The organism is Metabacillus bambusae (genome assembly GCF_017497975.1).
GTDB lineage: Bacteria > Bacillota > Bacilli > Bacillales > Bacillaceae > Metabacillus > Metabacillus bambusae.
The window spans coordinates 115343-173013 of sequence record NZ_JAGDEL010000007.1 but is presented as its reverse complement, the minus strand read 5'-3'; the positions used below and the strand labels follow the sequence as shown (position 1 = coordinate 173013).

Annotated in this window: 49 protein-coding genes, 3 pseudogenes and 2 riboswitches (2 of these 54 running past the window's edge); of the genes and pseudogenes, 13 read left to right on the top strand and 39 right to left on the bottom strand. The window is 32.9% G+C overall.

The features are described 5' to 3' along the window. The 6 genes and pseudogenes from I7822_RS12070 to lipM all read right to left on the bottom strand — a co-directional run. Positions 1 to 548 carry the 5' portion of an ABC transporter ATP-binding protein gene (locus I7822_RS12070; protein WP_207978404.1) on the bottom strand. Its footprint begins 466 nt before the window's first position, so 548 of the gene's 1014 nt are visible here — the first part of the coding sequence; its start codon is at positions 546 to 548; its stop codon lies off the left edge, out of view. A gap of 459 nt (positions 549 to 1007) precedes the next feature. After that, entirely contained in the window at positions 1008 to 1430 is a 423-nt protein-coding gene (gene mntR, locus I7822_RS12065; RefSeq protein ID WP_066335240.1) for a transcriptional regulator MntR, read from the bottom strand. A 214-nt stretch (positions 1431 to 1644) separates the two neighbouring features. Continuing rightward, a pseudogene (locus tag I7822_RS12060) lies at positions 1645 to 3408 on the bottom strand (vitamin B12-dependent ribonucleotide reductase); the annotation flags it as partial. A gap of 237 nt (positions 3409 to 3645) precedes the next feature. Then, positions 3646 to 4521, bottom strand: coding sequence for an endonuclease domain-containing protein (locus I7822_RS12055; RefSeq protein WP_207978401.1), 876 nt, complete (start codon positions 4519 to 4521; stop codon positions 3646 to 3648). A gap of 125 nt (positions 4522 to 4646) precedes the next feature. Beyond that, positions 4647 to 5441, bottom strand: a pseudogene (locus I7822_RS12050) (ribonucleotide reductase barrel domain-containing protein); the annotation flags it as partial. Positions 5442 to 5893: 452 nt separating this feature from the next. Continuing rightward, on the bottom strand, positions 5894 to 6730 hold the full coding sequence (gene lipM / locus I7822_RS12045) for an octanoyltransferase LipM (RefSeq protein ID WP_207978399.1): 837 nt from the start codon (positions 6728 to 6730) through the stop codon (positions 5894 to 5896). A gap of 184 nt (positions 6731 to 6914) precedes the next feature. Between lipM and I7822_RS12040 the strand changes: the two genes are divergently transcribed. Next, positions 6915 to 7298: a rhodanese-like domain-containing protein gene (locus tag I7822_RS12040; RefSeq protein ID WP_066335229.1), complete on the top strand. Its 384-nt coding sequence runs from the start codon at positions 6915 to 6917 to the stop codon at positions 7296 to 7298. A gap of 203 nt (positions 7299 to 7501) precedes the next feature. On the opposite strand, the gene I7822_RS12035 is transcribed toward I7822_RS12040, so the two are convergent. The 4 genes from I7822_RS12035 to gcvT all read right to left on the bottom strand — a co-directional run bounded on the left by I7822_RS12035 (position 7502) and on the right by gcvT (position 12543). Beyond that, positions 7502 to 8185, bottom strand: a complete 684-nt coding sequence (locus I7822_RS12035) for a MerR family transcriptional regulator (RefSeq protein WP_207978398.1) — start codon at positions 8183 to 8185, stop codon at positions 7502 to 7504. A 192-nt stretch (positions 8186 to 8377) separates the two neighbouring features. Next, entirely contained in the window at positions 8378 to 9838 is a 1461-nt protein-coding gene (gene gcvPB / locus I7822_RS12030; protein WP_207978397.1) for an aminomethyl-transferring glycine dehydrogenase subunit GcvPB, read from the bottom strand. Next, positions 9831 to 11177: an aminomethyl-transferring glycine dehydrogenase subunit GcvPA gene (gene gcvPA / locus I7822_RS12025; RefSeq protein ID WP_207978396.1), complete on the bottom strand. Its 1347-nt coding sequence runs from the start codon at positions 11175 to 11177 to the stop codon at positions 9831 to 9833. Before gcvPA ends, gcvPB begins: the two co-directional genes overlap by 8 nt. A gap of 262 nt (positions 11178 to 11439) precedes the next feature. Further along, positions 11440 to 12543, bottom strand: coding sequence for a glycine cleavage system aminomethyltransferase GcvT (gene gcvT, locus I7822_RS12020; RefSeq protein ID WP_207978395.1), 1104 nt, complete (start codon positions 12541 to 12543; stop codon positions 11440 to 11442). 254 nt (positions 12544 to 12797) lie between these two features. After that, positions 12798 to 12885, bottom strand: a riboswitch (glycine riboswitch). Between the two features lie 335 nt (positions 12886 to 13220). Between gcvT and I7822_RS12015 the strand changes: the two genes are divergently transcribed. From I7822_RS12015 to I7822_RS11970, 10 genes are all read left to right on the top strand, one after another. Beyond that, complete coding sequence (locus I7822_RS12015) at positions 13221 to 14909, top strand: DEAD/DEAH box helicase (RefSeq protein ID WP_207978394.1); 1689 nt, start codon at positions 13221 to 13223, stop codon at positions 14907 to 14909. A 131-nt stretch (positions 14910 to 15040) separates the two neighbouring features. Further along, positions 15041 to 15838: a YqhG family protein gene (locus tag I7822_RS12010; RefSeq protein ID WP_207978392.1), complete on the top strand. Its 798-nt coding sequence runs from the start codon at positions 15041 to 15043 to the stop codon at positions 15836 to 15838. A gap of 364 nt (positions 15839 to 16202) precedes the next feature. Then, positions 16203 to 16285: riboswitch (cyclic di-GMP riboswitch) on the top strand. Positions 16286 to 16316: 31 nt separating this feature from the next. After that, entirely contained in the window at positions 16317 to 16472 is a 156-nt protein-coding gene (locus I7822_RS12005; RefSeq protein WP_243459427.1) for an anti-repressor SinI family protein, read from the top strand. Positions 16473 to 16571: 99 nt separating this feature from the next. Further along, entirely contained in the window at positions 16572 to 16907 is a 336-nt protein-coding gene (locus tag I7822_RS12000) for a helix-turn-helix domain-containing protein (protein WP_207978390.1), read from the top strand. Between the two features lie 262 nt (positions 16908 to 17169). Further along, positions 17170 to 17370, top strand: coding sequence for a hypothetical protein (locus tag I7822_RS11995; RefSeq protein WP_207978389.1), 201 nt, complete (start codon positions 17170 to 17172; stop codon positions 17368 to 17370). Positions 17371 to 17437: 67 nt separating this feature from the next. Continuing rightward, on the top strand, positions 17438 to 18217 hold the full coding sequence (locus I7822_RS11990) for a hypothetical protein (RefSeq protein ID WP_207978387.1): 780 nt from the start codon (positions 17438 to 17440) through the stop codon (positions 18215 to 18217). After that, the gene (locus tag I7822_RS11985) at positions 18217 to 18483 is read left to right on the top strand and encodes a PqqD family protein (RefSeq protein ID WP_207978385.1); all 267 of its coding nucleotides are present in this window, start codon (positions 18217 to 18219) and stop codon (positions 18481 to 18483) included. The genes I7822_RS11990 and I7822_RS11985 overlap by 1 nt, the downstream gene beginning before the upstream one ends. Continuing rightward, positions 18458 to 18946: a signal peptidase I gene (locus I7822_RS11980; protein ID WP_207978383.1), complete on the top strand. Its 489-nt coding sequence runs from the start codon at positions 18458 to 18460 to the stop codon at positions 18944 to 18946. The genes I7822_RS11985 and I7822_RS11980 overlap by 26 nt, the downstream gene beginning before the upstream one ends. After that, a complete protein-coding gene (locus I7822_RS11975; protein ID WP_207978381.1) occupies positions 18943 to 20754 on the top strand; it encodes an ABC transporter ATP-binding protein in 1812 nt (603 codons plus the stop codon). The genes I7822_RS11980 and I7822_RS11975 overlap by 4 nt, the downstream gene beginning before the upstream one ends. Positions 20755 to 20769: 15 nt before the next feature. After that, positions 20770 to 21876 carry a nucleotidyltransferase family protein gene (locus I7822_RS11970; protein WP_207978379.1) on the top strand — a complete coding sequence of 369 codons (1107 nt, stop codon included), beginning with the start codon at positions 20770 to 20772 and terminating at the stop codon, positions 21874 to 21876. Positions 21877 to 21988: 112 nt separating this feature from the next. Here I7822_RS11970 and I7822_RS11965 read toward each other — a convergent pair whose 3' ends face one another. The 9 genes from I7822_RS11965 to galE all read right to left on the bottom strand — a co-directional run bounded on the left by I7822_RS11965 (position 21989) and on the right by galE (position 32003). Next, positions 21989 to 22960, bottom strand: a complete 972-nt coding sequence (locus I7822_RS11965; RefSeq protein ID WP_207978377.1) for a metallophosphoesterase — start codon at positions 22958 to 22960, stop codon at positions 21989 to 21991. Between the two features lie 83 nt (positions 22961 to 23043). Beyond that, the gene (locus tag I7822_RS11960) at positions 23044 to 24843 is read right to left on the bottom strand and encodes an ABC transporter ATP-binding protein (protein ID WP_207978375.1); all 1800 of its coding nucleotides are present in this window, start codon (positions 24841 to 24843) and stop codon (positions 23044 to 23046) included. A gap of 12 nt (positions 24844 to 24855) precedes the next feature. Then, the gene (locus tag I7822_RS11955; protein WP_207978373.1) at positions 24856 to 26043 is read right to left on the bottom strand and encodes a nucleotidyltransferase domain-containing protein; all 1188 of its coding nucleotides are present in this window, start codon (positions 26041 to 26043) and stop codon (positions 24856 to 24858) included. Then, positions 26027 to 26503, bottom strand: coding sequence for a lasso peptide biosynthesis B2 protein (locus I7822_RS11950; RefSeq protein WP_207978371.1), 477 nt, complete (start codon positions 26501 to 26503; stop codon positions 26027 to 26029). The genes I7822_RS11955 and I7822_RS11950 overlap by 17 nt, the downstream gene beginning before the upstream one ends. A gap of 40 nt (positions 26504 to 26543) precedes the next feature. Further along, positions 26544 to 26840: a lasso peptide biosynthesis PqqD family chaperone gene (locus I7822_RS11945; RefSeq protein ID WP_207978362.1), complete on the bottom strand. Its 297-nt coding sequence runs from the start codon at positions 26838 to 26840 to the stop codon at positions 26544 to 26546. After that, a complete protein-coding gene (locus I7822_RS11940) occupies positions 26833 to 27768 on the bottom strand; it encodes a phosphoenolpyruvate carboxykinase (ATP) (RefSeq protein ID WP_207978360.1) in 936 nt (311 codons plus the stop codon). The genes I7822_RS11945 and I7822_RS11940 overlap by 8 nt, the downstream gene beginning before the upstream one ends. 527 nt (positions 27769 to 28295) lie before the next feature. Beyond that, entirely contained in the window at positions 28296 to 28439 is a 144-nt protein-coding gene (locus I7822_RS11935; protein WP_207978359.1) for a paeninodin family lasso peptide, read from the bottom strand. A 14-nt stretch (positions 28440 to 28453) separates the two neighbouring features. Beyond that, positions 28454 to 30391, bottom strand: coding sequence for an asparagine synthase-related protein (locus tag I7822_RS11930; RefSeq protein ID WP_207978357.1), 1938 nt, complete (start codon positions 30389 to 30391; stop codon positions 28454 to 28456). A 559-nt stretch (positions 30392 to 30950) separates the two neighbouring features. Continuing rightward, positions 30951 to 32003 carry a UDP-glucose 4-epimerase GalE gene (gene galE / locus I7822_RS11925; protein WP_207978355.1) on the bottom strand — a complete coding sequence of 351 codons (1053 nt, stop codon included), beginning with the start codon at positions 32001 to 32003 and terminating at the stop codon, positions 30951 to 30953. Positions 32004 to 32556: 553 nt separating this feature from the next. Here galE and I7822_RS11920 point away from each other — a divergent pair. Both I7822_RS11920 and I7822_RS11915 read left to right on the top strand, forming a co-directional pair. Next, entirely contained in the window at positions 32557 to 35940 is a 3384-nt protein-coding gene (locus tag I7822_RS11920; protein WP_207978353.1) for a chitobiase/beta-hexosaminidase C-terminal domain-containing protein, read from the top strand. 806 nt (positions 35941 to 36746) lie between these two features. Next, entirely contained in the window at positions 36747 to 37817 is a 1071-nt protein-coding gene (locus tag I7822_RS11915) for an acyltransferase family protein (protein ID WP_207978351.1), read from the top strand. A gap of 1195 nt (positions 37818 to 39012) precedes the next feature. Here I7822_RS11915 and I7822_RS11910 read toward each other — a convergent pair. The 20 genes and pseudogenes from I7822_RS11910 to I7822_RS11815 all read right to left on the bottom strand — a co-directional run. Then, positions 39013 to 40146, bottom strand: a complete 1134-nt coding sequence (locus I7822_RS11910; protein ID WP_207978349.1) for a glycosyltransferase — start codon at positions 40144 to 40146, stop codon at positions 39013 to 39015. Between the two features lie 79 nt (positions 40147 to 40225). Further along, positions 40226 to 41779, bottom strand: coding sequence for a lipopolysaccharide biosynthesis protein (locus I7822_RS11905; protein WP_207978347.1), 1554 nt, complete (start codon positions 41777 to 41779; stop codon positions 40226 to 40228). Positions 41780 to 41832: 53 nt separating this feature from the next. Further along, positions 41833 to 42720: a glycosyltransferase family A protein gene (locus tag I7822_RS11900; protein ID WP_207978341.1), complete on the bottom strand. Its 888-nt coding sequence runs from the start codon at positions 42718 to 42720 to the stop codon at positions 41833 to 41835. Between the two features lie 31 nt (positions 42721 to 42751). Beyond that, complete coding sequence (locus tag I7822_RS11895) at positions 42752 to 43996, bottom strand: glycoside hydrolase family 88 protein (RefSeq protein WP_207978340.1); 1245 nt, start codon at positions 43994 to 43996, stop codon at positions 42752 to 42754. A 31-nt stretch (positions 43997 to 44027) separates the two neighbouring features. Further along, entirely contained in the window at positions 44028 to 44588 is a 561-nt protein-coding gene (locus tag I7822_RS11890; protein ID WP_207978339.1) for an acyltransferase, read from the bottom strand. 60 nt (positions 44589 to 44648) lie between these two features. Further along, on the bottom strand, positions 44649 to 45842 hold the full coding sequence (locus tag I7822_RS11885) for a glycosyltransferase (protein WP_207978338.1): 1194 nt from the start codon (positions 45840 to 45842) through the stop codon (positions 44649 to 44651). Positions 45843 to 45849: 7 nt separating this feature from the next. Beyond that, positions 45850 to 47016, bottom strand: a complete 1167-nt coding sequence (locus tag I7822_RS11880) for a polysaccharide pyruvyl transferase family protein (protein WP_207978337.1) — start codon at positions 47014 to 47016, stop codon at positions 45850 to 45852. A 15-nt stretch (positions 47017 to 47031) separates the two neighbouring features. Then, positions 47032 to 48060 carry a glycosyltransferase family 2 protein gene (locus I7822_RS11875; RefSeq protein WP_207978336.1) on the bottom strand — a complete coding sequence of 343 codons (1029 nt, stop codon included), beginning with the start codon at positions 48058 to 48060 and terminating at the stop codon, positions 47032 to 47034. 26 nt (positions 48061 to 48086) lie between these two features. Beyond that, positions 48087 to 49289 (bottom strand): glycosyltransferase, encoded by a 1203-nt coding sequence (locus tag I7822_RS11870; RefSeq protein ID WP_207978334.1) that lies wholly within the window; start codon positions 49287 to 49289, stop codon positions 48087 to 48089. Positions 49290 to 49314: 25 nt separating this feature from the next. Further along, a complete protein-coding gene (locus I7822_RS11865) occupies positions 49315 to 49950 on the bottom strand; it encodes an acyltransferase (protein ID WP_207978332.1) in 636 nt (211 codons plus the stop codon). A gap of 24 nt (positions 49951 to 49974) precedes the next feature. Continuing rightward, positions 49975 to 50706, bottom strand: coding sequence for a glycosyltransferase family 32 protein (locus I7822_RS11860; protein WP_207978330.1), 732 nt, complete (start codon positions 50704 to 50706; stop codon positions 49975 to 49977). A 37-nt stretch (positions 50707 to 50743) separates the two neighbouring features. After that, positions 50744 to 51859 (bottom strand): aminotransferase class I/II-fold pyridoxal phosphate-dependent enzyme, encoded by a 1116-nt coding sequence (locus tag I7822_RS11855; protein ID WP_207978469.1) that lies wholly within the window; start codon positions 51857 to 51859, stop codon positions 50744 to 50746. 49 nt (positions 51860 to 51908) lie between these two features. Then, positions 51909 to 52532: an acetyltransferase gene (locus I7822_RS11850; protein WP_207978329.1), complete on the bottom strand. Its 624-nt coding sequence runs from the start codon at positions 52530 to 52532 to the stop codon at positions 51909 to 51911. Continuing rightward, positions 52529 to 53137 carry a sugar transferase gene (locus I7822_RS11845; RefSeq protein ID WP_279381952.1) on the bottom strand — a complete coding sequence of 203 codons (609 nt, stop codon included), beginning with the start codon at positions 53135 to 53137 and terminating at the stop codon, positions 52529 to 52531. Before I7822_RS11845 ends, I7822_RS11850 begins: the two co-directional genes overlap by 4 nt. A gap of 14 nt (positions 53138 to 53151) precedes the next feature. Next, positions 53152 to 53298 (bottom strand): YwzD family small protein, encoded by a 147-nt coding sequence (locus I7822_RS11840; RefSeq protein WP_207978326.1) that lies wholly within the window; start codon positions 53296 to 53298, stop codon positions 53152 to 53154. An 11-nt stretch (positions 53299 to 53309) separates the two neighbouring features. Then, positions 53310 to 54380 carry an EpsG family protein gene (locus I7822_RS11835; RefSeq protein ID WP_207978324.1) on the bottom strand — a complete coding sequence of 357 codons (1071 nt, stop codon included), beginning with the start codon at positions 54378 to 54380 and terminating at the stop codon, positions 53310 to 53312. Between the two features lie 30 nt (positions 54381 to 54410). Further along, positions 54411 to 55310, bottom strand: coding sequence for a glycosyltransferase family A protein (locus I7822_RS11830; RefSeq protein ID WP_207978322.1), 900 nt, complete (start codon positions 55308 to 55310; stop codon positions 54411 to 54413). Then, positions 55273 to 56406 carry a glycosyltransferase family 1 protein gene (locus I7822_RS11825; RefSeq protein ID WP_207978320.1) on the bottom strand — a complete coding sequence of 378 codons (1134 nt, stop codon included), beginning with the start codon at positions 56404 to 56406 and terminating at the stop codon, positions 55273 to 55275. The genes I7822_RS11830 and I7822_RS11825 overlap by 38 nt, the downstream gene beginning before the upstream one ends. Positions 56407 to 56455: 49 nt before the next feature. Next, positions 56456 to 57541 (bottom strand): annotated as a pseudogene (locus I7822_RS11820) (glycosyltransferase family 1 protein); the annotation flags it as partial. Next, a protein-coding gene (locus I7822_RS11815; RefSeq protein WP_207978316.1) for a glycosyltransferase family 4 protein crosses the window boundary here: on the bottom strand, positions 57526 to 57671 show its end. It continues 1009 nt past the right edge of the window; 146 of the gene's 1155 nt are visible here — the last part of the coding sequence; the start codon falls outside the window, past its right edge; its stop codon occupies positions 57526 to 57528. The gene I7822_RS11815 and the pseudogene I7822_RS11820, both read right to left, overlap by 16 nt.

Below are 57671 nucleotides of genomic sequence, written 5' to 3'. Positions count from 1 at the left end.
TCGTCCGCAATTAAAACTTGAGGATTACACGCCATTGCCATTGCGATCATAACCCTTTGTCTCATACCACCTGAAAGTTGATGTGGATGCTCGTTAATAATTTCGCTAGCCCTAGGTATCCCAACTAATGTAAGCAATTCAACCGTCCTTGCTTTCAGTTCTTTCTTTGTAAATTTGGTATGTAATCGGAGCGCTTCAATTAATTGATTACCGATTGAAAATAAAGGATTTAGTGAAGTCATAGGTTCTTGAAAGATCATTGAGATTTGATTGCCCCTTATCTTCCTCATTTCTCTTTCTTTTAACTTCGTCAGGTCCTTCCCACCAAATTCAATCACACCATTTTCAATCTTTCCTGGGGGGCATGGGATTAATCCCATTGTTGATAATGAAGTAACACTTTTACCACTTCCAGATTCTCCGACAATCCCCAATATCTCTCCTTCCATTAATTCAAAGCTAATCCCATCAACCGCAGGTACTAATCTTCTATCAGAAAGAAAGGAAACTTTTAAATCTTTAATTTGAAGAATCGGTTTCTCCTTCATTTTTTCACCTGCCTAGTTTAGTTTTTTTCAAAAAATTTAAAACTATCAAAATATAATGAATGCAAGTATGGACAATTATGACATATAACTTATTTCCTCATTGCTAAAATTTGTCGGAGGACTTCAATAACTTTTCGACAACTTTATAAATCCTTTCATTACTTTAAAGTAAGCCAACTTTAAAGCGTCGTAGCAGCTGAGTAAGATATTTCCATCTAAATAAACTCGGGAAAAGACACTAAGATGATTCACTTATTAAAATTTTTTCAAAATAATATTCAGGATAGTAAAAACGATATATTTCAAGTTGGTATTATTTACCTACAACTTAAACTTTTATACGAAATTCGATAGGAATATTTTCATCCATATAATTAGCGGATTATCTTTGCTTTCTAATAAAAATACCCCCTTAAGTAGATCTAACTACTTAAGGGGGTATTTTTAGCTGTTCGTATATTATTGCTCTTCATTATTTTTTTGGATACTACGCAATGTGTCCACTCTTTGCTCATTTTCTTCAAAGTATTGAACTAGATCACCAATACGATCGATAGCATTCCAGCTTAAATGATGCTCAATTCCTTCAACATCATTGTATATTTTATCTTCGTCTACTCCGATAATTTTCAAAAATTGCTCTAGAAGATCATGACGATAGACCAGTCTTTTCCCGGTCTTTTTCCCTTTATTCGTTAAAACAAGTCCACGATATTTTTCATAAATTAAATATTCATCCTTATCTAATTTTTGAACCATCTTTGTGACTGAGGAGGGATGGACAGCCAAAGCTTCTGCAATGTCTGAAACACGCGCATATCCTTTGTCTTCTATTAGTAAATATATTTGTTCTATATAATCTTCCATGCTTGGTGTTGGCATGCGGTCCCCTCCAAAATTGCCGATCTTTTTTTAAAGTCTATTTTTTTCCCAATAATTGTTGTTTTTTTTCATACCTTTTAAACGAAATCATTTCAATTTTACATGAGAATTTCGCGCTTTACAAGGGATATGAAAGGCGAGCATGTTGCAAAAGAATTTAGTGACATGAAAAAGGATCTAGCATAAGCCAGACCCCATTTCTAAAAAGTAATTCTTATAGTCCACATTTCAGCTGTGCGCCACAGCTAGTGCACGTGTTACAGCCTCCAAGGTCTTCTACCGTACCTTCACGACAAACCGGACATGTATTACCCACTTCATTTCCAATTGTAACATTTGTAGAGCGTAGATCGTTAATTGTATCGACTAGGACGACTTTGCTCTTTTCTTTTGTTTCGACTTCTTCAGTATCATCAAATGTGTTTTCTTCAGCTTTTAACGTTAGTACTTGGGTGTCACGACTTCCATCTACATATACAGTACCACCCTTAGCACCGCCTTTATATAAACGCTCATAAACTTTTTCAACTTGATCTACTGAATAGCCCTTTGGAGCATTAACAGTTTTACTAATTGAACTATCAATCCAGCGTTGAATGACACATTGTACATCAGCATGTGCCTCTGGATCTAATTCCATTGCAGAAACAAACCAAGCTGGCAGATTGTTAGGATCTGCTTCTGGATGATTATCTAAATATTCTTGAACGATATCAGCTTTAACTTCAATGAATTTCCCAAGACGTCCACTACGGAAGTATGAGAATGAGAAGTATGGCTCAAGGCCTGTTGATACGCCAACCATTGTCCCTGTAGATCCAGTAGGAGCCACCGTTAGTAGATGTGAATTACGAATACCGAATTCTTTAACACCATCTAAAATATCAGCAGGCATCTTACTCATGAAGCCTGTTTGTGTAAATGCTTCACGAAGGCGATTTGTTTCTGCTGTTTCTTCACCTTCCAAGAAAGGAAAGCTACCTTTTTCTTTTGCTAGTTCAATTGAAGCACGATAAGCAGTTGTTGCGATTGTTTCAAATACTTTATCAACTAATACATTACCTTCTTCTGAACCATATTCAGTTTCACAGTAAATAAGAAGATCATGTAACCCCATTACACCAAGTCCAACACGACGTTCACCAAGTGCTTGGTGTTTATTTTCAGGTAAGAAGTAAGGAGTTGCATCAATTACGTTGTCTTGCATTCTTACTCCGACTTCAACTGTCTTTCTAAGTTTTTCGAAGTCTACTGTTTTTGTTTCTTTATTCGCCATTTCTGCTAGGTTAACCGCTGCAAGATTACACACAGAATATGGTGCAAGTGGTTGCTCGCCACATGGGTTTGTTGCAACAACCTGTTGACCGTATGCTTTTGCATTTGTCATGTCGTTTGCGTTATCAATGAAGAAAATACCTGGCTCTGCAGAATACGTAGCACAAATATTAACTAAGTTCCAAAGCTCCTTAGCTTTGATCTTACGGTACGTGCGAACCTTGTAGCCTTGTCTCTCCCACTCACGTACATCGCCAACTTTATGCCAGTTTTCATTGTAGGCTTTCATGTTTTCTTCGTTATAGCCTTCAACATCTGGGAAACGTAATTCATAGTCAGCATCATTTTCAACAGCATCCATAAAATCTTTTGTTAACGTAACTGAAATATTTGCTCCTGTTAGGAACTCAGAGTTATGAACACTATATGTGCCTCCAGTACGAAGCTTTATCTCTGCATCTTTAATAATTTTCTCACTAAATCCACCAGATCCAGGAATTTGCTTATAGTTTATGATTCCTTGGTACATATCAATTTCTTGTTGTGTTAGTGGAGTGAACTTTAATTTATCTTGAGCGTATTTTTTAATAGCTTCGTCATTTGTGTTTTCGATTAAGTATCTTAAAATACGTGGATTTTGCATTTTCGAAATGATGAATTCGATAATATCTGGATGCCAGTCAGCTAGCATAATCATTTGGGCCAATTCGTTACGTTGATTCGTTAGATCAACTCTCTAGGTTACCCTAGAGTTCAGACCATATCTTACACTCCTTTTGAGCGCCCTCGCACTTCGGAATCACTTGATTCCTACTCTACTAACTTCCGTCATCTTAGACGTGTTTTCGATGGTCGTTGAACCTTCTCCATTCAAGAAGCTTGGCTGCTGATTGTCTTTATCCACTTGCTGTTTTTAAGCATTCACGCTTACCGTTTCCAGTTACGTTGTAGCCAGCAAGTCATTAATGATGCACTTCACATATTCAAAATTATTTAATATATCATCTTCCCAAAAACGAGCGATTCGGTATCCATTGTTTTGGGCTATCTCATTTTTAGTGTGGTCAATTTTTATCCGTTCAACTTGCCATTCTTGTGGATCTGGATAAAACTTTGGGTTGGCATGCCAATAATCTCCATCACATTCTATGATTAATTTGTGCTCTGCTAATAAGAAATCGAACTGTCTTTTTTCAAGGATGAATGAATATTTATAGTTCACTTTTATTTCTAATAAATATTCTTCCATAACACGTTCAATATTTGTCTTTTGAAAGACATGATCTTTCATTTGCTTTAGCGTTGCAGCACGAATTTTTTCTATGGTCTCTTCACTATATATACCTGTTTTACCACTATTCCACGAAGGAGTTTTATTATCTTTTCTTGTCTTGGCAGTTTTTTTAATAATCTTTGTAAAATGTTCGTTCTTTGTTTGCTCACTCATTGATTGATGCCACTCGACAATTTTCATAGCTTTCAATTTTTTGGCACAATCAGGACTACATGTTTTAGTTCCTCTGTGCTGAGCTTCGAATTTTGTTCCACATACGTGGCACTGAAGTGGTTTTCCTTTTGCTGCACAGGAAGTACTACAATGTTGCTTTGGTTTCCCTCTTCGTAGTGAGACAAGTTTTTCACAAAGTTCATATGAACATCTTAAATCATCTTCATGGTAATAGTATTTTATCAGGTATTCATTTAGTGTTAAGCCATGTGCCTTCAAATGTAATGTAAACCAACCTTGCTTGTTATGAGATATTTCAAAATGACATATTTCACACTTTTGTTTTTTAGTTGCATCATATGGTTTCATATCCTTCACCCCAAAATTTTCATAGTAAAATTACTGAATTTTGGAGGTCATATAATACGAAAACCTTAAAGAGTTTCCAGCAATTCACGAGGTTTATTTATAGACGAGGCACGTTATGCTACTCTACCACGTCTTGATCCACCTTGTTCAACAAGATGTGTCAATTTCGCAATGTCATCTAACCAAGATACAGATCCAGAAGATTTTCCATTTACACCACGAGCTAGCGTGTTTCTTGGACGTAATGTTGAACCATTCGTTCCAACTCCGCCACCACGGCTCATGATCTCCATAACCTGTTTACGATGCTCTGAAATACCTTCGCGTGAATCTTTAACAAATGGCATTACATAGCAATTAAAATAGGTTACATCTGTTCCTGCACCTGCTCCATAAAGAACGCGTCCAGCAGGAATAAAGTTTAAATTTACAAGTTCCTGATAAAACTTCTCGAACCATTCATTACGTTTTTCTTCTGTAGTTTCAACCGATGCTAATCCCGTTGCATTACGTTTTGCAATTTGTTCGTAAAAGATTTCAAGTGGTTTTTCAATGACGTCTAACGAGCGTTTTACAATACCTGTTTCAACTTCCTCAGGTTTGTCTAAAGAATGACGATATTCCTCGTCTATAAGTACGCTTGCCGTTTTAGCTTGCCAATCTATATCTTTAATGTAACCAAGTCCTCTTGCTGGGAACTTAGGATCCTCTTTTATGGTCAGTACAACAAAGTCCCCTTCAGAAAGTGTAATCTTCTCCGTATCCTTAAACGTATAACGATCAAGCATAACAAGTCTAGAAACACCCTTATGAGTTAACTTCATATCTTTTGTAACTGGATGAACCTGTGGAAATGCAGCGATATCCTTGTTTAGCTTTTCCACATTAATGCTCATCTTTTGCTCAGTACCAACAGTCATTGTAACAACTCCTCTATCTATCTCTCTATTAAATCTTCTGATTAAACTTATCATATCCCACCACATTATTCAACATATAGTGTTTGTTTTTTTACAAACAATACTACATATAGTTTTTCAGGTCAACATCCTCTCAATTTGTCAAATCGATAACTTATTAAAAAGCAAAGAAAAATTGAGTTTGATTAAGATTTTGAACTAAAAAGGATGTTTTTTGAAGGATTTCGTCACTTGCATGGTGGATCTTGTCGTAAAATGCTGATAAATAAAGGTTTCCCTTTGTTTTTGTCGAAAAAATTAATTTTCGTCAAAATTCTACAGGTCTGACCTTCTTATGCAGTAAATATCTATTATAGAAGATATAATAAAATTTAGCATCTGTTTTATTCTTTTTCCTCTAATCAAAAAGACGCATCCGTTAAGATTGCGCCCTTTCATATTAATAGTCTTCTTTACCTTTTAAAATTCCATTCTTCACTTTCATACTTCTCTTTTGCTATTTTCTCAACAAATTCAAGTTCTTCTTTATTTAACTCATAAGGTTCTAATTCAATATTCAAGCCTTTTTCAAAACCTGCTTTAAATGCTTTTTTCGCTTCGTCAATTGTCACTGGTTCTTCTCGAAGCGTATTTGTAGCTACCGCTTTACTTTTGAATGCACGCTGCATTCTTTCTTTTACTCTGTCATTCGAATAGTTAAATAAGTCAAACAGCATATTTTCATCAAGATCTAGCAAAATCGATCCATGCTGCAAAATCACGCCTTTTTGACGAGTTTGGGCACTTCCTGCCACTTTACGTCCTTCCACCACTAGCTCATACCAAGAAGGAGCATCAAAGCAAACAGCTGAACGCGGTGATTTCAACCCTTGCTTTTCCTCTTCTGTACGTGGAATTGCAAAATACGCATCTAACCCAAGGTTTTTAAAACCTTCTAAAATCCCTTCAGAGATCACTCGATATGCCTCAGTTACTGTCTTTGGCATTTCAGGGTGCTCCTCAGAAACGATAACACTGTATGTTAACTCTTTGTCATGTAGTACACCACGTCCACCTGTAGGTCTTCTAACAAACCCAAGTCCATATTTTTTTACAGCATCTAAATTTATCTCTTTTTCAACCTTTTGAAAATATCCAATCGAAAGTGTTGCAGGATTCCAGCCGTAAAATCTAATCGTAGGGGGAATCTTCCCTTTACTATGCCATTCTAATAATGCTTCATCCAAAGCCATATTAAAAGATGGTGAGCAGTCGCCAGAATCGATATATCGCCAAACTTCTTTCGTCATAAGTAACCCTTCTTTGTATATAAATTTTACTATTTTAGTCTAGCAGAACTTTAGAGAGTTGAAAATAATATTGCACGTTATCTAATGACATTTAAGACAAGCTCTTATATAATAAGAAAAGTCTACATTAGAGTTCATTTGAGCTTACAAACAAGAATAACATATATAAAAGGGGTCGAGCACTTTGACAACAACTTGGTTACTTATTATTTTATTAGCAGCGATTATCGGTTACTCTGCTTTTACTTTTTTCTATCAACGTAAGATTATGAAACATTTATCAGAAGAAGAATTCCGTGCTGGCTACCGTAAAGCACAGTTAATTGATGTTCGTGAGCCTAACGAATTTGAAGGTGGTCATATTTTAGGCGCGAGAAACATTCCACTTTCACAATTACGTCAACGCCATAAAGAAATCCGTACTGACCAACCGGTATACTTCTACTGCCAAAACACAGTACGTAGTGGCCGTGCAGCACAAATGCTAAAAAGAAAAGGCTACAGCAATTTACATTGTTTAAAAGGCGGCTTTAAAGGCTGGACAGGAAAAGTTAAAAAGAAGAAATAGCTTAGAAAAGCGCAATCGCCTTGATCAGACCCGACAGTCATAAGACGCTCAGGAATAGAAGACGTTCTTTGTCTTCAATTCCTGAGTGGCTTAAGACCCCGAGGGTCTAGGCGCTGGAGCTAGACACCTAAACTAAGTAAGAAAAGTTATAAATTCTGTTAGCAAAAGGAAAAGACCATTCGATGATGAACGGTCTTTTCCTTTTATTTTGCAAAGCCCATTATTTGCTTAATCATAGCTAAGCCAGATCGTTGTTCATGTTTAATACGTTCTTGTCGGTTTTGATGCTGCTTAATAAATGCTAAGAAGCGCTCCTCACGTTCATCTGTTTGTTTTAGAACAAGCTCACGTTCTCTACGAACTTCTTCCTTATATAATTCACGCTCGATTTCCGACGTATCAGATAAAGCTGTAATCATTTCTTGAACATCAGAAAATTCAATGCGAGCAATCTCGGTTTGGAGCTTTGACGTTTCTACAATTTGTTGATTAACAGAGTGAACGACGTTTTGCTCTAACTGCTTCAAGCGATCATTTAATTTTAAAACATCTTGAACTTCCATTGATTCAATAAATGATGTAATTTTAGAAAGAGATTCTTTTATGTCTGTAACTGCTTCTTCATCTACTTGTGATTTCATTGTAGGTTCAGTTCCATTTTGATTTTGCAATAACTGCTTAATTGTCTGTACATCCATATGGCTATCTTTAAACGATTTAATTTTCCGAAGTAATTCAATGTTTTCAGCAGTAAGTAGTCTTGCGTTTTTCTCATCTCTTTCAATTTTAATGAACTCCGAAAATTCTTCTTCCCAGTTTTTTAAAATAAACGCTTTTTCACCTACAAGAGTAGCAGCCTTTGAAATGGTTATATATTTTGTTGCCAATCTATCCACCAACCTTTTTCTATTTTTTCTTAAACTAGTAATTCTTCAAAGGCACTATGAAATTCCTTCACATCGACAAAGGTTCTAAAAACTAGTCATTATGTTCAAGTTTCTTCTGCTTTTCGGCAAAGAAGCATAAAAAAACTGACCTACTGTAAGAAAGATCCTTACAGCAAATCAGTTTTTTCGACTTTATCGTTGATATCTTAAGATTGGTTTTCTAGCAGCAGTTGTTTCATCTAAACGTTTTACAACTGTTGTATGAGGTGCTTCTTGCACGATTTCAGGTGTTTCTTCTACTTCTCTGGCAATTTGTATCATCGCATCAATGAAGGAATCAAGTGTTTCTTTTGATTCTGTTTCTGTAGGCTCAATCATAATGCACTCTTCAACGTTTAATGGGAAATAAATGGTTGGCGGATGATAGCCAAAATCCAGTAAACGCTTAGCAATGTCAAGCGTACGAACACCAAGCTTCTTTTGACGTTTTCCTGATAATACGAATTCATGTTTACAATGCTGATCAAACGGTAAATCATAATATGGCGCTAAACGGCGCATCATATAGTTTGCATTCAACACCGCGAACTCTGTTACATTCTTTAGTCCATCAGGTCCCATTGTACGAATGTACGTATAGGCGCGTACATTTATACCAAAGTTCCCATAGTAAGGCTTAACGCGACCAATTGATTGTGGGAGATTATAATCAAAATGATAGCCTTCATCATTCTTTACGAGCACAGGCTTTGGCAAATATGGAATGAGATCTGCCTTCACTCCTACCGGACCTGATCCTGGTCCACCACCACCATGAGGTCCAGTAAATGTTTTATGAAGATTAAGGTGAACAACATCAAAGCCCATATCCCCTGGTCTTGCTTTGCTTAAAACAGCATTTAAGTTAGCCCCGTCATAATAAAGCTTTCCACCTGCATCATGGACTATTTGTGCCATTTCTAAAATATGTGCTTCAAATAATCCAAGTGTATTCGGGTTTGTAAGCATTAATGCTGCAGTATGTTCGTCAACAACACGCTTTAAATCCTCTAAATCGACTAATCCATTTTCATCTGATTTAACCGTAATCGTTTCGAAGCCAGCAACTGTTGCAGAGGCTGGATTTGTTCCATGTGCAGAGTCAGGTACGATTACTTTTGTTCGCTTTGTATCGTTATTCGCCTCATGATAGGCACGAATCATCATTAACCCTGTCCATTCTCCATGTGCACCTGCTGCAGGTTGTAGGGTAACCTCATCCATACCTGTAATTTCTTTTAAATGCTCCTGTAAATCAAATAATAATTCCATGGCACCTTGTACAGTCTCTTCTTCCTGTAATGGATGAAGATGTGCAAGACCTGCGATACGTGCTACATTTTCATTGATTTTTGGATTGTACTTCATCGTACATGACCCTAATGGGTAAAAACCAGAGTCAACACCATGATTGCGTTTTGACAAGGCAGTATAATGTCTCATAATATCTAATTCAGAAACCTCTGGAAGCTCAGCCTCTTCACGGCGTATATAATCAGAAGGAATCAGTTCAGCTAATGATAATTCCTCAACTTCAAGCTCAGGTAAGCTATACCCTACACGGCCTTGTTTGCTTAGTTCAAATATTAATGCTTGATCCTGTTGATTATTCATTGCCATCCCCCAATTCCTTCACAAGTGTGTCAATTTCTTCTTTTGTACGTAGCTCAGTAACTGCGATAAGCATATGGTTTTCAAGTTCAGGATCTACCTTCCCTAGATCAAAGCCACCAATTATTCCTTTTTCTAAAAGCTGTTTATTCACTTCACGAACAGGTTTTGTTAGCTTCACAACAAATTCATTAAAAATTGGTTGTGAAAACGGTACATTCAATCCTGCTTTTACACACGCATTTTTCGCATAATTTGCTTTTTGGATATTTTGTATCGCCATCTCTTTTACTCCTTGCTTACCAAGAGCAGTCATTGCAACAGACGCTGCAAGTGCATTTAACGCTTGGTTTGAGCAAATATTAGATGTGGCTTTATCACGACGGATATGCTGTTCACGCGCTTGTAGGGTTAAAACAAATCCGCGTTTCCCATTTTCATCTGTTGTTTGACCAACAAGACGACCTGGCACTTTTCTTAAAAGCTTATTCGTTACAGCAAAATACCCACAATGTGGTCCGCCAAATGCTGTTGGAATTCCAAATGGTTGCGCATCACCAGCAACAATATCAGCACCTAACTCTCCAGGAGGTGTTAATGCGCCTAATGCTAATGGATTTGAAGACACAACAAACATGCTTTTACCAGTATGTGCGATCGGTTCAATCTCTTTTAAAGGCTCAATAGACCCAAAGAAGTTGGGATATTGAACAAGAACTGCTGCAACATCTTCGTTCATTTCTTGTTTAAGTGCTTCAAGATCTGTTACACCGTTTTTCACTGGCACTTCAACAACTTCGATGTATTGACCTTTCGCATATGTCTTAATAACATCACGAGATTCTGGATTAACAGCCATTGAAACAAGTATTTTCTTCTTTTTCGTTTGGCCTGCTGCTAGCATCGCCGCTTCCGCTAAAGCCGTTCCACCATCATACATAGAAGAGTTTGCAACATCCATTCCAGTTAACTCACAAATCATCGTCTGAAATTCAAAAATCGCCTGTAGCTCACCTTGAGAAATCTCTGGTTGATAAGGTGTGTAAGCTGTATAAAACTCAGAGCGAGAAATCACATGATCAACAATGACAGGCATGTAATGGTCATAAACACCTGCACCTAAAAATGATGCATGACTACGTAAATCTTTATTTTTTGCAGCTAATTGAGATAGCTCCTTTAAAAGCTCGGTTTCAGATTTCGCTTTTTTTATGTTGTATTCTCCCTGAAAACGAACACTTTCTGGAATATCTTGAAACAAGTCATCAACAGATGGTACACCGATTGCTTGCAGCATTTCCTGCTTATCTTGTTCCGTCATTGGTAAATATCGATGATTCATTGCTTGTGATCCCCTCTCGTAGTTGGATGTTTTTTTATTGGCTGTTTTCGCAAACTTTGTTGCTATTTACCAAGTAGTGCGGTGTGGTTGATTTCCGCTCCAGATGCTCGCTTTCCGCGGGCGGGCGGTGAGCCTCCTCGGCGTAAACGCCTGCATGAGTCTCACCTGTCCCGCTACTCCCGCAGGAGTCTCGCACTTCCGCTCCAATCAATCTGAAATAGTTTTTGTTTTAAAAGCAACAATCTCTTAGAAAAGAGCCTTATTATTTCTTCGGTCGCTTATAAAATGGTGTAGCGACAACTACAGCTTTTAATTTCTTTTTACGAATTTGGACCTCTACCTCTGTTCCTAACGCAGTAAACTCTGCTTTTAGTAAAGCCAATCCAATATTTTTCTTTAATGTTGGAGATTGAGTACCTGTTGTGACAACACCAATATGCTCTCCATTAGCAAATACCTCATACCCATGGCGAGGAATTCCTTTTTCGATTAATTCAATGCCTACTAATTTTCTTGCAGGCCCATTTTCTTTTTGTTCTTTCAACACTGCTTTTCCATTGAAATCTGCTTCTTTGTTCGGTTTAACAGCAAAGCCAATTCCAGCTTCGATTGGCGTTATATCCTTTGAAAGCTCTTGCCCATACAATGGAAGAATTGCTTCAAAACGCAAAGTATCACGTGCACCTAATCCACAAGGTAAAACACCGTCTTCTTTTCCAGCTTCTAAAATTTTCTTCCAAAGGACAATCGCATCTTCTGCAGCACAATAAATTTCAAAGCCATCCTCACCTGTGTATCCAGTTCTTGAAAGTAAACCGTTAACACCTGCTACCTTTACACCATCTTTAAATTTAAAAAACTTAATTTCTGATAAGTCTAGGTCGGTTAGTTTTTGTAGAACTTGTTGGGCACTAGGCCCTTGAAGTGCAAGGAGTGCAACTTCATTTGAGATGTTTTTTATTGTTACATCACCGTTTATATTCGTAGTTAGCCATTCGATATCTTTATCGATATTTGATGCATTAATAACAAGTAAATAGTCGTTGTCAGCTTTTTTATAGATTAGGAGATCGTCAACTGTACCGCCATCTTCATAACACATTGCCGTATATTGTGCGCCACCAGCTTTTAAAAGGGAAACATCATTTGTTGCGATCTTTTGTAAAAATGCAAGACTGTCAGCTCCACGAACCTCTACCTCACCCATATGTGAAACATCAAACAGACCAGCCTTCGTACGTACCGCCTCATGCTCCTCTTTAATAGAAGAAAATTGAACGGGTAAATCCCAGCCACCAAAATCAATCGTTTTTGCTCCGTAGTCTTTATACACTTCAAATAATGGTGTTCTCTTTAACTCTGCCATTTTGGATAACTCCCCTCTATGTTTGGAAACTTCTCAGACTTCTCTTAAATGAAGGCATCAAAAAAAGGACATAGTACTCCTACATAATTAGTAGAAGTCCCTGTCCTTTTAACCTGAAAGTTTACCTTATGTAAAATCGATAAGCAGTGTTTTAACTAACGATCTTAACAAGATCTAGTAAAAAACAACCTGCCCTCATAAGGCTTTCCCCTTTGGTAGTTTGCTGCATTCTGAGCAAACATTCTCCAGAGCCGCGTCAAATAAGAGTCTTTTTGCCTGAGAGATTCACAGTTGTTTGCTCCTTCGGCGCTATATACATATAGTCTCTCCCCTTATTCTCATCCGCACATATTTTGTTTTCAAATTGGTTATACTTTATAAAACAGTAATGATCGACATTTAACATTTAACATTTAAGACATTTAGAACAAAAAAAGATAAAACATATATGTTTACTTAATGAAAGAAAAGCATATTTTGAACTTTCTTACATATTAACATCCTACCATGAGGGTATCGTTTCGGCAATCACTTTTTTACTTAACAATAAAGTTTTTTTATCCATCATTGTTCGTGTTTAACAAAATGAAAACACTTTATTATAAAGATACCCTACTTTTATACCTAAATAGTGAACATTTCAATGCAGCTTAGTTTACGAAAGGACTGTCAAAAATATGAATGTAAAGACAAACTTTGATTCATCCTGGCAGGAAGGATTTTTTGAAAGGCTTGAAAGTGATGGACCTTGGTCAAACTGGGAATTATTTAAACTCAGCTATGAAGTTCAGCAGCATACAGCTGTTCCTTCATTTGAAGGCTTACAAGCACCTAAGCACCTTCCACATTTCACCCCGCTGCCACATCAATTAGAGGTTGCTCAAAGAGTGGTAGAAAAAATGAATGGAAAAGCCATTTTAGCCGATGAAGTTGGTTTAGGTAAAACGATTGAAGCCGGACTAATTTTAAAAGAATATATGATTCGTGGTCTTGTAAAAAAGGTGTTAATCTTAGTCCCTGCTTCACTTGTTTCCCAATGGGCTCGAGAGTTAACTGAAAAATTTTTCATCCCAGCTGTAGAGCAAAAGAAAAGCTATGTATGGGAATCATGTGATGTTGTTGTATCCTCGATTGATACAGCAAAACGTAGCCCACACCGTGAAATAGTCTATGAACAATCCTATGATCTTGTGATCATTGATGAAGCTCACAAGCTTAAAAATAATAAAACCAAAAACTATGAATTTGTTCAAAATTTAAAGAAAAAATATTGTTTACTATTAACTGCAACACCTGTCCAAAACAGAGTAGAGGAAATTTTCAACCTAGTATCCCTACTAAAGCCAGGGCACCTCGGAAATGAGGCATACTTTACAGAGGTATTTTCAGCAAAAGAACGTTCGTTAGAGGATCATGAACATTTACGCGAGTTAATAAATAAGGTCATGATTCGAAATCGCCGTGGTGACACTGGAATCGATTGGCCAAAACGCCATGTTGAAACCGTGCCAATTGACTTTTCAGAAACCGAACAACATTTATATGACACGATTACAGCATTAAAAGCTTCCTCTCAATATGCGGCAAATACATTTTCGATCATGACACTTCAACGTGAAGCATGCAGCAGTCGCGAAGCTGTTTACATGACCTTAAAGAAAATGCTAGATCGCCCAGAGGAAGAGGAAGCCGTCCTACCTAATAACGTGATTAAAGAGATTATGATGGCAATCGACGGTGTCACACAAAATACAAAGGCTCTAAAGGTTGTAGAACTTATAAAAAACATTAACGACAAAGTAATCATTTTCACTGAATACAGAGCAACTCAATTTTATCTACAATGGTTTTTACAGCAAAATGGCATTACTTCTGTTCCCTTCCGTGGCGGCTTTAAGCGCGGGAAAAAGGACTGGATGAAGGAGCTCTTTAAAAATCGAGTGCAAGTTCTCATTGCAACAGAAGCTGGTGGTGAAGGGATAAATCTACAATTCTGTCACAACATCATCAACTATGATCTACCTTGGAATCCAATGAGACTTGAACAACGAATTGGCCGAATTCATCGCCTAGGACAAGAGCATGATGTCCATATTTACAATATGGCAACAAGAAACACAGTGGAAGAACATATTCTAAAGCTACTATATGAAAAAATACATTTATTCGAAAAAGTCATTGGTGAGCTAGATGAGATTTTAACAAGATTAGAAATTAAAAATTTCGAAGAGCATATCCAAGACATTATGTACAATTCAAAAAGTGATGGAGAAATGAAGATCAAGATGGAAAACTTAACCTCAATCCTTGATTATGCCCAGCATTCTCAAGAGCAAAGAAAAGCTGCTAGTGGAAATCAATACTAAGAAGTACATTATTCAGCTCCGAAAAATCATTAGTCGCTCAGGAAAAATCTAATCCTGAGTGGCTAGATACAAATACTTAGTACAATAAATATTTACTTAGTTTATATGCTAGATTGAAAGGTGGAAACATCATGCAGCAGGAAAAAATTCATAGCTATTTAGAAAGCTTCTTCACAGCAAATTCCTGTGACATCATCGAAAATGAACCAGGCTATTTAACCGTTCAATTAACAATCAATATGGATAAGGAGTTAATGAATCGGCCATTTTATTGGCATTACCTTGAAAAAACAAATGGTGTTCCAAACCCAATGAAACTAACATTAATAACAGATCAACAAAAAGCTCCGGGTGATCTAAAGGGTGAGGTTATGCATTTTGGCGCCCCACGCCTACATCAAATCTTTCAATCAACTACACGTCTAGGGAGCTACATTCGCTTATTTGAAAAAGTCACCTCACCAGGAGGGAGTATTCCTTTACACCCATGGCTTTGCGCAAATTTCATGGTGTCTTATCAATGTGATATGAAAAAGGATCAGCTTCACTCAATCGGTCTGCATCTCGTAAGTGGAACGTTAGTAGAAAACTTTCAAGAAAAACTAGAAAAACTCGAACTTACACCCAAAATTCCTGACCTATGCTTTAATATGACTCCATTAATCAAACCACAAAGCGGACTAAAACGAATTGAGCAGTTTATTGAACAAAGTATTAGCAGAGAAGATCATTCATGGGCAGACTCTGCAAGGCAACGATGGAATGAAGACCTCCAGTTATTAGATCACTTTTATGAAGACTTAGACGAAAAGCCAGACTGCTATCATTTAGAGAAGGAAGCTTTACGTGAGCTTTATGAACCACAAATTAATGTATCAGTGCAAAATGGTGGGATCTTTTATTTAACCCCTCAAGCAATCTTTAGATAGAATACAGTTGACAAGCAATTGGTAGGTACAATTGCTTGTTTTTTGTCTCTCTAAAAGATTTTTGCAAAAAAGAAATATATTTCGACAAAAATTTAATTTTTTTACGTTTAACTTTTCTTAAAGTTTTCTTAAAGATTAAATAAAGATGCGTTAAAAATACATGTTTAAATGCAGCAAAATAGGCATTTACACCCACGTAACATTACATTATTATTACATTTACCGATTTTCATATAAATTTTTAACTCTCGACATAGTTCTGCACACTTCCTTTAAATTCCTTTTTATAATAAGAGTAGATATATTGATAGATACATAAAAAGGACTTTTGTATGAAATCCCAATATCAAATAATGACAATTATTCAGTCAAAGGGCAAACCTATTGAAAAATAGGGACGCAAAGTCACAGGTCTAACGTTCTTACTATGATGGCTGGACTGCCTGAAATACAGGCAAGTATTTTAGGAGGGTATAAGTTGAATATTGAAATCATTGATCGTATAACGAAAGAAGGTCATCTTGATCGTGAATGGGTAGAGATGATTTTAGAGGCACTTGAAGTAGGTATCAGTGTTGAAGAAATAAAAGAATTTTTAGTGAAAAAGGGAAGCCCTGCTTTAAAAGCGGAATAAAATAGGGCTTTGTAAATTTTTTAATAAGATGTTCTTCATATAAAACAAAACCTTCTTTATATGTTATACTAATGCTAACAAAGGAAGGTGATCTTTGACGTGATTGGTCCACGAATTAAAAAATATAGAACTCAAAAAAATTTATCTTTATCTGAACTAGCAGAAAGAGCAGGAGTTGCAAAATCCTACCTAAGTTCGATTGAACGCAATCTCCAGTCAAATCCTTCTGTACAATTTTTAGAAAAAGTTTCATCCGTTCTAGGCGTTACGGTTAACACCCTACTAGATGAACAAAGTGAAACAAACCCACAGGAACTTGACAACGAATGGACAAAGCTCGTTCAAGACGCCATGAAATCAGGTGTCTCCAAAGATCAATTTCGCGAGTTTTTGGAATTTAATAAATGGAAGTTACAGAATGATAATGATAAATGAGGGCATGGTTGGTGATTTTTGATCGCCGATGATGCTCTTTTTGTTTTGTTCGTTTTATTGAATACCTCCCCCTCCCTTACTTCTTTTTAAGAGTATGCAAATTGTCAAAATTCCTATCTCTATGTCGAAACTTTCCCCTTTTCATATTAACTTTTACGCTTTATAATGTTATAGAGAACAAAATAGTGCGAATATACTATAGATGGTGATTTTTTTTACTCCGTTTGTTCTTTATAAAGAAATAAACGGAGGAGGTGAGAATATGACAGGTAAGATTAATGAAAACCGTCCGTTGGTTTTGGAGCATCAGGCGATTCGGTTTGAGACTGCGCAGAGTTGGAATCCAGCTTCAAGTATAGGGAAAATACCCGAAAATAACGGTAACGAACCATCAGGTGGTCATCCTGTAGGACCAATAAATCCTGGGCAGGGTGGTAACAACAACAACTCCCCATGGCCATAGAAGAGAAAACTTTCTTAAGGGGCCAATAATTATATTGGCTTCTTTGAGAAACTAAGGAGATTCATGAATGTTTAAAAAAACGGTAACAATAGGTGAACATCTCATATCGATTACTAGTAGTTCCATTACTATAATGTATATGTTAAGTAAATTTAAATCTAATGAAGATATAAATTCACAAACAAATCTCTCTATACATATTATTGAGGGCTATGGGTTACCTTTTGTTGATTATAATGTCTCGATTTTAAAAACAGAAAAGCTAATTTCCTTTAATAGAGCAGATTACTTAATAGAAGTAGACCTAGAATACAAAACAGCCACAATATACATACATAACGAACTAGCGTTAAAACACGCTTTAATGAATCTATATAGTTCTTTTCTCGTCCAAAACAACTGGGGAATTTTATTACATTCTGCATGTGTACTTGAGAACAGTGTAGCACATATTTTTTCAGGTCAATCTGGTGCTGGAAAATCAACCGTTGCAAAATTATCTCATCCTCGAGAGCTTTTATCTGATGAAGCAACTATTATAAAAATCACACCAGAAGAAGTCAGAGTATTTGACTCCCCATTTAGAAGTGAACTTGAGGGAAATTGTCATTTTGAATCTCACACCTTAAAAAGTATTCAACTGCTACACAAGTCGGTAAATAATGAACGAACCAAATTATCAAAATCAACTGGACTATTCCACTTGATGGATAAAGTATTTTATTGGACTGATAGCCCGGAGGAAACAAAAAGAATATTTCAATTGTTAAAAATGTTAGTGAATCAGGTCCCAGTTTATGACCTACACTTTCAGAAAAACAACACCTTTTGGGAGATGATTTCTTAATGAAACAATATATAAAAAAAAGTGATTATGAAACAGTTAATCTTGATGATGAGTGGATTATTATGAATACCGACAATTTTACTGTAACAAAATTAAATGCTATAGGGGGATTTTGTTGGACATTACTTGAGCATCCACAATCAATTAGCTCATTAAGTCAATCTATTAAACAAAATTACGATTTACAAAATGAATCTTTACTAACAGATGTTGAAGAGTTTTTAGGAGAACTCATAGAATATGGATTGGTGCAAAATGCAGTTTAATAAAGATACAGTCGATCTTCTTATAAGAACTATGCAAAAATATGGATGGATGGACCTTCCCTCTTATGGAACAAGTATGTATCCATTTATTCAAAAAGGAAACATTTGCCGATTTGTTGAGTTTAATGAAAAAACAGTAAAAAAAGGTGATATCCTACTCTATCATTCTTCATCAGGACAGCTCATTGCTCACCGATTTTTAGGTGAAAAAAAAATAAAGGATCAACTTAAATATGAGCTTAAAGGCGATACGAATATTTGCTCGGATGAACTAATCAATCAGGATCAAATCATTGGAAAATTAGTTACAATAAATAAACAAAAAAAGAAAGTGTACATAACTGATTTATCAGCTATTTTATGGGGTTACATGATCGTATCTATACCATACATCTCAAAAATATTAAAAAGCTACCTTTCATTAAAGGAATCTATTAAGACTCGATCTGGAGTTTCAATATGATCGCAAACAAAATAGCTTCGGTAATAAAAGAGTTCAATCTTAAAGGAATACAAAAAACATTTCAATTGCTAGGACCTTATATACTAAAAAGTTGGAAATCTTACTTTGGACTTATTGTTATCTTATTTGTAGAAATCTTTCTAACTATTGGATTTGCTTGGTTCTTTGGTACGATCACAGATGCTGCAGTCCAAGGTCAATTTGATAAGTTAAAATCACTTATTCCGATCATTTTATCATTAATTACGATTAGCCTATTCGTAACATATTTCAATACTTACTTACAATCCTATGTTACTAGCAAGATAAAAAAAGATTTAAAAGAACATGTCCTTAAACATATCTTGTTATTACCAACAGATAAACGATCAAAAATACGCTCAGGTGACCTTTTAACTCATTTTACTAATGATATCAATTGTATTGATGGCGTCATTGGAAGTAATCTCATCTATCTTATCCAGCTGCCATTAATCTCAATGGCTGTTTTTTTCTATATGCTACAAATTAACTGGCAATTATCGATTCTAAGTCTTCTAATTATTCCTATTGCAATAGTAGTTGGTGGTGTATTCGGAATACTAATTAGAAATAACAGTAGAACGATCTACAATAAAATTGGGGATATTAATAGCAACTTAAGTGAGACGTTCCAAGGTCTTTCAGTTATTCGTTCGTTTCTTCTTGAAGGATTATTTGCAAAGAAATTCGCTAGTCAAAATCATGAGTTTTTCCATTTAGAGATAAAGAACGCGAAGCTACGCGGTACTTTTTATGTTGCTGGAGGAGCAATATCATCTATTGCCTATATCATAAGCCTTTGTCTTGGTGCTTTTTTCGTATCAAACGGTCAAATCACAGTTGGCTCTTTACTAACCTTTGTCACTCTCATGCAGCATCTCATTAATCCTTTAACCGGACTAGCAGGATTATGGGGAAGCTTCCAAAGTTCAGCTTCAGCCGTAGAAAGAATTTCAAATGTGTTAGATGTAGAACCAGAGGTTGTTGATTTTCCTACCTATACGAAGAATGATACTATACCTAAATCAATCAAATTTAATAATGTTACCTTTTCCTACGAACCGGAAACAGAAATATTTAAACAATTAAACTTAGAAATTCCAACTGGTAAAGTTGTCGCCTTTGTAGGGCCTAGCGGTGCAGGAAAAACAACTTTATTTAATTTAATACAAGGATTATATCAACCTCAATCTGGTCAGATTTTATTAAATGATATATTAATTAACGAGCTCTCTCCTTCTATTTTAAGAAGTTCTTTTGCCTACGTTGCTCAAGAAACCTTCTTATTTAGTGGAACGATTAAAGACAATCTTTTATTAGCCCGTTCTGACATAACAGAATTAGAAATGATTAACGCCGCGATTCATGCAAACATACATGAATTCATCATGTCTCTTCCTAAACAGTATGATACTGAAATTGGTGAACGAGGAGTTCGATTATCTGGTGGGCAAAAACAGCGTTTGAGTATTGCCAGGGCAATATTAAAGAATTCACCAATTCTTTTACTTGATGAAGCGACTTCTGCATTGGATAGTGAATCAGAATTTCATGTAAAGGTAGCGTTGGATCGACTAATGAAAAATAGGACTACACTTGTGATAGCTCATCGTTTATCGACGATTCAAAATGCGGATTTGATTTTTGTAATGGATGAAGGGAAAATTGTTCAACTAGGGAATCATCAGGAGCTTATGGCCCAAGAAGGACTTTACAGAAAACTTACTCAAACACAGTTTTTAGATGATCCTACTATAGATCTATATTTATCAGTAGTTTCCAAATAAAAAGGGGCAGAAAAAATGTTAATAAACTTTCTACAATCCTTATACGATCACAACTGCCCACTTCCAAGTGAGGCAGTTGTTTATAATCGATTAATTGAGGACATCGAATACTTTTCAATATCTCCACAAGTTTATTTTTACTTAAAACAACAAGATAGACTTGAACTTACACCCCCTTTCTTTCAAAACCGACTGAAGAATACGTTTAATCAAGTTCTAATACAAAATCTATTTATTAAAAATCAAACAGAAAAGATTCTATCAATTTTGGATGAATTAGGTATACCAGCAATCCCTTTAAAAGGTGTGTTGTTTGCTGAAAAATACTTTGGTCATGTGGCAGCAAGATCGACATCAGATATTGATCTATTAATAAAACCACATGATCTAGAAAATGTTATAGAGTGTGTGAAGGAATTGGGATATATAATGGAAGTAGAATGTGCTCCAGGTCATTTTCATTGTAGTTTGAGTAAGGAGCTACCTGGTTCACCAGTTCCGCTTGTTGTTAAGATTCATTGGGATATTTTGAAGGAAAATACGAGTGAGTTTTCAATTGAGGAATTTTGGTTTAAGTCAACTTCTTTTAAACAGTATAAACATGTTAAACAACTATCTGATGTTCATACGTTTTACATGATTTGTCTACATACTTGGAGACATAATTTAGATTCGATGAAGCATTTCTTAGATATTATTCAGATGATTCATGTAATGGGTAACCATATAGAATATGTTAATCTATTTAATGAAGCAACTAGACATAAAACCTTAAATCGACTGAAACGAACGTTATCAATTGTTTATCGAACCTTTCCTCATGTAAAGGAAATTCAAACACTCCCATTTCTACAGCAAAAAGGTTTGTATTGGCAATATGAAGCGATTAGAGATTCTAGCTTTAGGAATGTGAAAGTGTATGTAGATTATTTTGATTATTTATTTTTTAGTTTTGATACCGTTAAACAACGATTGATTGCAATTAATGAATGGCTCCGACCGTCTGAGTACCACTTATCGAAAGAGCTAAAGTCAGAGAAAGGAACCAATTTTAAAGACTATTTAATCTTATATAATAAAAGATGGTTTGGATTTTTAAAATCTGTCTTCCTTCATAAATAATTTGAAGGAAGAGTTTTCATAAGATATTAATAGTAAACTTTTTAGGATAGACGCATTTTATGTTTTTTATATTGGTGAAATATCAAAATCTTTAACAAAGACATATAATCTATCATTTTTTCTTTAATGTCAGAACATTAATTTCAGGTGTGTTAAATAGCCGAAACTTTAAAAATGACACTGTTTTACTACTTCCTAATCCCGCACTGACATATTGCTTCGTTTTTTTGTACTCCCATAATCCCTTTACTCGATTTTGTGGAGGGAAAAGACCACTGCGTTCGTAGTATGGTTCTGGAACAAAAAGGGCGCCTATAAAAGGCAGTCTTATTTGTCCACCGTGGTAATGACCAGCCATGATTAGGTCATAGTCTCTAAATTTACGATTTGGATCACTTTTTAGTTGGTCGATTTTAGCGTCGACGACTGGGTAATGATTTAAAGCGATTATTACATCTGTATCAATAGCTGAATCTAGCATTGACATTTCTGCTAGTAATTGATTTTGGTGCTGTTCGTATAGTGAAGATTTAGCTTCTGTTGGTATGGCAGCTCTTTTTTGTGGATCCAAAGTAGATAATTCAAAATCAATAATTTGTATGTTGGAAGATCCTTCTTCAACTGTATAGATCGACTCGAGAAGCTTTACACCTCTTGCTTCCATCCCCTCTATAAATTCATGCTTTTTCAAATGTTTCTTACCATCAACCACATAATTACTTGGGTCCGAATTACCTGGAACATATAATGCATGATCTTTATTGTGAATACCGTCAATCAATGAATAAAAAGGCTGATAATTATGACTACTACCACTAATTAACATATCTCCAGTAAATACTATTGAATCGTAATCAATAGAATTAATTTTCTTAATTAGTCGTCCTTGATTTTCTCCAAATTCTTTTTCATGTAAATCAGTTATTTGTACAATTTTAAAACCATCTAAATCATCTGGTAAATTTTCAATCAATATTTCTTGATTTACTACTTTTATTCGGTTGTTGTCCCAAAGAGTATATATGAATAGGACCACAATCATTAACACAATCGATAACAATACCCTTCCTCCTGCTTTATTCATTGACATCTCCCCTGAAATCTATTTAATAACTTCATACTTAATACAGCTCGAACAGAAAACACTCACCTATATTATAGTGAGTGTTATAAACTTGCTTCCATTTGATTACTTAATAAATTGCCAAACACACTTCTTTTATCTTTTGCAAGCTGGCCAAATTCTCCTTTTTGAATAATTGAACCCTGATCCAATACAACAACTTGATCTGCATTTCGTATCGTTGATAAGCGGTGTGCAATAACTACAATTGTCATTCGACCCTTTAGCATGTCTATCGCTTGTTGGATTTTCGCTTCATTTTCTGTGTCTAATGCACTTGTGGCTTCATCAAGCACAAGAATTGAGGGGTTACGTAAAATTGCTCGTGCCAGAACAATTCGCTGCCTTTCTCCTCCAGAAAGTCGGATTCCTCTATCTCCAATTAAAGTATCGAGACCATTCGGAAGCTTTCTTACAAACTCGGCTGCTGATGAAAATTCTAAAGCTTCCCATATTTGTTCTTCTGTTGCTTTTGGCACAACTAAGTTCAAATTCTCCTTAATACTATTGTTAAAGAGAAAGGGATCTTGTGGGACATAACTAATTGCCTTCCTCAAAGATAATAGATTTTCACTTGTTAAGGGTTTTCCGTCAATTAATACTTGCCCTTTTTCCGGTTGATTTAGACCCATTAATATATCAATTAAAGTACTTTTCCCCGCTCCTGATCGACCGACAACTGCAGTCATTTTATTAGCCGGTATCACGATATTAATATTCTCTAAAGCATATGAAATTGAACTATTTTGTAGGTAACGGAAAAATACATTTCGGCATTCAATTTCCTGAGAAATTTGCATTGGTATTATTTCACAATTATCTATTAGTGTAATTTCCTTAGCCCTTTTACATTCATCTTGCAAAGATTTAACAGCTTTAAATGAAGGAATTGTTGTGGCAATTTGCTCTAGTGACCCTTGAATACCAGCTACTTTTGGCCATAATCTTGAAAAAATAATAATAATTAACATTAATTGTCCAGACTGAGCATTAAACATGTTTATAGCAATAAAAATAAACGTAGCAATTAATACTGCCGAAGAAACTTTATAGTACATTTGTGACGTAGTTTTCATTTTAAAATATTCAATTTGTTCATCCTGCATTCCTTTTGTAATCTTGCGAAACCATTCCAATCTTGACTCTTCTAACGTATTACTTTTTATATCTTTAATTCCGTTAATCTGATCTGTTATACCTGCATGATATTCTTTACCTAAAATAAAATTTCTGTTCCCTAATTCAAGTGATCTTTTTAGAAATTTACGATTTAAAAAAATAAGGACTAAACCACATAACAATACGAATATCGTTATATTTGGGGAAAGCCAAAATGCAAGACCAATTTGAATAAATGTAAAAATAAGAGAGGCTATAAATTGTAAAAAAGAGTGTGTTCCTGCACTCGATCGAGCAATTTCTACTGTTAATAAATTTATAAGGTCTGACTTACGATGTTTTATAAAAAAATTCCAATTAGCATGTAACAAAGATTGATACGTTTCTATACGTAGGTAACGAAAAAAGCCATGTTGAATGATTGTATTTTGAATGGTTATATGGCGTTGTAATAAATTTTGACCAATAACTATTAGAACATAAATTGCTAATATTATAGGCAAACTTAATGTACTTGGTATGTCTTGCAAGAATGTAAATAATTCAGATACAGGTGTATCTCTTGCATCTAAGTTCACAATCCCACTAATATTAATCATTGGTATTAATAATAATATTCCAATTCCATCTAGCAAACTAATAAACATCATTGCTAGTAAATTTATATAAAGAATTTTTCCTGCAAACGAATGTATTTGCTTTAAAAAATAAAACACATGTGTCAAAATTGTTTCCCCCTAGGGTAATGCATGCTTCCTTGTCCTCCTCCAAGCCCAAAGAACAGGCCGTAAGGGAAAGTATAAAAAGTGCAACTGTTTTGGCAATGGTAAAGTTTCCGCATCCTCAGAATATGGATGTAAAAAACTCAAATAAAACAATACCCTTTGTCTTCTAGACATTAATGAAATTAAATGACGTGTATGATATCGGGAAATATCCTCAGGAACGGGATCTGTATGTAAATTAACCATTCTTTCTAGATAAAATATTGCCTCTTGTGCCAATCCCCAAGAATCTCTGTTTTCTAATATAGTCTTCATATCACCTGAATTCTTCGAATTTAATAAATTTGAAGATAAAACTAATGCTTGGGCCCCTATATTATGAATATGATATTTTTTTAATAACTTATTAGTCTTAACCCAGTCAATATCTTGTTCTGTCATCTGATGAATATCTAACAACCAACGAAGCCTTGACCAACCATGACGAGCACCGTGAGAAACGAGGAATAAAAACAAATCTTCTTTCCCTAGAAAAAATACTGGATAAGAAGTGAGTTTACTTTTACTTTTCCGCATCCATAATTCTTCAAAATTAGGCTCAAATCCCGGACCAGGATTTAATCTCCAATGAATCTCAAGTTTCATTCGTTTTTGAGGGTGGAAATAAGTAACATGATGATGTCTCCACTTCCAATCGTTCAGTACAGTTTTAATATAATCTTCTTTTTCATAGCCAAGTTTTTGTAATAAAACTTCCGCTTTATTAAGATCTTCAAGTGGAATCAGAAAATCCAAATCACTTGATGTTCGCAAAGAAATATCACCATACAAGTCATGAGCAATCACAGGTCCCTTTAAAAAAAGAAGACGGATTTTTTCCTCTATAAAAATCCTACTTACTCGTTCCATTTCGGCGCTTAATTGCAGCATATTAAATGTATTTATCTTGTAATCTTGTAACAGCTTTTGAAAAACAAATGACGGAATTAGATTATTGCTAATCCCTTTTAATTTAGACTGGAGCACAGGAAAGACACGGTGATGTTTTGCTTGTTCTATAAAAAGATTCCAATCAATGTCAGCAAATATTTCCGTACTATTTTCTTCAATTAATTTATGATTGTCCTTCTTTAACAACTGGAGGATTAATTTTACTTCCCTAGGTACATTTGCTAGTTCAAGCTCAAATTGTTTCACCATTGCTTTTTCCTCCAATTTTCTTAGCAAATTTCCCTACAACAGTAAATTTCTCCATTCCTTCAGAACCAGTTATATAATAAGGACCACTACGCAACCAAGCATGTGCTATTAATTCACCAGAGTTATCCCTTGCTGTCCCTAAATAAAGAGTGCTTTCAATTTGCCGTTTTTCTAACATTTTCATTGCTGCAATTGCTTTAACAAGACATTGACTTTCCCAAAAAGTATATTGACTCATAATATGAATAGCTTGAGAGACATTGGATAATATTTTTTTATTCGCAACAGATGGCTCAAAAGTTGTTTCTTCCATGTGCTGACCAAGTGAAGGTGCCACTTTTGAAAAAGGGATACTTTTAAGATATCGCCCCAATCCTAAATAACAAAATGATTCCAGCAATAGCCCCTTCGTTTTCCAATCCATTAATAAAAAAACCCTTAATTTACTCAAGAATCTCACTGAACCTTTCCAGAAAAAATAAACTTTCTGTATATCCCAATTAATATTCTTCAACCTTAATTAATCTTTCGTCATATAATAAGTTTAAAAAGGACAAGACCTGTTCCTCACATTTACTTTGTTCCACATCATATTGTGTAAATAATGAATTAACCAACTGATTTATAGAAGTTGGTTTTTTAATTAGATCCCATATATCTCCTCCTATGTCACCTAAATTGTAATACTTGCCATTTTGAATATTTAACATTACCTTTTCCCCATCCATATCACTTACGATATTTCCTTCTTCTTGGCTAACGATATGAGTTAATGAAATTCGTTGAGTTTTATCCATATACTTTTTCCTCCTTATTTAATGTTTTTAAAATTAATTCTGTTAAATCATATGCAGTAAACCTACTTGTCGGACGACGCAAATGGTATATATCAATATGCTCACACATTTTAGTAGTTGTATTAAAATGCCATTCCATTAAGCCTGAAGGTGCAATGAAGAAATTTCGGTATGTATTACAGAATAATATGTGTAATCGATTTAAGTTTTCAACAGGATTGAATTCTATCTCATCATTATTTGTTTTGACTAATTCTATGACTCCTGCAAGTGGCAATGGTCTAGTAGCAAATTGGTTTATTACTGGAATCGCAAATTTGGTTTCTCTATTGAAGATTGGTCGAAATTGATTAGATTCCATTGCAAATTGATTTAAGCTTTCTAACCATAATTTTTGTTGTGGATAAGCAGGTGTTACTATTGGGATACCTTTTTTAATAGTGATCGGTATGACATCATCACTAATGAGTTGATACCCTAACCTTAAGAATGCAGAAGCAAGAGTTGATTTACCTGCACCTGAATCTCCTACAATAGCATAAGCTTTACCATTTAATTCTATTGCACTACCGTGTAATGGGAGGATTTTTCTTTGCATTAATATTGCTCCCATACAGGTCCCCAGGAGATAAAGCCGTATTTGATCTTCGTTAGCATTGTTGTAAGAAGAAAACGTGATCTTTTTCCCATTTTCTACGAGATAGATTGCTACATTAGGTACATCGAATAAGCAATAGTTTTCTTTTACTACAAAATATCTCTTTGGATCTCCTAACAATGCCCATTGTTCGGTAAGATCAGATTTCTCAATCAAAATATCTGGATCGGAACTTATGATTTGCTCTTTTTCCAATTCTGGTAATAATATACTGCTTAAAACCTTTAAGCCAAATGCTTTATAAACAATTTTATTTTTATTAGTAATCATCTAGCAATTTTCCCCTTTAAAATATTTTCCTTTAACTATTCTTTATAGATAAAGCAATAATTTATCTAGTATACGAATCAGGTATCAATGTCCACACCCACTAAATTGCTTGATGCAACTGTCCTTATACTTTTTTCATGTGATTGATCCCTTTCATTCTAATTTTTTTAACTAAGATTTGTTCGTCCTTAAATCATTTTGGGGAAACATAAATAAACCTGAGTTATATTAATTTTTGATTGAATTTACGAAGAAATTTAACTTGGTGGAGGTCCTGTAAAGTTTATTGTAATTATAGACTGACTTCTAATAGGGTCTTGAATTGATATTTGCTGTTGGTATCTATTTGAAACTTTAACAGCCACATCAGAATCACTTTATATATTCAATTTCTTAGGAAGCACCTCTTCATATTGGTAGAATTATGTAGTAATTTCTCTTTACAAAATGAAGAGGTGCTTTACATGTTTATTTTTTTTAAGAAAAAAATTTAATTGTTAAATGATTAAAGCTATTAACTTATTTACTTAAGATCCATGATGTACTCCGGTTTGACCTTCTTCACCAAGAGCAGCATTATAGCCTTCATCATATTTACCCCAATTTGCACTTGCCATTGTTTGATCAATATTTAGTACTTCTAATACTGGATTTTTCCATTCCTTTTTCATGTTATCACCTCCTTTCAAGTATGATTTTTAATAAATCGATTAATTATTAAACTTCGCATTAATATTTGATAATCTGGATCAAATGCAAATTCATTGCTTGGTCCTTTTTTAACTTTTGAAATTGCTGATTTAAGGATAGGCATATTTAAGATTTCTGCCAGCAATGAATCTCTACTTATTCCTTCTAGTTCTGATATAAAGGTTTCCCAATAAGGCATCATTCGATGGACACAATCTGCACCTTGAACTCCTCGAATTCCTTGATTTAGACGTACCTTATCTGGAAGAAGCCCTTCCGTTGATCTCCTAATTAACGCTCTATCTAACCCATTTTGTACGTATTGTCCTTCAGGAATAGATAAACAAAAACGAATTACTCTTATATCATTTGTTGGATCACGCTTCCATAATCCGAAATTCAGAGATAGCTTAGCTCCTAACGTACCAGTTGTGTTCCAAGGAAAAACTTCTTTAAAATGAGATCTCCTAGCTTCGAAAAGATTTCTTGATTGAGAACTTGATATATTCATTCCATGTTCTTGTAGCTTTTCTAAAACTAAGGTCTTCTTTGCTAATTCTGGATTTAATAACATTGGAAACTCATCCTGGCTATCTAATGAGATTGTATGATTTATTGATGGGAATGCTATTTTCGAAATCACTGGTAGTAAGCGAAATCTGCTGCCACCAACATTTTTACTATATTTATTTAATTCATTGATAAGCCGAATCCATTTTAATTTTTTCAATAAAATAGAATAATAGTGCATCGCTGGTCCCCATGAAATACTTAGGTTTCCTCTACCACCATTCAGTAAAATCCCTACTCCATGCTGATGTGCAGTCTCAAAAATACCTTTAATCCAGTTTGAATTCGCAAAGAACTTGTAAGGCATTTCCATTGTTTTAAGCCAATCATCGACTTCATTTAAAGGGTTAATTCCATCAAAATCCAAATAGAAATCCTTAATATTACCTACATGCTTCACTGTAGATTGTATGAACGGTCTCTCATCTGCAAGTAAGTACTTAGGCGTCCAATCTTCAAAATCCTTGGGTGGTACATAGCTATATGTATGTAATGTTTTATTCTCACTTAGTAAAGTTCTGGCAGCAAAGCTTACTACTGAACCGGAATCTAATCCCCCACTCAAATGAGCTCCTACATTACGATTAGTCCTTAGGCGAGAGTCTACTGCAGTTTTAAAAACATCACGAAAGGCTTCTACATATTCTTGATCTGATTTTAGAACTATCCTCTCCTCAGGGGTTATTGCCCAGTATCTAGATAGCTTCACTTTCCCATTTGCAATTTTAATAGTATGAGAGGGAGGGAGTTGTTCTATTTGTTTATATACCGTAATAGAGGTATCAACAGTATCATTCATTCCTGGTATTGCTAAAAACTCGGCCATCCATTGTTCATTTAATGTTTTCTCAATATGTGGCAAGGATAGTAAAGGCTGTATTGTTGTGCAAAAAGCAATTTGATGTTTATGTATGCAATAATAAAGAGTTCGACTACCTGAGAAATCTCTTGCACCAAAAAGATGTTGATTTCCTTCATCCCATATAAAAAATACGAAATCACCAACCAAATACTTTGGTGAGTCCTCTCCCCATTTTTGATATGACATCAATATTAACTCACTATCTGTTATTGATTTTCTTTTATTAAAAGAAACTTGTAAACTTTCAAACAATTCATCTCGATTATCAATAATTGCATCTGCTGTTATTGCTATTTTTCTTTCTTCATCATAAAAAGGCAGCTTTTCCCCAACTGATTCAGGTGTAATCCATTGGGCGTGACAGCCTAGAAAAACCGCTTCTTTTTGCCATATTTGTACATCATCGGCAGGGAATTTCTCAAGTGATTTCATGATATTTCTGCTTTGTTCATATGAAATGGTTTCTTTATTAAAGTTAAAAATACCAGTAATTGCACTCATCTTTTTCCTCCCAAAATGCCCGACTAAACATTTATTACAGTTGATTCCTATAAATTTTCATACCTCTATTTTGTTCTAAAAGGTTATTAATTGTTGAAAAATTAATTGTATGATTTACTTCAAATGCCCTCTTTTCTTTAAGATCATATCCGCAATAAGGGCATTGCCAATGGTCTATTTTTGTACTACTAAATGAATGATTTAGACAACGCGTACAAATTTTTCTAAACATTTTGGTTTCCCCGCTTTTTACTTTAATTTGATTCGTATACCCAGATTAATGAAATTCTATAACTTAAGTAATTAGATATTATTAACCCTACACATTTGTTTAAATGTAGTATAAAAGTAAATCAAGGTATTCTCAATAAAGAACAGCGAATCATAAATAAACTTACATTCCAACAAAACAACACTATATAAAGAACGATACTATAGTTTTATAAAGAACACAATAGTAAACTTATATAAATCAAATCACTTTTTATTTTAACAAAGCAATAATACATTCGTTTTAAGTATTTCTCTACTCTACAATAAAAAAATATAGCAAAAGAATTTACATTGAAGTTAATTTTAGATTTCGATCAATAATTATCTCTTTTTCATAACCATTTGGATTATTTAGTTGCCAACGCCAAGAATCCTTACACATGTCATCAAGTCCTTTTTTTGTGATCCAATTTAATTCGTTTTTCGCTTTCGATGCATTTGCATAACTAATACCTATATCGCCTGGTCTTCGATCAATGATTTCATATGGAATCTCACGTCCTGAAGCTTTTTCAAACGCCTTTATCATTTCGAGTACACTATATCCATTTCCAGTACCTAGGTTATAAGCATTTATCCCTTTTGATTCCATTACTCGTTCCAAAGCTCTTATATGTCCTACTGCTAAATCAACAACATGAATATAATCCCTGATTCCTGTCCCATCGTTTGTTTGATAATCATTTCCATAAACATTCAAATATGGAAGTTTTCCAACAGCGACTTGAGTAATATATGGCACAAGATTATTCGGAATCCCATTAGGGTCCTCCCCAATCCTTCCACTAGAATGAGCTCCAACCGGATTAAAATATCGCAGTAAGGCAATACTCCAATTATTTTTCGCAACAAAAACGTCCCGTAAAATTTCTTCTATCATTAACTTTGTTCGCCCATATGGATTTGTAGCTCCGACTGGTAATTCCTCGTGTAGTGGTACACATTGTTGCATACCATATACAGTTGCAGATGAACTAAAGACCATTTTATGTACACCGAACATTTCCATTACTTCACAAAGTATTAACGTTCCTGTGATGTTGTTATGGTAATAATGTAAAGGAATAGATACAGACTCACCTACTGCCTTAAGTCCAGCAAAATGGATAACAGCATCGATCTTGTTTTCTTTAAAGATTGTTACCAAATCATCTTTGCTGAGTAGATCACGTTGATAAAATTTAAAGTCTTTACCTGTAATCTCCTTTACTCTGTTGATTGCTTCTAATTTACTGTTTGAGAGATTATCTAATACGATAATCTCGTAACCAGCATTAAGTAGTTCTACACATGTGTGTGATCCGATGTATCCCGCGCCACCTGTAACAAGTATTGGCATGAGTTTTACCTCCCGATATATAATTCTAGTTTTTTATATAAAAGCGAGTTTATTCTTAATAAAGAACAAAATAATATAATTTTTCATTTCTACAATAGATAGTAGGTTTTTATATTTGTAGCTTTATTCTCATGACCTTGAATTTAAGTTAGCCAATTTTAAATTATAACCCATTACAGTTCTTTATAAAGAACATACTTTAATAATACAATTATTTTTCTTAGACTTCAACAAATAAATTTCTATTTATACAAATTAAAAATCTTGACATATTGAACATTAAAAAATACATTTTTCCTAACAGCCGTCTATTAAACTTATGAATTTAACTTGCTTTAAGAGCAATCTTATGAATTATACCGGGCCTTTTTTTCATTTTTTTATATGTCCAACCGTACGTTTTCTTCAAACATATGATGTATAGTATAAAAAATATTCATTCACTTACGGACAAATATAAATATTAAATCTTTCTAATTTTAAGAAAGGAAGTGTTCTACACGGTGTACCCAAAGATATTCATAAAATGGAGTTCAACGAGGAAGGTGAAAAAATGGTTTTAGTAATAATGGATTATTTTGAAGGAACCTCTACAATTACAAAGACGTATCAAGATGATATGATGGGATTTAAAATTACAAATGACCATAATTCAACTGACCTTACTTTTACAATCCATGGCATCACCATTTCAGTTAAACCAAAGGAAACCTTCAATGGGAAATTCACACCATTTAGATCCGTTACTATTAACACCTCCGTCCCTTATCGAGCTATTGTGTCAGCACCCTTTTATGGAACAGATCCCGACACCACGCCACCAGAAGAGGTGACTGATTTATCCGCTAGCAACGTTACACCTATCTCTTTAACTTTATCATGGACAGCCTCCCCTTCAAGTGACATAGCAGAGTATAATATTTATCAAGATGGAACGTTTCTAGCATCAATTAATAGTACTAATATGAAGGTGACAGACTTAACCCCATTTACGGAGTATACATTTCGTGTTGTTGCTAGAGACATAGCTGGGAATGAGTCAAGCGGGACAAATATTAATGTTACTACAGCTGCTGAAGATACTACACCTCCTGCGCTTACGATCACGTCTGGCGGAACCTTTACTGATATCCAAACTGTCACCATGACAACAGAAGAAACCGCAACGATCTATTATACGATAGATGGAACTGACCCCACTACCTCAAGCCCTGTTTATTCATCACCTTTAACTTTAACTGAAACCACCACTTTAAAAGCTTTTGCAAAAGATACTGTTGGAAATGAGAGTACAATTCAAACAGTAACCTATACGAAAATTGTGCTTATTTCTGACGGGCTTATCTTACACTATGACTTTACAAATAAAGCAGAGTCTACCTCGAATACAATTACCGATACAGTGAACAATGTTGAAGCCACTTTGATTGGAGTTTCTAATGATAGTGCTACTGATGGGTATGTCGATAATAAAGGATTATTGTTGCAAGTACAGGATTATGTACAGATTCCTACAAATACAAGTCCATTAAATCAATTGATCGATTTAAATAGCGGTTTGACTATTCAAATGATTAGTTATGATACGAATGGCTCACACTGGAAAACAGAGGATGGAAAGTTTACTTCAGCTAAGTCTGACTCGTTCACAAAATACCGAAAAACTGATGGCAGTGAAGGAAATAGAGGAATTGGTTCCTATTGGTTTGTTGACAGCACTGGGTACAGACAAAGTTATCAAGAGTGGGTAAATCCTATTGGATCCAATGCTATTAATATATTCACATTAAGAATAAATGTAAATAACACGGCGTCCATTTTTATTAATGATGCTATTAATGAAAATGGACGAATACCAGTTCCACAAGACTTTGTATCCTATATTAATTCTATGGCTGTATCACCACTGCAATTAAGACGGAATTTCGTAGGACATAACACGGCACCTGAAACATTGGTTGCATTTGTCATTTACAATCGTGAACTTACAGACAATGAGGTAAGAAACAATTATCATTTTTATCAAAATAAAGAGTCGCTTGAGGGTATTTCAGTGAATCCTACTAATGTACAATTAAAAGCTGGAGAAAGTCAACGGCTTTCTGTACAAGGATTACCAAATCGATATACAGAACTATTAAGCATCACATTTCAAAGTGGCAATGAAGGTTTTGTAACTGTAGATAATAATGGATTACTAACTGGGATATCTGATGGAGAAACAAATGTTTCAGTAACTGCTACTTATGAAGGCCAAACCTTTACAGAATACGTAAATGTAAAAATAGGGGGACAGGTTGTTTCTCCTCCATCTTCTACAAGAAACATTATTGGGATGTCAATTAATCGAAAAACTAATTCACTTAATGCAGGAGAAAGTTTCGTTGTCATGGCTACAGCGTTGTCCAGTAATCTCCTGTATGATATTTTCCATGATAATATTGTGCTTTGGGAAAGCTCTGATCCTAGTGTAGCCAAAGTACAATATGGAGTAGTAGAGGGAGTTTCCCCAGGTACTACGACACTTACTGCTTATGATGGAACAGGAACATATTCTGAGAGTTTCGATATTACTGTCGTTAGTAATGTCGAAACTCCTTTGACGGAAGCGGAAATCTATTATGTTGATGTAAATGATTATTCGATAAAATTGGATAACACAGATTCATCCAATACTACTAATGGCATTCAAAATGTATTAGATCACGCCGCTGTTAATGGATATAAGAAAATTATTTTCCCCAAAGGCACATATTTAATAAGCCCAGCAGTAAGGACCATCTATCCGCCAACAGATATGATTATTGATTTTAGTGATTCCATTCTTAATATTGAACCTAGTATATTAACTGTTACAGGCTACAAAATGTTCTATTTTACTAATGTAAAAAACACAAAATTAATAAGGACACATGTATATGGAGAAAGAGATTCAACTTCCATTCAAGATTCCGTTGAAGGATGTATAAGCGTTTTAATTGATGATTGTATGAACACAGGTTTTGAATCCTGCACTTTTAGTAAATCTCCCGGTTTTAATGTGATTACTGGAACACTCACAAATAGGAATATGGGAAGAACCACTCAAAGTATTTCTGTTAGTAGATTTGATTTTGAAGCAGGAAATCTTGATGAAAACGGAAATATTGACAATAGTAAAACATCTAATTATTACAGATATAATCAATACATGGATGTATCTGGTTTAGGAGAGTACTATTTACTAGGATATACACAAGGATATCATGGGTATCCTTATTTAAGATCAAGATTATATTCAATTCATTTTTATGACCAAAACTATCTTCATATTGAATCTCAAATGTATAATTTGCAGTACTATAATTACCCAAAACCTCCCAATGCTAAATACGCTAAAATTGTCATTTACCAAGAAGCTCCTCCATCTTCAGGAGATAATGACTTTAATGGAGCTGTAGCTTTTATAAGAACAATGGGCATGCCAAGAAACTGTTATATAAAAAATTGTACTTTTGAAGATAACTTTAGTACTGGTCTTGCTATGTGCGGGGGGCAAAATTGGCTTATTGAAGGTAATACTTTTTCTAATAATGGTGGAAGAATGCCGGGATGTGACATTGACTGGGAAGATGGATGGGAACACATGGTTGGAGATATTTTAAAGAATAATACCTTTAACTCTAGATTAGGCGTCATTTTCAGTGCTGGCGGCAGTTTAGCCGCAATCAATAATACATTTAATCGGTCAACGATCACAGTATGGAGCAGAACACAAAATTATAGAGTATTTAATAATATATTTAATGGTAAAGGCTCTTTAGCCAATGACTTTAAAACGCAAGGGGATTCTGTATTAGCTAGAAATATCTTTACTAATACAGCGTCCTACTCTACAGGTATTCTTCATACTGGGGCTTACTATAAAGTCCATGATATTTTTAATAATATTGTTTAACTACAATTTTTATTCGAATACCACATATATGTGCTTAATGACTTTTAGAAGAAACATAATTATTTTCTATAATTTTTGCATTTCGTTAAATATAGAGGAGGACTTTGAAATCTCTCCTTTATATTAGTTTTTTGTATTATTAGTTAACGCTTTAATACATAACTTTAACCAAGAGTTTTTAGATTAATAGTGTCACTATCCATTGCTATGCCACTTGAGCTCGATGCTGCCTGAGCATCTACATATACAGAATGTATTTCGTCACTTGGTATATATCTGCATATTTTCACCGAATTGATAAAATGTCCTATCGAAATCACATGATTAGAAGATAAATATTTGCTGTATATTCATTATCTTTTTTCAGGGTTAAAACCTCTTTAACTTTATAAGATGATGTTAACAGACATATAGTATTCATATGGGATTCCACTGAACATAAAGTCTTTGTCGATGGAACATTACTAAAAAAATTGGCAGACTTCAACATCATCTTTAGCTGATCTGATCGAATAATTTGTCGATTTTTTGAAGTTGATGGAGTTGAGGCAGAAAATAAGATTTTTCTGTTTTTAACGGTCTAATAGACTTCGGAATGAATTTTATAAACATGAATCTATACCTACGGGTGAGAAATCTTATTTAAGTGATGCTGGATATAAACTCTATGTATCTTGAATTTTAGAATAGCTCACATTTAAATATGGATCCCGCCTAAAAATAACTTGCATTTAAATATACGTTAGTTATAAAATTAGTTTAGTTCTTATTAAAGAACAAAATATCACTGATTGGGAGAGAGGTATTTGTTAAATTCACTAACATCATTTAGGTTTATTGCAGCACTAATGGTTTTTGTATTTCATGCCGGGATTTTAAGCGAGTATCAGTTGGGTGCAGCTGGAGTGTCTTTTTTCTTTGTATTGTCGGGTTTTATTCTCACTTTCAACTACCATAACAAGATAAACAAGTTAAATAAAACAAATTTAAAACAGTTTTATAAAGCAAGGTTTGCAAAGATATATCCATTACATCTTCTAACTTTTTTAATTGCCTTACCTATAACCTTGTTATATTTTAATCCTGATAGATTGTATTTAATTAAATTAATCTATATGTCTATAATCAATTTATCTCTTATACAGAGTTTTTCCCCTAGTTCAGCAACTTATTTTAATTTCAACGGTGTATCTTGGACCTTATCAGTAGAAGCATTCTTCTATTTGACATTCCCATTTCTAATTTTTAATATTAGAAAACTTAAAATTCATAATTACAAATTCATATCAATCCTCCTGTTAACTATAGTATGGATAGGATTGTTTGTTTTAAATTTTAATCTGAATGAATCTAATCATTTTCTGATTTGGGCGCTTCACATATTTCCTGTTGCACGTTTATTTGAATTTATAACTGGGATTGTTTTAGGGCTAATATTTGTAAAAACCCAGAACAATTGGAGTTCAGAAAAACATTCCATTGCAGAAATTTCAGCCGTTTTATTATTTATGGTTGCACTATTAATTTCAGTCAACTTACACACTGGTGCTGTAAGAGGAGGCTTCTTTATCCCGGTATGGTGCATCTTGGTATACATATTTGCCCATCAAAAGGGTATTATTTCAAGGTTATTATCAAACAGATTATTAGTTTACCTGGGAGAAATTAGCTTTTCATTTTATATGATTCACCAACTGGTTATTAGATATTATTTGCAATTTAAATTTGTTGAAACATATATGACAGTTGTTTGTTTTGTAATTACATTGATACTTAGTGCATTAACGTATAGATTTTATGAGGAACCACTAAGGAAATGGATCCGTTATGGAAAACAAAAGAATCTATTATTATCTAACAAAAAAGCAAGTGCTTAATGAAAGATTTACTAACAGCTATAAGTAAGAAAAAGATAACAACTTAAACTGTTTTCAGTTTATTTGGGTCCTATCTTTATAGGGCTTTTTTTTTCATTTGAGAGAGTGATAAAAATCAATGACAGTAGCAGTAAGATTTTTAGTTGCTGCGCTCAGTTGGTAATAAGTTATAAAGTTCAACTGTTGATTAATATTAATTCATTAAAATATAATAGCCTGGAAAGCATGCATTTTGAAGCAGAGGGTTTTTAAAGGGGGATATTTGGATTGATTTAAGTTCAAACGAAAAGCACATGATTTTTCTAGGAGAACGCATTACCTGTATTGAAGAAAGTACCAAGGAGTATCATAGTGAATTGATAACAAACAGAATCGGAAGAGTTAAATAAGGTAGTATTCTAACAGCGTTACTTATATTTTAGAAACATTTTAGGTATTCTTTGATGGATTCTAGGAAGATACTTTTTTATTTGTTGCGTTAATTTGTTAATTTAATTGAAATGTAGAGAAGCGATAGTTAAAAAAAATTAAAAGAAGCACGAGATTTAATCAAGAAATAAACTGTTATTTCGGTGGCTTATTATAAACTTTAACCTTTTAATACAAATTTTTTTATCTTACAAAACAGACTGATACTTTACTAATGGAGGTATTATTTTAGATGAAATTTATAACAGGGTTGATATTTCCTGATTTATTTTTGTTTATCCATTTCCAGAGTAAAATATTCTCACCCTCATTCTGCTTTGTCCTTTTTAATTGATCAGCATCGTCTTTTTTGATTTTAGAAGTACTACTCTCAGATCATCGTTCTTAGCAACTTCATATAAATCTTTGAAATAACATTGCTATTTTACCTGCTGAAAGAAGGTTGCCTAAAACGAAAAGCAACCTTCTTCATAAATCATCTGCCTGGCATTAAAATAAGGAAAAGCAGTTTAATGAAATCAGCTATTCAGTTAAATCTTGAAAATAGCTACCTTTAATCTCAGCCAAACCTTATATTCATAATTAAATTCAAGTTCATCCCGTGACAGATCTGAAATCATGGCTCCTAGATTTCCCCTCACTTCTATCGGTTGCTTTGACCAAACAATGTCGATCGTAAAAGGGCAGCATCGAAACAGGCAGTTGGTTCATGAATTACAAGTTGGAAAATATCTTTCAAACTAAGTACAGACTATACAAATCTAAATTACGTTGTTGATCCTTCTAATAATTTCTCCACATCAGCCATTCTATTTTTTATAGAAAAAAATTCACTACGCTGCTGTGCCTGTTTATGGTAATACTCCAAATCATTAGGTTTTTCCAATACTTTTTTTATGGCTTTTAGCAGACCTTCTTCACTATTTTCACATATATAGCCACATTCCAGTGATCCAAATATTTCTTGCATTCCGGAACAATCAGTAGTAATTACAGGTTTTCTTAATATAATTGACTCAATTACAACAGTGCTTAAACCTTCTGAATAAGAAGAACAAATCATACAATCAGCTGCTTTAATATATGGATATGGATTGGATTTTTGTCCTAAAAATTGAATTTCCTTTTCCATATGATAATGTTTCACCATTTCTTTTAACTGATCTCGGTTTTCTCCTTCTCCAATCATCCATAGGCCAAACGAATAGCCCTCTCTTTTACATTCTGCCAAAGCAGAAATCAATCTTTCATATCCCTTTACTGATATTAAACGCCCCACTGTTACAAACTGAATTACTTCTTTTCGCTTAACTTCTTCTTTTTGTGCTTTTGTGTAAATCAATTCATCTTGTAGTGGGTTATATACGCATTGTGGTTCAGTTTTAGGGAATATAAATTTAAATGATTGGCACACGTCATTGGAAACACCTACTATCTGATCAAAGGATTGGTATATTCTTTTCTTTTCTTTTATTTGGCTTGGAGTTAAATTCTGGTATAATCGCGACTGATTTGTATGTAACCAAGCTAATTTATAACTTTTTTGCGACGAGAAGCTTACAAATTCAGTTGGCCAACCTTCATAAAAAGCCACTTCTACATCGTAATTATCCTTTATTAAATAACGATACATTTTAGATTTTGGAATATGTGCATATAGATAATTAAAAAGTTGATATCGTAGCTTATTGGTATTGTCAATTAAATGCTTATATTGAACATGATGTCTAAATTCCTCTTCAAATTGAAAATAATAATCAGAATATATACTTTTCTTAAACAAGGTAATTACTGTAACTTCATATTTATCAGGATTTAAGTTATTTACAAGGTCAATTAGAACCTTCTCTGCTCCTCCAACCACCATTGATTCAATATAAAAAGCAACTCTTTTTTTCATATCATCACAACTTTCAAAATTTGCTTTTTCAACAAATATTAATGTACAATCTATATGCCTTGGAAATAGGTAATCTTATTTAACCTGCATTTCTAATTATTTTCTTAAGTTTCATACCTCCAACCAATTTTTCTTTAATATTTTTAAAAATACCGTATAAGTATCTGTATTCATCTGTCTTATGAAAAATACAAATATAAACTACATTAGGTACAATCAAACAAACTAAAAACTTTATTATTAGATTCAATAGATTGAGAGAAGGAATGAAGGTGCATATAAAGTTTGTTAATAAATAAGTTCCAATTCCTATGGTGATAAAAAAAGTATATTTTAAAAAATAGTGAAAAATGGGTTGATGGAAAACTTTTTTATATACTAAATAAGGAGTAGTCCAAAACGGAACTGCTAATACGCTCACTAAAGTACCAATAAATACACCTATTATTCCCATTTGTTGAACTAATAAAATTGAAACAATTAAGTTTATGACAGCCTGACAAAGAGGTGCAAATCGATCTTCGTGAAAAATGCCCGAAGTTGTTTTCACTGTAGTAATAGAATTCCTCATTCCTCTTTCATAAAAAATAATCATTAATATCCATAGTACTCCTTCTTCCATGAGAAACCTAGAACCAATCCAGAGAGTAATAAAATCCTCTAACAAAATCAATAAGAGAATTGTAAATAAAGAATAAAGCCAGAAGTTAACAAGACTATATGTTTTGTATACACTATATACTTTTTCAACACTTTCTATAGCTACTAAATTCCCTACACTATGATAAATATTATTAAAAACCTGATAGGTAAAAGTTCTGCAAATCTCAATTAACATATTATAATTTGAATAAAGACCAACCGCTGTCACGCTTACAAATGATGAAATAATAATATTATCTGTTCCAAATACAAGATAATTCCCTATATTTTGAATAACGATAGCTTTAACGTTTTTTGTAATATCTTGTCTTGTTTCCTTATCTAATTTTTCTTTTATTTTATTCCTTAGATATGGATACATCCTATTCACAACAATTACCAAAATAAAGGAATTACCAATTGTAATGAAACTTTCAATAATCAAATACAAAATATAATTTTGAGTGTAATGAAGAATAGCTATTTTTATTAAGACAGATAAAATAGATGAAACTGAATATATACCCGTTACAATATATCCTTTCTGACAAACATTTAAAAACGAGTTTTTATGTATATAAAAATAGGGTGCTGCTGTGTTCAACAGGAAAATAAAATAAATCAAGTGAATATTATCAACTTTTGAATCTTTAATAAAAAAATCAAGAAATGGCATAATTGATAAACCTAAGACTAAAATAATTAATGCAATCACCATATAGGTATTTCTGTAGAACTTCATTAAGACACTGATTTTGTGATAATCGTTTTCTGCTACTGGCTTATATAGGCTATACATAATACTTGCACCTAAACCTGCCTCAGCAATTGTTAGCATAGATAATATATTCGTAAATAGTCCATTTATCCCAAGATATTCAATACCTAGAGTATTTATAAAAACAGTCCTTGAAACAAAACTCAATAATGTAATAATTATTTGATTTGCTAAGCCTGCACCAATATTCAGTAAGGAATTTTTAACTCTCATCTTTTTCTCCATTTACAATACAAAAACCCATAAAAGTTATGATTATGAGCTTTTTATACATTAGTTTTTTTCAAGAAAAGATTTTTACACTTAACCAATGAGATGGCTGTTAAAAGTGTTAATGTTTTAATCTCTAAATAGTTTGCCACTTGATTTATTCCTAATCTATCTTTTACAAATTCATAATATAAGTTATAGTAAGAAAACTTGGCTTTTAAATTACAATTATAGTATTTAATTTGTTGTTTAATATAAACAGCTGTTCCTTTAGGGTTTTTGGAGAATATTTCCTTCATATTTTTTGTTAACCCATCCTCTAAGTAATCACAAATATAGATTGTTTCATTAAACCATCTGATTTTGTAGCCGTCATGCGCCATTCTATCCCATACTGTTGCTTCCGTAATAAATTTTTCTCCCTCTATCTCATCAAATTTATATTTTTTTAGGATATTCGTATAGAAAACTTCTGCTTTGTCACCTGTAATGTTGAATTTGTTTCGTTCAAGAGAAGTAGCATCGATATATTCTCCATCAAATGTAGTTCCTATATAATCTAATTTATTTTGCCCTTTATTACCAGAAATCCCGCAATAAGATTCATTATTTTCTAAGTTATGCTCCCATTTAATAATGGACTCTAACGCATCCTGTACAAGATAATCATCAGAATCCACGATAAAAAATAATTCACCTTTAGCTATGTCAGTAGCTTTGTTAATGGCACGATGTTTACCTCCATTTTCAACTTTGTAGTATCTAATAACAAATGAATTTTTCTCGTCAAACCATTCCTTAAACAATTCTTCAGTTGAATCCATTGATCCGTCATCAATTACTAACCATTCAAAATCTGTGAAAGTTTGTTGCTGCAAGGATCTATATAATTTTTCAATCGTATAGCCTCGATTATATGTTGGAGTAAATACTGTAATTTTCAATTTTATACTCCTTTTCTTTTAAGGTAAATTCTCATACCGATTTTTTCATAATATCTTTATCTTCATCATTTTCATATTTAGTATTATTGGATAACTTAAAATTGCGTATATAATAATTTATACATCTTATAGAAAATCCTTGAGTAAAAGGTAAAATGTCAAACAATGCAGAATACACACCTATATCTTTTGTATCTCCTTGAGAGAAATCAACAGCTCCATTTCTTCTCGTTACTTTCATTAAGTAATCTATAGCAGACTTAGAACTAGATAAACACGCCTCTGATATATCTTGAATTTTTGCCGCATTTAACATAAACCATCCTAAGGTGGCGGTTGATGAGGAGTCTGATCTACTTTCATTTCGAGTAACACTCCAATTCCAACTCCCATTCTCTTGTTGAAAGTCCATTGCAGCGATAGCAAACCTCTTAACACTTATTTCCAGTTCCTTTTTATATTTACAATCTTCTCTTAGTTCATTCCATGAATCTATTAAACCTATAGCATACCATCCAAGGCCTCTGCCCCAACCAAATAAACCAAGTGGAATTTTATTATCAATTTTATATACATGACAAGGAATAAAATATTTATTCAACATTCCAAATGTTTCAAATTCTTTTATTTGTTTAATCGCTAGTTGAATACATTCTTCTTTTTTAAATTTTAATCCATAACTGACTAAGAATGGACAAATGAACCCAATTGTATCAACATAGCGATAACTCTTCATAAATTTTCGGTACTCAACAGTTCCATCTTCACCAATATGATTAATTATTAAATCCCATATTTCATCGAATGCTGATTTGTACTGATCAGTATTAATAAAGTCTAATTTCATAATCGCGTAAGCAAGAATAGCGCCATCTATATGTTTAGGGATAACCTTCCACTTTCCGTTTTTATGAAATTTTTTATTTAAATAATTTGTTATCGCCTTCTCTATTTCTTTATCTGTCTTATCTTTTAAATACTCAGATATACCAAGAATAAGTGCCGCTTCCTGCCAGTGTTGGATTGTATTATTGGAATAGTTCCCCTTTAACATATCAATAACAACTAATCTAGTGTTATCTGTTACTTTTATCTTGGGAGTTTCCAAAATCCACTTTAAACCCTTTTTTGTAATATTTTCATTCCATGTTACCTTATCATTAATCCTCCCTATATGTAATCTCAAAAACCAATCTTTAACTTTTGGTAATAAATCTAATGTAATAACTATACATATAATTAAAAAGATAAGAGTACTTAGTATGTTAAGTATCATTTTTCATAATCCTTTCGTTTCCTAAGTTATGTTATTTAACATAACCAAGAGAACAATCCAACTCTTTTGACATTGTTATGCACATTTCTTTAGTAATATTTTCACCAATTGTCCAACTACTATCATATATTTTTGCTTCTTCCAATCCCTCCTTGTGCTTATCAATATAATCTTTGGTTTTTGATATTATCCTTGCTGGATTACCTGCAACTACAGATCCTTCAGGGACAGATTTCGTAACAATACTTCCAGCAGCAACAATAGAATTTTCTCCTATTGTTATTCCAGGCATAATAAATGCTCGTGCACCTATAAAAACGTTATCTTTAATTTTAATTTTAGCAATCTTAGTATAATCTAAATGTCTTTTAGTACTAGCATCATGTGCAAGAAGATATACTTGTGGTGCAAATGTTACCTTATCTCCAATCTCGATTAACCAACAATGTGCATAATCAATGGTACTACTAGCTAAACCATGACAATTTTCCCCTACTTTCATCCCTCTTTGAATACAAGCTTTTACTGATAGTTCTTCTCTTGTGGTTTTCCCTAATTTAATTTTTAAAGACAGTAATAATTTACTGAACATTTTGACCTCCTATTTTTAAACATTAACTAGTTAATGAATTTTTCAACCTCTTTTTCTGTACTATCCTATTAACTTATAAAGTTTACTTATTTCATCTTCTGTACCTAAACTGAGATTTGATAGATTTTTCGATAAACTTTCTCTTAACTCTTTATTTTTTATCAATCTTTCAATACCTTCTGCAACGCTTCCTGGATCCATTTTGACAATTAATCCATCTACATTATGGGTTATCTGATCTTTAGCTGTACTATAATTTGTAACAATAATTGGCTTACTTAATATTTTTGCCTCATCTATTGCTATTGATTTCCCTTCAAATCTAGATGTTTGGGCATAAATATCTGCATGTTGTATATACGGATAAGGGTTCGATTTCAGGCCTAATAATTTAAAATGTTTGACTAAACCATTTTCTTCAATAAATTTCGTTAGTTTCTCCCTCTCATCTCCCTCACCTATTACATTCCAATTAATATTAAACCCTCTTCCTACAAGAATTTTACAAGCCTCAATTGCTATTTCATACCCTTTTTGATGATGTAACCTGCCTATTGTAAGAATAAAAATTTCATCATTTTTTTTAGAAGATAGTTTATATTCTTTAAAGCTTGCCATTGATTTAATCATTGGAGGTGAAACAATATTATAAATAACCTTTACTTTTTCCTTTTCAGCAGGAAATCTTTGTTTTAAAATAGCTGCGCATTCCTTTGATACTGTAATAATATGATCTAATTTACTAAAATATTTTTCATCAAAATTCGGATCCATCCGTAATTTGTCGTAATCATTATGAACCCAGCCAATTTTTTTCGAAGAGCTTACTTTATCAATACAATAATAAGTAGATGATTTTTCTAAAAAGCCTATAGTAACATCATATTTTTTCTGTAAACGATTCAATGATTTAGATATATATTTCCAACTATATTGTTCTCTTATTGATGTTTCTTTAACTTTTTTATTTATTAAAGTAAACATTATTCGATTAAAAGCTATTATTGGTTTTCCTCTTATCAATAGCTTAAAAATTGAATTTAACAATGGCAGGCTAAACATTTGGTATATCTTAGGTAAAGGTAATACATTCACCTGCTTAGGCAAGAACTCCATGAATAGTCCCTCATGATTAAATAAAAATAAATCTACATTATATAGATCATAGTCAATTTGAGACAGTAGATTAACTAAGCTCTTTTCTCCACCCCCAGCTGCTAAACTCGGTATAACAAATAACAAGTTTTTTTTCATGTATACCTCAGCCTTCTTCCGCAATTTCGTATAAATATTCTACAGCTTTATACGATTTTCCCTTAATATGAGGAATAGATAGTTTTAACTTATTAATCATTTCACTTTCTTCGGTTAACAACTGGTCAAATGTAGCATTTAATTTTTCACTATCAGATAGTTCTGCTAAGTTTAAGACGAATTTTTCTTCTCCAAATAAATCTTTTGATATTCCTTTAGACTTTACACTGTATCCTAATACCATGGTAGGTACATGACTAGAATAGGCTGCAATAGTTGCATGAGTTCTTGCTCCAATAAAGAATCTCATCCTAGCTATATAACCTTTGTACTGTATGGCGTTTAGATTATCTGGTAAGATGATGACTCTTTTTGTATCTTTAAACTCAAGAAAATATTTATATAGGACTTCATAATCATTGTTACCTTCTGCAATTACGTGTGGTGTAAGTGCTATTGTAAAGTCAGTTGTATTTATTATATGTTTAATTAATTCTTTTACAGAAACCTGTGAATCCTTATTTCTCTTCCACACGAGTGGACTAAAGTTTAACCCTACTGTCTTGTTTTCTTTCCATCCAATAGGTAATGGAAGTTCTTCTTTTTCCATTGTAAATGCAGGGTCTGCACAGAGTTTCACATTTGTTAATCCTTTTTCTAACAACATATTATATGTCAATGTTTCACGAGCTAAAATCAAATCAAAGAGCTTTAAATCATTTAAAGTTCTATCGGTCATATCTTCTTTTCCAATTGAACATCCCCATAAAACTAACTTTTTACCTTGTTCTTTAATCGCCCTATCAATCTCATACAGTCCAGGTTGATCACCATAACAATAATTATCTCCACCGATTGACAGGCAGATATCTGCATTTTTAATGTGTTTTATTGTATTGTTTTCTGATTTTCTTATTCCGAATGATTCATCATTAAACAACTTAAATTTTATTGATGATAGAAACCAATCGTAAGAATATTTTTTTATTTGACAACCTGAACTATCATAGATTCCATCTAGCTTTGTTATGATTTGATCAGTCTCTGGTTTTCCTGATGCCAAATAAACCTTAGCTCCACTTATTTTTTCTTTTAAGATATTTGTTGAAGACCGAACAATTGCTTCGCAACCTCTATTAAGGCTCCCGCCATGAGCAAACATTAAAATGTTCATCAATAACATCCTTTCTTATTTATTTCTATATCTGCTGTATCCCACAGTTATATATAAACCAAGGGTAAACTTATATTTTACTAATTTAATTACAACTCTCTCATATCTTCCTAAACTTTTATAATTGGCAAAATAAAAAGATTTTAACGCCTTTCTTACATCTTTGTTATTAATCATATTGCTTATATATTTATATCTCTTAGTAAAAGGTACTTCCTTAGTTGGTGTAAAATAGACATGTATATAAGACATTACATTTTTTATTAATTTTATCGATTTCAATTGTTGTATTATCTTTTCATCAACTTTTCCTTGTATTTCAGGAATTTCTAAATTATATACTTCTAAAACTCGATTAAAATAATCTTTTTTGGAAATATTCCTTGTTGCACTTCCAATCACTTCTCTATAGTGATAGCCAGAATAATTTATATATTTAAAAGATTTTGCATAACAAAAAAAACGGATGTTAAACAATCCGTCTTCTCCTAATGCTACTTTTTCAGGGAATTTTATTTGATATTTATTTATTATTTCCCTTCGATAGAGTTTATTAACTGCAGTATTCAAATTATCGTTTTTTAAAAAGTAAGGTATTAATTCCTGTTCTATATACTTTTTATCTAGTTTTATATCACAGGAAAATGGATAAGTTGTAACAATATTATTGCCATTCATTTCACTTTCTAAATTAGAAATAATTGCATCGCAATCATTTTGTTTCAAAGAAGAATATAGAACTTGGTACATATTCTTTTCAATATAGTCATCTGAATCAACAAAACCAATATATTCACCAGTAGCTATTTCTAACCCTCGATTTCTAGCAATACTAACACCATGATTTTTTTGATTTATTATCTTTATTCTAGGATCTAAATTTCCATAACGCTCAATTATTTTTAGACTTTCATCTTGCGAGCCATCATTAATAAAAATGAATTCACATTCCTTCAATGTTTGGGCTAATAGTGAATCTATACAATGAGCAACATACTTTTCTGCGTTAAAAACAGGGATTATTACACTCACCTTGAAGCTCATAGTTTACTCCTTTTTACAAATTAAAATTAACCAATCAATTGATATAATTTGTTTAGTTCTTCCGTATTGCTATAATCGAACTTTTTTAAATTTTCTATTAGTCTTTCCCGCTCTTTCTTATCCTCTGCCAATTTCTCAATTGTAGTAGATAGCCCCTCAACACTTAAATTACATATGATGCCCTCAACTCCATTAATTAATTGACTTTTAGCGGTTGGATAAGCTGTAATAATTATTGGTTTTTTTAATATTTTTGCTTCAGTAACTGTAACGGCTTTTCCTTCGTACCTTGAAGGCTGGACATAAAGGTCACAAGCTTTCATATATGGATATGGATTTATCTTTTTTCCCAGTAAAATAAAGCTATCTTGAAGATTATAACTAGATATAAGTTCTGATAATTCACTTTCATACCCACCATAACCAATAACATACCACTTTATATATGTTAAACCTTTATCATGTAATAATCTTAAAGCTTTAACAGCCATATCAAAACCTTTCACATAGGATAATCTTCCTACTGATAAAATGTTAAAATTCCCTTTACTATTAATCTCTGTTAAAGGTATATGATCTTGTGCCAAATTATTGATAAAGTTTGGTGAAGTGATATTTTCCAATGTTAATACTTTTTCTTCAAGTGTTGGATATTTCGTTAAAAATGATTTGGTACATTCGTCGGAAATCGATATTATATGATTAAATTGCATCCATCCTCTTAAATCTAACCTATTATCTATTTCCAACTTACTATAATCCGTATGAATCCAAGCAATTTTTTTCTCAGCATTTACATTTTTCGCTACAATATCATGTGGCCATGCATAACTTATTGCAACATCATATCTTTTTTTAAATCGAGGTAGAAAAATGGATGCGTATTTTTGGACAAGCTGCATTTGAATATATCCGGAACCTTCTTTAAAATCTTTTGACCTAGCTTTTGCTTCAGCGATAAACTTACTACCTATCCTTATTAATGATGTGGCATAATGACCTTCCTTTAAACATTGTTTTATTGGCTTTCTAAAAACCGAATACTTATTTATTTGAGACAGAATATTAACCTTCTTTGGTATTTGACACATTAAGTCGCCTTTATGTTCACATATAAATAAATCAACATTAAATTTATGATAATCAAAACTTTCTAACATGTTGATTAAGCTTCTTTCAATTCCACCAATTTCCATATCAAATACTGAAATTAAAATATTTTTTTTCATTAACTTCCCTCTAAAAATATTATTTTTAGTTTGCCTTAACTACGTACTTTTCTTTCTTTATAATATTTTTTATAATGTTTTCTCTTTTATTAATAAATAGAGTATTTGAAGGCACTTCTCCCTTTACAACACTACCTGCAGCTATTACTGCATTATCTCCTATAATCGTATCCCTTAGAATAACTACATTTGAACCTATCCAAACATTTTCACCAATAATTACTTCACCTCTAATAAGATGATCATCTGTTGTATGTTTGTAATTGTGATCATGATCATTTATACAAACATTTGGAGCTATTTTTGTTTTTTTTCCAATAACAATCTTATTCACACAATTTATATTACAATTATCATTAATGAATACATTGTCACCTATACTTAAAACACCATTAAAATCAATTCTTAAACTAGCATTTTTTCTAATAAATACAAACTTTCCAATATTTAATCTTGATTTATTGTTAAAAATTTCAATTTTACTATTTGATTGAAGAGAATAGATAGTAGAATTAATGTTTTTTAAATAAAGAAATTTAAAAAACAATCCACGTGTAATCCCATTTAATTGTGATAAATTCATTATTAATGAATAGTATACCCCTCGATTTTGACTTTCAGAAATAAGGGTCTTTACAATTTTTCTTAATACACTAAACATTGATATTCTCCTTATGCAAAATAATTATTTAAAGGTTCTCCTTAATCTTGCTATATTTTCTCCACCAATAACACTAGCTGCTATTGCTTTCATATTGCTTTTAAATTTAGCCTTTGGAGGCAACCAGCTCTTATAAAAATGGTGCATTGCATAAGTATTTTCTGTGATAAACTTTCTACAATTAATATAATCATACGGTGAAAAATAGGTTTGAGGATAAAAAGTTCCATTATCCTTTAATTCTTGATATTCTCCATTTGTTTTTAATCCCAATTCTTGAAGGATCTTTGTAACAATTGCAACATTGGTTAAGTCATCAAAACTACCATCATCTTTGATAAACGGTTTATCAACGTATGAATTTAAAAATATTTCAATTATTGGATTCCCTTTGTTAGCCCCAATCGTACTTGTCGCTATATAATTCTCTTGTTCAAATCCCCAAAATGATTCATGATGTAATAAATCATCAAATGGTTTAAACACTTCAACATCAGTATCTAGATAAATTCCTCCAAAATGGTATAAAGCATACACTCTAACATAATCACTTACGAAAGCAAATTTCCCTGCCTGATAAGCCTCACGAATATATGTATTACTGCTTATATCAAAGTTTTTTTCATTCCATTCGATAAATTCATAATCATACAGAATTTTTTCCCAGCTTTTTATACATTTTTGAACGATTTGAGGTTTTTCTTTACCACCGAACCAGCAATAATGAACTGATTTAGGAATTGTATAAGAACCCATTATTTTAACCTCCTTCCAAAATTTTGAATATGTAATCCTAAACTTTAATTGAGAGAAAATCTTTTACACATTTAATGATTCTCATTTGATCAAATTCTTTCAAGTTCGATCCTGATGGAAGACACAAACCATTGTGAAACAAATGCTCCGAAATATTCATATCTTCAATATGAAGATAAAATTTTGTTCCTTCAAATAAAGGTTGCATATGCAGAGGCTTCCAAACTGGACGTGCTTCTATATTTTCATCTGCCAAACTATTTAATAAAGAATGGTTTGAAAATCCAACTATTTTTTCATCAATGGTAATAGCCGTGAGCCAGCGATTAGATTGGCTGTTGTTTAGTTCAGGCATGAATTTTATTCCAGGAATAGAGTCTAGCTCTTGTTTGTAACGCTCAAATATTAACCTTCTTGCTTTTACTCTCTCTCCTAACACTTCTAATTGAGCCCTACCAATCCCAGCGAGTACATTACTCATTCGATAATTATAACCAACTGTACTATGTTGATAATGAGGAGCAGGATCCTTTGCTTGTGTCGCTAAAAACCTTGCTTTTTTTAATAATTCTTGATCATCCGAAACTAGCATTCCACCACTTGAAGTAGTTATAATTTTATTTCCATTGAATGAATATACCCCAAACTTCCCAAAAGTCCCACTCGCTTTTCCTTTATATGAAGAACCAAGGGATTCTGCTGCATCTTCAATAATTGGTACATCAAATTGGTTACATAAAGGAACGATTTCATCCATTTTTGCACTTTGACCATAAAGATTAACGACGATTACTGCTTTAGGTAGATTTCCATGAATTGCTGATTCCTGAAGAGCTCTTTCAAGAGCTTGAGGTGACATATTCCATGTGTCCGGTTCAGAATCAATAAAAACAGGTTCTGCGCCTTGATAAAGGATGGGATTAGCACTTGCTACAAAAGTTAAAGTAGAACAAAAAACTTTATCTCCTTTTTTGATTTCTAATAAAGAAAGAGCCAGATGAATAGCTGCAGTACCTGAACTTACAGCAACAGCTTCATTGACTCCTACATAATTTGCAATTTCTCTTTCAAACGCATCTACATTTGGTCCTAATGGTGCGATCCAGTTTGAATCGAATGCATCTCTTATATATTTCATTTCATTTCCACTCATATGAGGGGACGAAAGATAAATTCTTTCATGTTGCAAATTTAAACACCTCCTACTTTTTTATTTTAGCTGGTACTCCTACTGCCGTTCTATTTTCGGGAATAGAATTTATAACTACAGCTCCAGCTCCAATGACTGACCATGCCCCTACCTGGACACTTGGGATAAGCGTAGCACATGCACCTATATGTACTCCTTCACCAATATATACATTTCCCGTTAAGGTTGCATTTGGTGACACATGTGAAAAATCATTTACTTTATTGTCATGTTCTATTATTGAGCCAGTATTAATGATTACATGGTCTCCAATCATTGTATCAGCATTAATAACAGTATTTGCCATAATTAAAGTCCCTTTTCCGATCATTACACTGGGACTTATGATCGCCGAGGGATGAACAATCGTCATATAATCAAAAGCTTCAAGGTTTAGCGACTCTACAATTTGTTTTCTTATTTGATTATTTCCTATTGCTACTATGAATTTAATATCTTTATATTGATCGATAAGAAATTTATAAGCTGAGATTGGACCATAAAAAATGTCTTCATTGCTCAAAATATCGTTAAATTTATCATCTAAGAAAGCTATTATTTTAAAACACTCGTTAATACGAATCATATCTATAATAACTTTACTATGACCACCTTGACCGATTATTACAATATTCATCCATTTCCCTCATTTATACTAGTTCCTTTGAATTTCTCTACAGTAGCGTTACCAGGTTGATTGATTCCTTGTGATTTAATTACCTTATATACAGTTAAAAACAAGATTTTTAAATCAAGTAAAAATGAAAGATTTTCAACATACCATATATCTAATTTAAACTTTTCTTCCCATGAAATACTATTACGTCCATTTATTTGTGCCCAACCAGTAATACCTGGTTTAACAAGATGTCGTTTAGCCTGCTCTTTTGTATAAAGCGGTAAATATTCCATTAATAATGGTCTCGGACCAACTAAACTGATATCACCTTTTATCACATTTATTAACTGTGGAAACTCATCTAAACTAGATTTTCTTAAGAACTTACCAAATGGAGGTAGTCTCATATGATCTGGTAACAAATTTCCCTTTTCATCTTTTTCATTAGTCATTGTTCGAAATTTATAAAAATAAAAAGGCTTACCATGTAAGCCTGGTCTTTGTTGTTTGAAAAAGATTGGTGATCCTAATTTTACTTTTACTAGTATTGTAATAGAAATCATAATTAGGGAAAGTAGAATTAGTAAAATCACCGATATACTTAAATCAAATAGACGTTTCATCTTTCCCCCCTCCTTCATTTTGAAATGTATCCTTGAAATAGTTTTTGAATTTCTTCAATTAGTTCTTTTACACTAATATTTTCTACCTCTTGACCTCTTTTATAAATCCCCTCTAGAATTTCCTGTAAATTTTGTTCATTTAATTCTTTTAAACAACTCATATTGGCCCCTCTTAAAAATTAATATAATCACTTTGATACAATAAACTTAATGAAATTACTTGTTCATAGTAAAAATACATTAAATAACATATTAATATTCCATAATAAATAAATTTTCTGTTATTCTCTTTAAATAAGTAGATAATCCATGAAATTAATATTAAGTTATATAAATTAAAATAAATATTAAACCTAGCAAAAATCCAATTTTGTGTTGCTATGAACATAAACAATAAACCTATTATAGACATATTGACGATAATATCACTTTTTGGCCACAGCTTTCTTAGCTTATCTCTTCCTAGGTAAGCTATTATAATCGGTACAGAATCAACTATAACTCTAATAATGTTTGCTCCACCTTCTGTGAAATTACTATATTGACCATATTGTGTATCTTCTATTGCAGAAAATAAAATTTGTGAAAATTCATTAAATCCCATTACAATTAAGATTGTGAGTCCCAATAGTGAGTATGTAATCTTTGTCCAAGCCTTTCTTCTAACAATAAAATATATTGGAACTAATATTAACGCACTTTCATGAAATGTTGATGCAAAAAGTATGATAAAAAAATACCGTTTGAAATTCCCTTCAAGTAAATATTTAGTTGCCCAAAAAATGATCGAAGCAGCTAGAAACTGGCGTATACCATTCATTGAAACTGTAAACATTCCAGATGTGATAAATACATAAAGACTTAATTCGATCATTTTCGCATATTTAAATAGAGTAATAATAATTAATACATTTGTTACTAAGGCAGTTATAAAAATAAGAAGTTGAGGATCATTCGAAATATTTTTTAATACCATTTGTAATAAGCCAAAGCCAGGCTCTTTATTTTCTAATACATGTTCCCACGTGAAATTTTGAATTTCGTATGAGTGCATGTAAGCAGAAGTATCACCAATATTATTTCTTAAACCGGAAACAAGTACTATGCATGTTAGTGCTAAAATAATCATGAATTTATTAGGTTTAATTAATGTATATGGAATTGTAGCACTTAGTATTGGTATATACCTTGAAAAAAAGGCTAATATAAACACGATTAAAAGCATCCCCCATAGTACTGTCATTTTTAATATCCTTTCAACTTTAAAAATTTATCAACTTTTTATAACCGTTGCTTTACTTGTTCTAGTTATATAGAGATATAGTACAACCCCAAATGGTATCGACATTAATGTAGTAAAAAATCTAGGTGACTCAAACAAAAATTTTTTATTCCCCATCATTAAACTACTAGATACATAATGCATTGACTCTCTTAGCCTTTCTTTAAATGTTGGAGCATATTGAATAGCTATCTTCCTAAAAAAAGCAAATCCTTTTGGATTTCTTTTATACTGATTTATAATATTCATACTTGACCCATCATCTAGGTATTCAACATAACATAAAACTTCATTCATGATTAATAAAGGATGTTTTTGATCAATCAAAATAGACTTATAACTAAGTGGACAATACTTTTCCCCTTCAAAAAGTGGATAAGGTTTAGTACTTTTAGTTAAGTCTGAACGATACACAAGTTTTTTATCTCCTTTTACCTTATGAACTCCATGCAATTTCGAAACTGTTTCTGCTTTTAAATTTTCCGGGAGCTTCGTTCCGATAATTTCTCCAGTAGGAGTGGCATCTAATCCAATTAGTCCCGCATATTTTTGATCACCGAACTTTCCCCAGAATTCAACAATTTTTGATACCGCATCATCTGACATATAATCATCAGAATCAATACAAACATTTAATTCTGTATCAATTAATTCATAAGCAGTATTATGTGCTCCATGCATACCCTGGTTTTCTTGATAGTGATACCGAATAGAAATCTCATTTTCCTTTATCCATGTATTAACAAGTTCATTAGTTCTATCATTTGAACCATCATCAATAATTAACCAAACAAAATCCTTGGATGTTTGCCTCTTTAAACTTTCATAGCATAAATGAAGGGTATGTGCACGGTTATATGTAGGCGTAAATACTGTGAGTGTTTTGTTCACTCAGATTCATCCTCTCTTTATTTAGAACAGTTAAAATGCTATTTAATATTAGTCGGTCCGCTCTAACATATTTGTGATAATATTCAAAATTGTCAACCATCATTTGATACCTGTAATTTTCGTTTTCTAATAAGGAATAGATTCGTTCAACACATTGTTCTGGCGAGTTAAATGATAAATAATTTTTATGCTCTAAAAAGTCCCCAGGGAGTTCATAATGTAATTGCTCGGATACAATCGCTTTACTAGCAGCAACATATTCCCCGAATTTCCAACCTATTGATTCGTGTAGTCCCATGGTCGAAATACAAATTGTAGATTCCTTTACCTTTTTCAAATAATTATTTCTTTTAGTGATTTTTTTATCACTGATGACAATGTCAGAGTAATTTTCAAGTGAAAAGGGTGAAGCGTTAACTCCACCAAAAAATTTCTCTCCAAACTCTTTTTGACATAATCTAATACATTCCGCCCTAACTTGATTAATATATTTTCGTTCTTCACCTTTTTTTGGGTTTTTTTCAAAGTCTTCTTTCGTAACTTCCCAAAGTCGAGCCATAAATAAAATTTTTGGGTTCGATTGCTTTCTAGGAATATCCTGAAAAGTCTCCAATTTATAATTACCATTGTAAAATTCAGAAAATGGTAACATTCGTATTAGTTTTTTCACCTTTTCTTTTACAGGATCTAGTGGGAATGGTCTATGAGCTATATTCCTAGATGTTGTTACCATATAATTTAGACCAAGTGGATATATCTTATTTGGATGTTTTAAATTTATATTTTGTTTTGTGCTATAGCTCCTTTTAAAATAAAAGTCACATCTATCCAATAATTTATTCATAAAATCTAGATAGTTTTCATCTTCGTTTAACAAATTATCGTAACCATCATTTAAATCATATATAATACGTATATCATTATTTATAATGACTTCTACCATATTGTTTGGTGTTTGAACTTGCACTGTATTCTTCATTATTTCTATATTTAATTTAATAATTCCCTGTCTTTCGAGTAGAATAAAACCCGCAATTACCTGATAAAGATGTAAAGAAACTTCACCTACTTTTATGTAACATGATATTCGAGACATTTCTTGACTCCTTTATTTGAAAAAAATCTTTTTTCAGTCCGTTTTGAATATAAAAAACTTCAAGCCATTTAACAACTTCTCTAATATCAAACCCACTTTTCTTTAAAGCTTCAAGTGATTTTATGTTTCTTACCTTGTTCCTTAAGACTACGTTTGACCATTCTGATGGGGAGTTTTTAATACTTATATAGCTTATAAGCCCAGCACCAATATCTACTTCTTTCGTAATATGATCAGCAATTATACAAGGTAATCCAGTTGTTTGTGCTTCAATTAAGGTTACAGGCAAACCTTCATATAATGAAGGAAATATAAAAACATCAAAAGCTTGAAGTATTCTATGAATATCACTTCTTATTCCTAGAATTTTTATTTTGTCTTCTAAATTTAATTCTTTTATTTTGTTCTCAATCAAGTCCCTTAGTTGTCCGCTACCCACCAACACTAGAACACTATTATTATTTTTTTTATTAAATTCTCTAAATATTTCTAATAGAAAAAGGTGATTCTTTGGTTGGGTAAAACTTCCAACATGACCAATAACTAAACAATCATTTGGTATATTTAGTTCTTTTCGTACATGAATTCTGTTTTTCAATGAGAATCCAAACTTCTCTGGATCGACTCCGTTTTTAATATAATTTACTTCATTCATTTTCTTTTTAAATAACCAATCTGCAGCTGGTTTAGAACATGCTATTAAATGAGTAGAATCTTTGACAATATTCCTACCTGAATACCATTTATATATTCTTTTAAGGTATTTCCCTTCACTTCTTGTGCTATGACTATGGGCAATCCGAACCGGAATCCCACCCTTCTTAGCAGCCTTCAAAACAAAGCCACTCATTTTATCCATATGGGAATGGACAATTTTATAATCATTGTTTGTTTTAAAAAATTGATTTAAATTCTTTATGTAATGAAAATGTCCGCCATCTGTAATGTAAGGAATTCGGTGGATTTTTCCGCCCAGATCCAAGATCTCCTGATCAAAGACTCCTTCTTTACAAATTAAGAAGTCGAATTGTATTTTCGAGCGGTCGATATTGCGGTATAGGTTCATGATAAGGGTTTCCGCTCCGCCGCGATTCATGTTAACAACAACATGTAAGACTCTTATTGGTCTGCCCACCTTACTCCCTCCATTTCCTTCATATATTTTTCGTAAAGATGACTCATTTCAGTTACTACTGCTTTAATGTTGTAGTTTTTTTCAATTCTTTCACGTCCATTTTCACCTAATATTGTGATTAGATTAGGAT

What these genes read in the sequence shown, in the direction of transcription:
- gcvPA (WP_207978396.1), bottom strand. Translation starts at nt 11,177, where the DNA reads ATGAATCATCGATATTTACCAATGACGGAACAAGATAAGCAGGAAATG.
- I7822_RS11945 (WP_207978362.1), bottom strand. Translation starts at nt 26,840, where the DNA reads ATGGATAAAACTCAACGAATTTCATTAACTCATATCGTTAGCCAAGAA.
- I7822_RS11825 (WP_207978320.1), bottom strand. Translation starts at nt 56,406, where the DNA reads ATGTCTCGAATATCATGTTACATAAAAGTAGGTGAAGTTTCTTTACAT.
- I7822_RS12055 (WP_207978401.1), bottom strand. Translation starts at nt 4,521, where the DNA reads ATGAAACCATATGATGCAACTAAAAAACAAAAGTGTGAAATATGTCAT.
- I7822_RS12015 (WP_207978394.1), top strand. Translation starts at nt 13,221, where the DNA reads ATGAATGTAAAGACAAACTTTGATTCATCCTGGCAGGAAGGATTTTTT.
- I7822_RS11875 (WP_207978336.1), bottom strand. Translation starts at nt 48,060, where the DNA reads ATGAGCTTCAAGGTGAGTGTAATAATCCCTGTTTTTAACGCAGAAAAG.
- lipM (WP_207978399.1), bottom strand. Translation starts at nt 6,730, where the DNA reads ATGACGAAAGAAGTTTGGCGATATATCGATTCTGGCGACTGCTCACCA.
- I7822_RS11880 (WP_207978337.1), bottom strand. Translation starts at nt 47,016, where the DNA reads ATGAACATTTTAATGTTTGCTCATGGCGGGAGCCTTAATAGAGGTTGC.
- I7822_RS11850 (WP_207978329.1), bottom strand. Translation starts at nt 52,532, where the DNA reads ATGAATATTGTAATAATCGGTCAAGGTGGTCATAGTAAAGTTATTATA.
- I7822_RS11970 (WP_207978379.1), top strand. Translation starts at nt 20,770, where the DNA reads ATGTTAATAAACTTTCTACAATCCTTATACGATCACAACTGCCCACTT.
- I7822_RS11940 (WP_207978360.1), bottom strand. Translation starts at nt 27,768, where the DNA reads ATGATTACTAATAAAAATAAAATTGTTTATAAAGCATTTGGCTTAAAG.
- I7822_RS11920 (WP_207978353.1), top strand. Translation starts at nt 32,557, where the DNA reads ATGGTTTTAGTAATAATGGATTATTTTGAAGGAACCTCTACAATTACA.
- I7822_RS12010 (WP_207978392.1), top strand. Translation starts at nt 15,041, where the DNA reads ATGCAGCAGGAAAAAATTCATAGCTATTTAGAAAGCTTCTTCACAGCA.
- I7822_RS11885 (WP_207978338.1), bottom strand. Translation starts at nt 45,842, where the DNA reads ATGAAAAAAAACTTGTTATTTGTTATACCGAGTTTAGCAGCTGGGGGT.
- I7822_RS11980 (WP_207978383.1), top strand. Translation starts at nt 18,458, where the DNA reads ATGGATTGGTGCAAAATGCAGTTTAATAAAGATACAGTCGATCTTCTT.
- I7822_RS11975 (WP_207978381.1), top strand. Translation starts at nt 18,943, where the DNA reads ATGATCGCAAACAAAATAGCTTCGGTAATAAAAGAGTTCAATCTTAAA.
- I7822_RS11855 (WP_207978469.1), bottom strand. Translation starts at nt 51,859, where the DNA reads ATGAGTGGAAATGAAATGAAATATATAAGAGATGCATTCGATTCAAAC.
- I7822_RS11930 (WP_207978357.1), bottom strand. Translation starts at nt 30,391, where the DNA reads ATGAGTGCAATTACTGGTATTTTTAACTTTAATAAAGAAACCATTTCA.
- mntR (WP_066335240.1), bottom strand. Translation starts at nt 1,430, where the DNA reads ATGCCAACACCAAGCATGGAAGATTATATAGAACAAATATATTTACTA.
- gcvPB (WP_207978397.1), bottom strand. Translation starts at nt 9,838, where the DNA reads ATGAATAATCAACAGGATCAAGCATTAATATTTGAACTAAGCAAACAA.
- I7822_RS11845 (WP_279381952.1), bottom strand. Translation starts at nt 53,137, where the DNA reads ATGAAACGTCTATTTGATTTAAGTATATCGGTGATTTTACTAATTCTA.
- I7822_RS11990 (WP_207978387.1), top strand. Translation starts at nt 17,438, where the DNA reads ATGTTTAAAAAAACGGTAACAATAGGTGAACATCTCATATCGATTACT.
- I7822_RS11860 (WP_207978330.1), bottom strand. Translation starts at nt 50,706, where the DNA reads ATGGGTTCTTATACAATTCCTAAATCAGTTCATTATTGCTGGTTCGGT.
- I7822_RS11870 (WP_207978334.1), bottom strand. Translation starts at nt 49,289, where the DNA reads ATGAAAAAAAATATTTTAATTTCAGTATTTGATATGGAAATTGGTGGA.
- I7822_RS11835 (WP_207978324.1), bottom strand. Translation starts at nt 54,380, where the DNA reads ATGACAGTACTATGGGGGATGCTTTTAATCGTGTTTATATTAGCCTTT.
- I7822_RS11995 (WP_207978389.1), top strand. Translation starts at nt 17,170, where the DNA reads ATGACAGGTAAGATTAATGAAAACCGTCCGTTGGTTTTGGAGCATCAG.
- gcvT (WP_207978395.1), bottom strand. Translation starts at nt 12,543, where the DNA reads ATGGCAGAGTTAAAGAGAACACCATTATTTGAAGTGTATAAAGACTAC.
- I7822_RS11985 (WP_207978385.1), top strand. Translation starts at nt 18,217, where the DNA reads ATGAAACAATATATAAAAAAAAGTGATTATGAAACAGTTAATCTTGAT.
- I7822_RS11935 (WP_207978359.1), bottom strand. Translation starts at nt 28,439, where the DNA reads ATGAAAAAGGAATGGAAAAATCCAGTATTAGAAGTACTAAATATTGAT.
- I7822_RS11955 (WP_207978373.1), bottom strand. Translation starts at nt 26,043, where the DNA reads ATGGTGAAACAATTTGAGCTTGAACTAGCAAATGTACCTAGGGAAGTA.
- I7822_RS11910 (WP_207978349.1), bottom strand. Translation starts at nt 40,146, where the DNA reads ATGAAAAAAAGAGTTGCTTTTTATATTGAATCAATGGTGGTTGGAGGA.
- I7822_RS11865 (WP_207978332.1), bottom strand. Translation starts at nt 49,950, where the DNA reads ATGTTTAGTGTATTAAGAAAAATTGTAAAGACCCTTATTTCTGAAAGT.
- I7822_RS11965 (WP_207978377.1), bottom strand. Translation starts at nt 22,960, where the DNA reads ATGAATAAAGCAGGAGGAAGGGTATTGTTATCGATTGTGTTAATGATT.
- I7822_RS11895 (WP_207978340.1), bottom strand. Translation starts at nt 43,996, where the DNA reads ATGATACTTAACATACTAAGTACTCTTATCTTTTTAATTATATGTATA.
- I7822_RS11905 (WP_207978347.1), bottom strand. Translation starts at nt 41,779, where the DNA reads ATGAGAGTTAAAAATTCCTTACTGAATATTGGTGCAGGCTTAGCAAAT.
- I7822_RS11840 (WP_207978326.1), bottom strand. Translation starts at nt 53,298, where the DNA reads ATGAGTTGTTTAAAAGAATTAAATGAACAAAATTTACAGGAAATTCTA.
- galE (WP_207978355.1), bottom strand. Translation starts at nt 32,003, where the DNA reads ATGCCAATACTTGTTACAGGTGGCGCGGGATACATCGGATCACACACA.
- I7822_RS11890 (WP_207978339.1), bottom strand. Translation starts at nt 44,588, where the DNA reads ATGTTCAGTAAATTATTACTGTCTTTAAAAATTAAATTAGGGAAAACC.